The organism is Bacillus sp. 2D03, from assembly GCF_003946765.1.
Taxonomy (GTDB): domain Bacteria; phylum Bacillota; class Bacilli; order Bacillales; family Bacillaceae_G; genus Bacillus_A; species Bacillus_A cereus.
The window spans coordinates 57672-115342 of the sequence record NZ_RPSJ01000013.1; the positions used below are offsets into that span (position 1 = coordinate 57672).

A 57671-nucleotide genomic window follows, 5' to 3' on the forward strand; every position below is an offset into this window, starting at 1 on the left:
TAACTATAGAAAGTTTTTATTTATAAGTTTCATTTTTTTACCATTATTCATGTAAAATAAAAACAAATCCAGCATAGGGGAGTGTATGAGTATGAATAGCGAAGGAAAAGCTTATCAATATAATTGCAGTAACGGTAAATGCATTTTTAAAGAGAAATAGTGTTAGAAGGTTCTCCTTCTAACACTATTTCTCTTCATGATTTGGCATACGCACAATAAATTCAGTACCTTTTCCTTCCTCACTCTCAACTTTTATTTCCCCATGATGAAGGTCGAGTACTTTCTTTACAATAGCTAAACCTAAGCCACTTCCTCCATAGGCACGATTTCGTGAAGAATCCGCTTTATAAAAACGCTCAAAAATATGTTGTTTCTGTTCTTCTGATATACCAATTCCTGAATCACGGATACGCACTTCCACTACTGTCTCATGTTCCTTTAACTGAATAGTAATCGTACCACCGCTTGGAGTAAATTTAATACTATTATGAATTAAATTAATCCACACTTGACTCATACTTTCTTGGTCAGCAATAACATGTACTTTTTCTAAATCTAGTTCTAACTCAATTTCTTTTTCAGCCCAGAGTGGTTCACTATTTAACACAATTTGCTTTAATTGTTGATCTAATCGATAGCTCACTCTTTCTGGTATATATTCTTCTGATTCTAAAAGAGTTAGCTTTAGTAAATTTTGACTTAGTTTAGATAATCTCGTTGTTTCAGTTTCAATAATGGTAAGATAATGCTTTCTTTTTTCCTCAGAAAGATTATCGTCTTGTAGTGCTCTAGCAAATCCTTTTATAGAAGTTAATGGTGACTGTATTTCATGAGAAACATTTGATACAAACTCTTGTCTCATTTTCTCCATCGCATTCAGTTCATCTGTCATATCATTTATACTTTTTACGAGCACGCCAATTTCGCCATCATACTTTTCTTCATTTCGTATTTTTACGGAGAAGTCTCCTTTTGCAATTTTTTGTATCGGTTCAATAATAGTCCAAATCATTGCCTCTCGTTTTGGCCTCATTAATATTCCAATCAATGTCCAAATAAGAATAATAAATACAAAACCGACCATATCACTAATTAGAAAGGCAACAAACGGCGATACGTTTACGTCAAAAGCATTCAATATACTAGTTGCTACATAAAATGCGATAGACCAAATTATAGTAAGAAAAGAAAAGAGCGCTAATACCGCTCCAAATACTTTCAGCATCTTCAACTTACTCATTCGTTTTCTTTTTCTCATTTACTTACCTCTAAGCGATACCCTAATCCTCTTATTGTTTTAATACTAAATTTCGACTGCTCTTCTTGAAACTTCTCACGTAACCGATTAATATGAACGTCTAGTGTACGTTCATTCCCTTCAAAATCATATCCCCATATTTCTTCAATTAATTGCTCTCTCGAACAAGTTCTTCCCGATTTAGACCCTAAAGTAAAGAGCAGCTCAAATTCTTTTAACGGTAATGTAACCGTTTGTTCTCCAGATGTAACTTCGAATGTTTTACGATTTAATAATACATTTCCAACTTGAATCGATTGGGAAACTGTAATTTGGTAACGTTTCAATAATGCCTTTACTCTCACTACTAATTCTATAGGGTCAAATGGTTTTACAAGATAATCATCTGTCCCAAGGTGAAATCCTTTTACTTTTTGTGATGTTTCCCCTTTGGCAGTTAGCATCAGAACCGGGATATCATAGTATTTTCTTAATTCAAAACATACATCAAATCCATCCATATTTGGCATCATGATATCAAGAATAACCATATCGACTTTTACGTCATCCATTTTCTGAAGTGCATCTACTCCATCAATTGCCTCATATGTTTGAAAACCTTCTCGTTCTAAAAATACAGAAACGAGTTCTCTAATGTGTGGATCGTCATCTACTATTAAAATTTTAGGTATCAAAGGAACCATTTCCTTTCTACTTAGCATCTAATATATTGTTTAAAAATGAATCATCAGTGGAGTAAAATCCCACTGATGATTCATTTTATAATGCACCCTCTTTAATTTTCAATTGCTGCGTTGCAAACTCACGATACATATCATGCGTCTGTAATAATTCATCATGCGTACCACTACCTGTAAGATTCCCTTTTTCAATAAAGATAATTTTATCTGCATCTACAACAGTAGAAAGTCTATGCGCAATCACTAACGTTGTTCTGCCTTTCATTAAGTTATTTAACGCTTTTTGAACGACAGACTCAGATTTACTATCTAAGCTTGAAGTCGCCTCATCTAGCATAAGAATTTGCGGATTTCGAAGTAACGCTCGGGCAATGGCAATTCGCTGTCTTTGTCCCCCAGAAAGCTTCACACCGCGTTCTCCAACTTCTGTTGCATAACCTTTTGGTAAGTCATGAATAAATGCATCAACATATGCCATTGCTGCTACTTTTTCAATTTCTTCATCCGTTACTTCGCCCTCGACGCCATAACAAATATTATCACGAATTGTTCCATCAATTAACGGACTATCTTGTGATACGTAACCGATTTGACGTCGCCATGACTGTAATGAATAACTCGTAATTGATTCTTCCCCTAATTTAATGGCGCCACTAGTTGGCTCATAAAAACGTTCCAGTAATGAGAATAACGTTGTTTTCCCACTACCACTTGGTCCTACAATCGCTGTCACTTTTCCAGATTCAATTGTGAAATCAATATTTTTCAAAACTTGCTCTTCTTCGTTATACTCAAAATGTACATTTTCAAGAACGATCGGTTGCTTAGCATTTGTCACTTTCACACCAGTTTCATGATCTTCTACTTCATATTCTAAAATCGTACTAATTCTTTCCGTTGCACCAATTGCCTTTTGGAATTGTGTAAAGAACATAGATAATTGACTCATCGGCATTACAATTTGAACTAAATACAAAATAAACGCTACAAGTTCACCGGTTGTTAATGCACCGCTAGAAACTCGCATCCCGCCATATCCTACGATAATAACAAGTAGTGCCATTAAAACAAACGACATAACTGGCGAAATTAATGCTTGCACTTTTCCTTCTTTCAAACCAAATTGTAATAACTTTTGTATGCCTGTATTACCCGTTTCATATTCTCTCTTTTCTGTATTTGAAGATTTCACTAAACGAATTTCTGATAACACTTGCGTTAACACACTTGTAAAAGATGCAGTTTCATCTTGAAGCGCTTTTGAAATCTTATACATTTTTCTTCCAAGTGGAACTAAAATTAACACAGACAACGGAATAACCGTTAAAAGTAACGCAGTCATTTTCCAATCTAAAACAAATAATACAATTAACGATCCAACAATTGAAATACCACCTGTTAATAAGTTTGACAAATGCTCAGAAATTAACGTTTTCACAACACCTGTATCATTCGTCATACGGCTAATAGTATCACCTGTTCTATTTTGATCGTAATAAGATACCGGCAAGATAAGTACCTTTTTCCACAAACGTTCTCTTAGTCCCGCTACAATCTTCTGCCCAATATAATTTAGTAAATATATAGACAACCCTGCCGCAATAGTTTGCATTACAAAGAAAGCAACTAACCCAACAATTTGTCCTGCACTAATTGAAGAAAGCGAAAAATTATCTACTAATCCTTTTGTCAGCATAGGAATAAATAAACTCGCTCCCGTAGAAAGCAAACTCATTAACAACGCAAAAACTAAAATTCCTTTCGGAGGATTTGTATCTTGAATAAGGCGCAAAAACTGCCTCCAACTCCCTTTTTTCTTTATTTCATTTCTAACTTCCATTCCTGTTCATCTCCTCATGTTAAACAAAACTGTTCTTTCTAAAATTAGAATACGATACAAATGTAAACTGAATGTAAACACACTTTTTCTATTTTTACAAAATATACATAAAAACTCATCTTTACAACAGATATAAACATCTGATATTATTACCTGGTACTTAATATTATTCTATGTAAATTATAGATAAATAATTTAAAACACGATACAAATCTCCAGTTAGTGAAAGGAGTATCCTTTTTGCAAACAAATATACATTCTGAAAAGGAAACAATTATTTTTATTCATGGATTAGTTGGCAATCGTCGCGCCTTCAAAAAGGAGCAAAAACGATTTTCCGCCTCCTACAACATTATAACTTATGACTTATTAGGTCACGGTGATGATAAAGGTGAAGCAATCGACTTTTCATTACAGCGCCTCGTAGATCAATTATTAAACTTATACGAACAAGAAGGTATTAAAAAAGCTCATATTTGTGCGCTAAGTTACGGCTGTTACATCTCTACAATTTTTGCGCAAATGCATCCAGAAAAAGTATTAAGTATTTGTCATATTGGAGGACATTACAATAACCCTTCTCGTTTATATAATGTATTTCAAAATTTTTGGGAGAAGCGAGGAGATGAATACTCTAAATGGCTCTCTCAATACGCAAATACTATTTTTCCAAGCGGTATATTAAAAGCAAATCCGTTCGCAGTCATTTCAAGAAATATTTACTACCGTTTCGGATTACAATTACATTCATCCATAATTGCCCAGTCATTACGACATCGATTAGAATTCGATTTAAAATCTAAATTAAAATCACTTCCCCACCCTATACTATGGGTAATGGGAGAGCATGATCATCTCTATAAATCTTGTCTATTTGATTTGAAATCTATTTTGCCTAACGTTCTATATAAGGAAATACCTTTAGCGGGACATGCAGCGAACCTATTTCGTCCTAACTATTTCCATGACTTATATGATCGATTTTTAAATGGAAAGTTAAAATAAAAACTATTAAACTTCCAATTTATTCAACTATAAAAAGGCTTCCCAAGTTTCCTTGGAAAGCCTTTTCTCTATACGAAAAGTATATAAAACTACTTTTTCTTAGTATGCTTTTGTGTAACCTAATAGGTGCTTGCTCCAGTAAGAGTTACTTACAGAACTAATACGTACACCAGTTGCATCTGTTTCTGCACTAATGAACTGACCGTTTCCTAAGTAAACACCCATGTGAGAAGGACCTGATTTATAAGTATTTTGGAAGTATACTAAATCACCTGGTTGTGGATTGCTAGTTTTTGTTTTAGAGCTCCAGTATCCAGCAACTGTTTGACGAGCGCCTTTATGACCAGTTTGATTTAATACGTAGTGAATGAATCCACTGCAGTCAAAACCAGCAGGTGTTGTACCAGCAGTTCTGTATGGTGAACCATTTAAAGATCTAGCGAATCCAGCGATTGAAGATGTATCTCCACCTGTTGTTGGTTTTTGTACGTCTTTACCTGGTTGTTGAACGTTATTTGTAACATTATTGTTATTTGTAACGTTGTTTACTCCGCCTTTTACAAACTTAACGAAGTCTGCACTTACGTAACCTGTGCGACCGTTATGGTTAATTTTGTACCAACCATTTTCAGCACCAGTAACGTTTAATACTTTACCATTTGTTACTCCACCGATTACAGCGTTGTATGTAGCTGGGCCTGTACGTACTTTTAAAGCACCAGTGTTAACAACATAAGAACCACCAGTTTGAACTGTTGTAGTATTGTTGTTTGTAGTTGGTTGTTGTGTTTCGTTAGATACAGCAGAACCACCTTTTGTTACGAAGTCTTTGCTTACGTATCCAGTTCCACCATTGAAGTTGATTTTAAACCAATCTTGTACTTCACCTACAACTTGTACTGTTTTACCTTTGTTTACAGAACCTAATACTGTATGAGATGTACTTGGGCCTGTACGTACGTTAAGTGAAGAAACGTTTACTGTGTAAGTACCTGTTCCTTGTTGAACAGTCGTTCCTGTTTTGCCACCAGTCGTTACGAAGTCACCACTTACATAACCTGTTTGACCATTTACGTTTACTTTGAACCAACCGTTTTCTTGTCCAACTACTTGTAGCACTTGACCTGATTTCACTTTAGAAATAACGTTATGTCCTGTACCAGCACCTGAACGAACATTTAATACATCAGCAGTTACTGTGTATTTTAATTCAGAAGTTGTTTCTACAGTTTTTGTTTCAGTTACAGTCGTTTGAGTTTGAGTTTGAGTTTGTCCATTAATTTCTTTTAGCGCTTCATTTGAAACTTGTGCATGAGCAGAATCCATTCCTGGAACTGCAACGCCAGCTACAGAAGCTGCTGCTAAACCTGCAATTACTTTTTTCATAAGTTGTCTTTACTTCCTTTCCCTACTATCCTCTTAAAAAAAACTTAAAACTTTAATACTTTACAATATTATCAAAGTAAAATATTCATCCAGTTCCATTTTTTAGCAAGAGTTTTATTTTTCACACAGAGTTCATTTTAAATGAACAAAGTGAAATCCGTGTGAACTTCATGTGAACTTTATCATTAATTATAGTGTTTTTGCAATGATTTTTTCAAATTTCTCATATATCGCATGAAAATTCGACATTTCATTTAATATCTCAATATAAAACATCCCTTTTCTATCTTCTATAAAAAATTCTATTAACCTAATACAAACCACATTATGTATTTCCTTATAAAGCTCCTTACATGAAGTATACTTTCATCATGACAAAAATCACTCTATTTATCAATAGTATAATATTTTTAGAAAACTAAATTTCTATACTATCTACAATTTTGAAATAATTTGACGAATTGTAAGATTTATTTCAAAAAAGCCATTTCTCCTTTAAAGAAAACACACACTATATCAACTGTTCTCTTTTTCCCATAATGGAATTTATAGGATATTTATAGTATTATATACATATCTTAATAAAAAAGAATTTTAGCGAATTGATTAAAGTTTCATTCCCTTATAAAATGAAACTTTAATCAATAAGGGTTTTATACATCCTCCGCTAATTATTAACCCTCACCACTCGGGCTGCCCATTAATACGGAGTTTTATTGGAATAAAAAGAGGAGGCATATTTGTGAGAAATATAATAGATGATCCAATACAAAAAAACATAGAGCTATACTATGCTTTTATTCAATTCGTTTCAATGATAACATTACAAAAAGTATCAGCTATTGAAACACGTAAAAATGAATTAAAAAATCAGATGAAAAATGCCGGACAAAAAAAACCTTATTACGTATAAAAAAAGGTGAACAGGTTATATTCCTGTTCACCTTTTTAAATTATTTATAAATTTTCACACGGCCCTCTAGCGGTTGGAATTCTTTTTCACCAGCATGTACTACCGGTTTACCAAATGGCATTTGTGCAATAAGTTTCCAATTCTCTGGAACATCCCACTCTTTTCTCACTTCTTCATCAATTAGCGGATTGTAATGCTGTAACGTAGCACCAAACCCTTCAATTTCTAAAGCTGTCCAAATTGCAAATTGTAACATTCCTGATGATTGCTGAGACCAAGTTGGGAAATTATCTTTATATAATGCAAAGTTAGCTTGAAGGCTTTCCACTACTTCACTGTCTTCAAAATATAAAACCGTTCCATAACCACTTTTAAATGCATTCATTTTTTCTTCAGTAGGTGCAAAGTTATTTTCAGGTACAATTTTTCGTAACGTTTCTTTCGTAATATCCCATAATTTATCATGTTGTTCTCCTAATAAAACAACAACGCGAGCACTTTGAGAATTAAAAGCTGAAGGTGTATGTTTTACAGCATGATAAATCACTTCTTGAATTTTCTCATCAGAAACTACTTGCTCTTTACTAATTGCATAAATAGATCTTCTGTCTTCAATTGCTGAGTAAAAATCTTTTGCCATCATAATTCCCTCCAATTTTCAATTGAGGCTATTTCATATGTATATATCATATTACGCCCCTCAAACTTATTATTAATAAGCTTATAACTTTATAATATCACAGCAACAAACAAACTCAAATAATACCACTTATATTTAGAAGCTTTTTCCTTTTTAAAATAAAAATAAAAAGACTGTTTGTTGTTATCTAAAATTAGTAACAACAAACAGTCTTACTTATGTAGCGATCTAGATTCGTATTTTACTTACTTAATTAACTAATCCAAATGCATACGACATTAACTTATTTGTCTCTGTAAAACGTTTTGTTTTATTTGATGTCCCCATGACCACTGTAATAATTCGATTATCACCTTGCTTTGCAGTCCCAGTAAAACAGTATCCTGCACTATCTGTAAATCCAGTCTTTAGTCCGTCCATTCCTTCTATATATAAACTTTTATTATTTTTATTTAACATGTCGTTTGTGCTTATAACATTAATATTATTAAATGCTAGCTGACTTTGGCGTAAGTGAGTCACTTCTAATATTTCCGGATAATCTTTTATAAGATGATACGCCAATTGCGCTACATCAGCAGCCGTCATTTTTGTTTCACTTCCATCCGGCTCTTGTAATCCAGAAGCATTTGCAAATTTAGCATGTTCCGACATTTTTAACTGTTTCGCTTTTGCATCCATAAGCTGAACGAAATCTTTCTCCGATTTTGCCATATGTTCTGCTAAAGCCACAGCTGAATTATTAGCTGACTCAATCATTAATGCATGATATAAATCTTTAACAGTTAATGTATCATTAACTTGTACTGGGATTCTCGCTCCCTCTGTTTGTGCCGCCTTCGCACTCATTTTTACTGAATCTTCCCAGCGAACTTTCCCGTTATGTATACTCTCTAGTAAGAGATACGCTGTCATCATCTTAGACATACTAGCCGGTGCAAAAGCTTCATTTTCATTATATTGATAAATAATATCTCCATCACTCGCATCGATAATCATAGCTGCTTTTGCGTTAATTTCTGGTGGGATGTACTTTGGCGGGACTACTTTTTCAGTAAATCCTGCTTTAGGTAGTTCTGCCACTTGCAAAGGTTGTCCCTCTACATTCGCTATGCTCTTTTGATTTCCTTGGAATAAGAACCAACATATCCCTAAAATAATAACTAATAGGACTGTCATCCTTCCCCATTTTAACCGATTCATTTCAAAACTCCTTTAGCAAACCTTTTATACGCTCACATTTAACCTTAACAACAATTCCTTTATACAGTCAAGGTAAAAGGTATATTTATTCATAGTACAGCAATGATTATTTTAATTTATTTATGTTAAACTTACAATATTGAAACGTAAGAATATTCAATAATAAAATCTCGTAAATAAAGCGAAACTTTAATCAGCCCCCCAATCGGGCTACCCGTCAAATAGCGAGATAAACTATTTAATAGAAGGGATTCATACAAATGCTACTTCCAAAATCATTAAAATACGGAGACACAATTGGGATCTACTCCCCTTCTTCACCAGTAACCTACACTTCTCCAAAAAGATTTGAACGAGCAAAATCTTACTTACAACAGAAAGGGTTTCATATATTAGAAGGTTCATTAACAGGTCGATATGATTTTTATCGTTCTGGTAGTATACAAGAGCGTGCTGAGGAGCTAAATGTCTTAATAAGAAATCCTAATATTTCTTGTATTATGTCAACAATTGGTGGGATGAATTCAAATTCAATATTACCTTATATTGATTATGATGCTTTTCTAAAGAACCCTAAAATAATGATTGGGTATTCAGATGCAACTGCTTTATTACTAGCAATTTACGCCAAAACAGGAATCCCTACATTTTATGGACCAGCTCTCGTCCCTTCCTTTGGCGAATTTGAACCTTTTGTTGATTGCACATACAAATATTTTGCTGAAACTTTACTACATGATCATTCTCTTCCTTATCATATAAAACAACCATTATTTTGGTCAGATGAATTTATTAATTGGGAAGAAAAGACGAAGGAGAAAGAACTTCGACCAAACGATTGGATTTCAGTAATTGATGGAAAAGCTACTGGGCGTATTATTGGCGGGAATTTAAACACGATACAAGGAATTTTGGGTAGCCCCTATATGCCACATATTCAAGAAGGCGACATTCTCTTCATTGAGGACAGTTCAAAAGATGCAGCTACTATTGAAAGAAGCTTTTCATTACTTAAAATTAACGGTGTATTCGATAAAATTTCAGGTATCATTCTTGGAAAACATGAGCAATTTGATGATTGTGGTACAAATCGAAAGCCTTTTGAAATACTATTAGAAGTACTTCAAAATCAAAGAATTCCTTTTCTAGCTGACTTCGATTGTTGTCATACACATCCAATGATTACCATGCCTATCGGTATTCAAGTAAAGTTGGATGCAACAAATAAAACGATACATATTGTAGAACCTTGGAAAAAATGAATGCATAGCTTCTATTGTTTTACAATAAAAGCCATGATACTATATAATTTGGAATGTGAAAGATTAAACAAAATACGTTCCAATATCTATTATTAGGAAAAGATAGATATAAATATATATTTATATGTAAAAGAGAGTGAATAAATGAAACCAACTATTAAAAATTACGTATTTTTACATGTAGCTTTTTTGATATATTCTATCATTGTGGTTTACATGAAATGGGCAGCTAAGTTTCCCATTGCTTCCATCTCATTTTTTATTGCTTATTTCGGACTAGTTGTACTTTTATTCGGATATGCAATTTTATGGCAACAAGTAATTAAGCATTTCGAAATATCAAAAGCATATTCACATCGCGGAATTATTATACTGTGGTCAATGCTTTGGTCAGTAGTTCTATTTGGAGATACGATACAGTGGAATCATTTACTTGGTGCGGCTATTATTATCGTCGGAATTGTGGTGGTGACAAAAGATGAATAGTTATATGTTGTTATTGATCTTTGGAATCGTATTGGCCAATTACTCACAAATTTTATTAAAAAAGGCTACTTTACAGCAATATGATTCTAAATTAAAAGAATATGTAAATCCATATGTAATCATCGGTTACTCTTTATTTGTACTTAACGCAGGATTCAATATTATCGCCTTAAAGGGACTGACAATAAATCAAGTCTCTGCATTAGAATCATTAAGTTATATCATCATATTAATTTTCGGTTGGTATTTTTTAGGTGAAAAAGTAACGAAAAGAAAAGTAATTGGGAATACTATCATTTTAATGGGTGTTGTGGTGTATTTTATTAAGTAATCACTTATACAAAAAGCTCCGTTTATCACAAACGGAGCTTTTTACTATTGACCTAAATTTTGCACTTTATCTTTCAAATCTCGAACTTGATCTACCGTCTGCATAAGCTCAGAGTTTTTAAATTGCTCTACATCCACTTTGCCTTCTTCTATCTTTGTCTTCGCCGTATCAATTAACGTATTTAACTTTTCGTTATATCCGACGATTTGTTGATGAAGATCCTTTGCTACATCAGGTGGCGTTAATTCATTGAATGCGGGTATATCTTGTTTAATTTCACTAAGCTTCGTTTCTAATTCTTTTCGAGCCTCGCTATCATTAACGGCCTTTTCTGCTAATGCTGGTGCATCATTTGCAAATGCACTTATTTCATTTACATAGTCTGTCGCCTTTTGAGCATAATCTATGGAGTTCTTTCCTTCCTCCACTATTGAACATCCCATTAAACCAATTGAAACTATAAATACTAATACAATTGATTTTATTTTCATTTTAGACCCCCTTCGTCCTTATAATTGTCTGTAATTTTCTCTATACATAACTTCTAGCTAAATTGTTTATAACCTTTTTCAAATAGCTATTTACCCTCTTACATGCCCTATTATCGTTACAACATCTATTTCTATATGTACGCTTATAATATCTTCAATTATATCCATATACCCTTGTCCTATAGCTGTTCCATAGTGTAATGTAAGCCCCTTCTTTTCATACACTGACTTTGGCACTGAAAAAATAAATCTCCTCAAGTTTCTTTCATCAGCTGGTTCCATAATTAAAACAATCCCATCCTCATCAAACATATACGCTCGCCCTCCAACTTTACATTCACTATGGCTCAGTATTGCCTTGGTCAGCAAAATTTAAAACATAATAAGTTAAGATACACTCCGCTCTATCATAAAGTGAAACTTTAATTAACCCTCACCAGTCGAGTCTTTATCGGCAAATAGCAGGATAAAAATAAAAAGCATTCATTCTTTTTTGTTAAGAATGGATGCTTTTTAAAAAATCAATTTCTAACTCTAGCATCTTTTTTTGACGAGGTTTTACTTTCCTTACGGGAACTCCAGCGTAAATATACCAATCATCTAAACTCTCTTTTACCATACTCATCGCACCGACTGCCGTACCTTCTCCTACCGTTACATTTGGAAAAATAATAGAATTAGCACCAATAATCACATGTTTTTTTAAAATAACTTTTTCTGCTTTCACATTCCTATATTGATTCGGGACGGTTGGCCCCATTAATGTATTTCCACTGAAATCATCAAGTACTGCATATACGATTGTTTTAGCTGAGATGTTTGCAAAATCATGCATTTCAATCCCAACTTCCCCTCCATATAACGCTGTATACGCTGATATGTGCGAATAACTTCCAATTGTGATTTTACCACTTAAAATGCAAAAATCATCAATTCTTACATGATTGCCAACTGATATAGCACTCGGATTATATATACTTGCTTTTTTACTAACCAATACATTTTTCCCAACAGATAAAAATCCAATTCCCTTTAGTTCTTCTTGACTATAAAAACTATTCATCTACCGACACCACCTTCTGCTCTAAACAGATTACAATTTGCTCTACTAGTTCTTTCGTCATTCCTTCCCATAAAGGTAAACTTACGATTCGTTTTGCTATTTTATTCGTCTTTGTTAAATCTGTAGACTTATAGTTTTTAAAAAGAACTTGTTGGTGGCAAGATGGTGAAAAGTATAATCTAGCTTCTATTTTCTGTTTTTTCAATTCTTCTATTACTTGTATGTTGCGAACTTCTTCTGGACAAATGATAGGCATAAATTGGTGAATAACTGCTTCTGTCTTTTGGACTTTCCACCCTTTTTTCATTAACCCAGTATTTTGTAACAACTGTTTATACCATTCAGAAATACGAGTGCGTTCTTTTAATTTTTGATCCCACTTTTTTATAGTCGCAATCCCAATAGCTGCTGCGTATTCAGACATTTTACAATTAAACCCCATCATCGTACATTCACGATTTTTATCAAATCCGAAATTCCCCATTCTTTTAATACGTTGTATATCTTCTTCGTTTTTACTATATATGAGCCCTCCTTCACCAATTCCGAAAGGCTTTGTTGCATGAAAGCTATATACGATCATTCCACTAAAATCTTGACCGTAATGCATTCCTCCATTCATTAAACCAAATCCCGGCGCCGCATCTACGACAACCGGAATCCCCTTCTTCTCTAATTCTTCATATTCTTCTAAGTTCATCCATGATCCAAAAGTGGCGTACGGGACAACAATCGCAACCTCTTCTTTTAATTCTTCTATCTTATGCAAAAGTACGGTTTTATCCATATACCAATCATCTATTGAAATATCAATAAAGTAAGGTTCCAATCCACACCAAATAGCGGCTAAGGCAGTCGCAGGGAATGTAAAGCTAGGCATGAGAGCATACTTTCCCTTTCTTCTTTTCTTTAGTTGAATAGCCGCCATTAACCCTAACGTTGCGTTTGCTACTGTTGTAACAGCTCCCCTGTTTTGAAAAAATGACGACATAATTGTTTCCTCAAAACGTTGATTTATAGGTCCATAATTCGTATATATGTGAGATGTATCAATTTCCTTCAATTCATCCAAATACTCACTTACAGGTACAGTTGAAGCACGTAAAAAAGGAATACTCTCCATATCTATCTATTCCTTCCTATCATTTTCGGACAATATAGAGCATATCTGTTTCAGATAATCCAAATTTCCTAGCACTTTTCATTCCTTGTTTTTCCGCTATGTTATATAATTCCACCTTAAATCCTGCATTCATTAATCGTTGAATAAATCCCGATTGATTATAAATTCTCACATGATCTTCTTGACCAAAAGCTAATTTCCTCAATTGTGGTGTTACAATTAATTCATTCTCTACAATAAAATCTACATTCATTACGATTGGTACTTGAATAATTCCCCATCCATTTGGCTTTAACACTCTATATAACTCTCGCATTGCTTTGTCATCATCAGGAACGTGTTCTAACACATGACTACATAATATTACATCAAAAGTATTACTATCATATGTAATCCTTGTAACATCAATTTCCTTCATTAATGGATCCTTTGGTTCTAAGTCACCACATACATACGTAATATTTTTATACTCGTTAAACCAATCTCTTAACTTCGCTTCAGGTGCAATATGAAGCATAGTATAGTTTCTATTTAACAAGTCCGTTTCCGTTTCAATGTACGCACGATACAATCTTTCACGATCCATCGAATTACAAACTGGACATATCCCTGTATCTTTATTCCACATCTCAAATTTATATTTCGGAAAATCATAATGTGATGGCCAAGGTGAAAATTTTTCAAATTGTTGATTGCAATATTGACAATAACAAGATTCTTTCTCGAACATATGAGCAACTAACTTGTTTAACCCTTTTTTTATCTTTTCATTATAAATTTGATCTAGTTCGCCATTTCTTACTGCATCCTTAACTATAAATCCCGCATTTTCTAAACAATAAGATAAACTCTCTTTATACTCACTTTCGGAGCTTAAAAATCCACTATTATATGCATCTATAATTAATTCAATCCACTCTTCAATTGTCATTAAAATAAAATGCATTTGTTTTTGATTTTGTCCACTATGTTGTCTAAAATAACTAAGAGGTTCTTGTATATAAACTACTTTTCCTTTCCTCATCATATCTAGCCAAGTTGCAATGTCATTAATAGCAGAATAAGCCTTTCCTTTAAAATATCCAAACTTCCCGTCAAACAAATTCCGATTAAACAAAACAGTTGTCGGCTCACCAACTACATTTTTCAAGTTTTTTAACATATAATTCCCTAATTCTTTTCCTTCAAAAAGTGTAGTTTCTTTCGCGATTTTCATATTTAATGTTGAAGGTGGTAATATCTCTCCATTCTCATCAATCAGTTCACGATATGACGTCACAAATGAAATATTTTCTAACGCCAAAAAGTATTGCATCATTCTCTCGATCTTTTCATGATGAAATAAATCATCATCTAATAAAAAGTTTATATAGTCCCCATTCGCAAGTTCTACACACTTATTAAAGTTTTCGGCAACTAACGGCGTTTCATTTTTTACATATGTAATACACTCATATTCACGTAAGTACGGTTGAATCATAGCATTGACTTCATTATTTGTACTGTCGTCAGAAATAATAATTTCAATATTTTCATATGTTTGATTCAAAGCGCTGTTGAGTGCTAATTCTAAGTAATAAGGTCTATTGTATGCAGGAATAAGTATACTTACTTTCGGTAAAGAAGAATTATTATTTATATGTTGTTTTTTCTTTTCTATGTTTATTTTCTTCGCTCTAATTTTTTGGTAATAGTCTAATGTATATAATATTGATGATGGAACTATCCTTCTTGCATAATCTAGAAAATTAGTTATCGCTTTGTCTAACTCTTTTTCAGTGGATAAGAAACCATATTGTTCTCCTGCTATAATACTGTGTGAAAAATCTTCTAACCCATCCATCATTTTATTAGATTCATTTAACTGTTGATCTGGATGTAATCGAAAGTAACTAAGTGTCTCTGCTATATATACAGCTTTTCCTTTACTTAATAAAGATAACCATGAAGCTATATCTACGTTACATAAATACCGCCTCTTATCAAAAATCCCAAACGGTTCTTGTAAATCATTTTTACGAAATAAAACTGTTGTCGGTTCTCCAATATAATTTTTTTGATCCACAATTACCTTATTTCCTAATTCTGTTCCCGCTATAATGGTATCCTCTTCAAATAAACGGACAGTCGAATAAATATGTCGTAGCTCTTTCCCTTTATCATCAATGACTTGACGATGAGATGTTACAAGCTTAATTTCATTATCTAAATCATCGAAAAAATACTTCATCATTTTTTCAATTTTATTCACATGAAATACATCATCATCCATTAAAAAATTTATATATTCACCGTTCGCTTCATTAAATAACATTAGCGCATTTTCAAATTGTCCGAGAGTTGATCTATTTTTTATATAAATAATATTTGAATGATCACATAAGTATTTTTGTAACACTTTTTCTGTTTCATCATTCGTGCTGTCATCTCCAACTATAATTTCTATATTAGGGTACGTTTGTTCTAACACACTACATAGCGCCTTTTCAAAGTAACGAGGACGATTATACGTAGGAATTAATACACTTACCAACGGAAGTTGCTCTACCACCTCTTCAGTTCTTTCAATACGAGTTCTCATTTTAACTCTCTCACCTCTTCGCATATTATTTATATACGCGACACAAAAATCACATTACTTTAACTGTATGGAGCCTATATACTTTTATGCAAACATGAAACAAATTATCATACTTTTCGTTCCTGAATAAACATATTTAATAATGCGGACATTTTATTTGCACCTTTTTTATTCATATGATCACTATCATAAAAATCATCGTCACAAAATAATGGCGAATCAAATAGATCTATGATTTGAAAAGAATATTGAGTTTGAAAATCATTTATAACTTTATAAAAATCTTCTTTTAATTTTTTACTACTACAATTGAAATAATGTGAAGTAACAGGGAACACAACAATTAGTGGTTTTATATCGTTTTTTAACAGTAAATCTAAATATTTTTTAAAAATCATTTTATTTTCAACTAAAGTATGAGGGTACGACAATTTAGCATGTGAAGCTGCTCTTATTTTCCCGTGTTCTTCAAAAGGAATGTGAAGAGGAGTGGTATTCCACTCAGCATTTATCCAAGGCAGTATCAATGATTCATCTTTTAGTTCGTCTAATAAAATATATTCAAAATGCAAATTAAAAATAGAAAGAAGTGGTTTCGGAGTATTTAGATGGGAGAATCCATCAGTGGGTAGAGGAGAGTGAACTACAGTATGATGACCATCTTGAAACAATGGATAATATACTTTGTGAATTCTATATGATTCGGAGGATAACGACATATCAAAGTAAAACGAGAAATAGGCTATTCCTATTAAACAATATTGAAATGAATGATTGTTTGATAAAAGTTGTGACGCTATTAAATAATCATAGTATAGATCTTGCGATGGAAGTGTTAATTTTATTGACTTTTTTGAGAGAAGCTCCGTACTTATGCCACAATGCGGATAAGACAAACCGGTAGCAAACAATTCATACGTCGGATCACTCTTTGCTTTTTTCATAGAAATGTATAAAGACATAAGATCCGGATTTATTTGATAGATAGAAATTAATTTATCCTTCCATTCATACATGTATTTTGTTAAATTAATAATTTTTGAACTTTGCACGCCCCTATTTATCAAGTCATTTGTAAGTTTTTCTGCGTCCCCTCTCCAAATGACTATATATTGAAAAGAACTTTCTATACGAACAACATCTGAAACGTCCACAACATGAACTATTGTTTTACATTTATTTTTGTCTAACGTATTTCGAATCCTATCCCCTGATAATTCATCACTTAAAACAATGATTTTATATTGCTCCTTCATGTACATCCCCTCCATTATATGTATAATATGAAATTCATTTTTAATTCGCAACAATCATATACACCTGCAATCTAACAAAAAAATAGCTCCACCATTAGGCGTAGCTATTTTTACAATTATTGCTTATTCAAATTATATTCCTTTATCTAACTCATAAAGTTTACGATACTTTTCATTTTCTTTCAGAAGTTGTTTATGACTACCTTGCATGACAATTTGGCCACGATCAAGGAATATAACTTCGTCTACATGTTCTATTCCTACAAGATGGTGCGTAATCCAAATAACCGTCTTTTCTTCCGTTGCAGAAAACATTGTTTCAATTAAAGACAATTCTGTTTTTGGATCTAAACCGATAGTCGGTTCATCAAGTACAATAATTGGTGTTTCTTGCATAAGAGTTCTAGCAAAAGCAACCCTTTGTCTTTCCCCACCAGAAAACCGCTTTCCCATTTCATGCATTTTTGTTTGTAATCCGTCTGGAAGAGAAGTAACATGTGAAGCTAATTGTGCTTTCTCTAAAGCTTTCCATATCTCTTCATCCGTCGCCTCTGGTTTGCCAATTCGTACATTATTTCCAATTGTCGTATCAAACAAATGCGGCTTTTGATTTAATACAGAAATATATTTAGATAAAAGATTCGTATTAGCTCGTTCACCATTTAGTACAACTTGGCCATTTACTGGGCTTAACGCCCCTGTTAACAATTTTAGTAAAGTAGATTTCCCTGTCCCACTTCTCCCTAAAATAGCAATTTTCTTCCCTGCTTTTATTTGTAATGATACATCTTTTAATACAATCTCATTACTATCTGGATAACTATACGATACGTGATTCAGTTCAATATCTACATGTTTTGGTTCAATATAATCTTTCTCTCCATGCAAATCCGTTTCATCATGTAAAACACTATCACTTTCTACGCCATTAAGACGATGGGTAGATTCTACATACGACGGTATTCGATCGATGGCATCTGCAATAGGAATAAGCGCGTTCGTTACAGATAAAGTCATTAATACGAAAGCTGCGATAACTGTAGGAGCAATTTGTTCACTTGCCGCTTCATTCCCAGTCCATATGATCATCGAAATAACTACAATACCTACTACTAATTGAATGATACTGTCCCGAATATGATACCAGCGTTTCACTCTCTTTTCGATTTTTAACAACTGATCATTTTGTTTTACATACTCATTAATAAATTCATCTTTACGACCACTTGCTTGCCAATCAGATAATCCAAAAACAGCATCTGTCAGTTGTTGATACAAACGGTTTCTTCCTTGCTTTAAAGTAACATGATGTTTCTTCATCAAAAGTAATGATACAAACGGAAGAAGAAAAACGATAATAGCTAACATACAACCTACAATAAGTGCAAAAACAAAATCAAATGCACCGATAACAAGTACGAAGATACTATAAACAACTAGCGCTAATATGCTAGGAAATATTGTACGTAAATATAGGTTTTGCAAATGCTCTATATCTTCGGATAACACTCCTAACATATCACCCGTTTGAAATCGAGAACGGAAAAATAACGCCTGTGGTTCTACTATTCTATATAGCCTCGTTCTCATTTTTTCTAATATACGTAGTACGACATCATGTCCGACTAAGCGCTCTATATAATGAAATACAGCTTGCCCTATACTAAACGCTCTTGTTGCAACAATAGGAACATATACAGCCATTACATTTTCTGGTCTAAGGGCAGATTTTGAGATCAAATAACCTGAAATAAAAAGTAACATCGCTCCTGAACTAACTCCAAGAAGACCAAGGAAAATAGTTAAAGTCATTCTACCTTTATTTTGTTTTATATAAGGTTTAACCCAGTTACTCATTTCTCTCCCCTCTCTTCCCTATGAAAATGTAATGTCTCATTCTCTAAAAGTTCTTCATACGTCCCACTTTCTTTCATTTCCCCTTTATTTAAAATAAGAATATAGTCCATTTGTTTCATCCAATGTAGACGGTGGGTTGCTAAAAATACTAACTTTCCATTAAATAGACGTAACATCGCTTGCTTTATTTCAAATTCGGTTTCAATATCAAGATGTGCCGTAGGCTCATCTAATAAAATGATTGGTTTTTTACTTAAAAGCGCACGCGCCATAGCAACACGCTGTTCTTGTCCGCCACTTAGCATACGTCCACCTTCTCCAATTCTTTCGTGCATCCCATTTGGAAGTGATGTAACGAGTGAACGAAGGCCGACTTCATTAATAACTCTTTCAACTTCTTCATCTGTTGCATTTGTTTCATAAAAACGAATGTTATCCTTTAATGAAAGCGGAAAAATATAAGGTTGCTGGGGAATATAAGCGATATTTTTTTGCCAATCTTCACGATTAGATCCATCAACTTCTACACCATTTACTAACATCTTTCCACTCGAAGGAGATAAAAAACCTGCTAATACGTCGATTAACGTCGATTTGCCTGCACCACTTTCACCAATAACACCAATAGCACCGTTACCTTCCCAAGTAAAATTAATTCCTTCTAATATAGCCTTTTCAGATTCAGTATTATTAACTTTGATGTCTTGTAATTTCAAGCTACTAGAGGCATTCCATACTATATCTTCATTTAAATCTTTCTTTTGTATTCCTTTTTGTTGTTGCAAAATCTCTTCTATTTGCTCCATCGCAATTTGTCCATCTAATGTCGCATGATAATTTGCTCCCACTTGTTTAATCGGCAGAAAATATTCCGGAGCTAAAATCAAAATTGTAAGGGCTGGTAATAGTATAATCGTTCCATCTATTAAACGTATCCCTAATCCAACTGCCACAAACGCAATTGATAAACTCGTAAAGAAATCTAATGCAAAAGAAGAAAGAAAAGCAACTCGCAAAGTACGCATCGTTGCTTTTCTATACCTTTTACTTACTTTTTCAATCTTTCCTTCGTGCTGTTCACTTTTCCCTAAATACTTTAATGTTTCTAAACCTTTTAACGTATCTACAAAATGGTTCGAAAGTACACGATATATCTCGTACTGACTATCTGCCATTTTTTGCGCTGCTAATCCGAGAAGAATCATAAATATGATCACGATAGGAATCGTTACAACTAAAATGATTCCAGACTCAATATCTAGTGTAAAAACATATAGTACAATTAGACCTGGAACGATGCTACTTCTAATCATTTTAGGAATCGTTAATTCAATATATGTTTTAAATTTCTCAATCCCTTCAATTGATAAGGTAACCAGATGACCAGTCCCAACAGTTTGAACATACCTTGGACCTAATGTGAAATATGCCTCTACTAGTTGTTTTCTTAGTAACGACCCTGTTTTTTCAGCAAAACGTTCCACTAATATTTGTGATGTTCGAACTACTATGTGACGCGCTGCAAACGCGATACCAAAATAAACAATTTCACTTAATATTGTTTGTACTGTCTCTCCATGAAATAAAAACGTAATAGCTCGTGCTAAAAAGATTGTTTGCGCAATAATACTAAAAGCTTCTAAAATACTAATAATCGTTAACGCTACATATAAAATACGGCTACCGGGATAAGACGGAAGTCCTCTTTTTCTTTTCATTAGTACTCCAAATCGTTGTCTGACTTAACAGGTTGTCTAAATACATAATAACTCCATATTTGACTTCCGATAACGAAAGGCAAAATAGCAATCGCAAAGTAAGTCATAAGTTTTAATGCATAAGCTCCTGATGCTGCGTTGTAAATTGTCAAATCATTCATTGCTCCTAAAGAGCTAATCATAACACGTGGGAACATACCGATAAATACACTCGCACTTAGTAAAATGATTGTTAAACTCGTCATAAAGAAAGCCCAACCATCTCTTCTTCTTTTATTTAATAAAGTGGACACTAATAGTGCTACAAAAGCTCCGATTGGCACCATAATCCATTCTGTTCCATGAGCAGTGAAAATGTCGGTTTTCCATAACCCCACACCAGCAAAAACAAGAAGTGTAATTAATGAAAATGGTGCAATTTTTATTGCAGCAATTCGTGCACGTTCTCTCAATTTACCAGTTGTACGTATCGTAAGAAATTGTAATCCGTGAACAATACATAGTAGGAGAAACATTACTCCTCCAAGTAACGCAAATGGATGAAGTAATTGCAAGAATCCACCTACAACATTTTTACTCTCATCAATAGGTACACCTACCATAAAGTTTGCAATCGCAACTCCCCAAAGGATAGGAGGTAACATACTTCCAATAAACATCCCCCAATCCCATGCACTCTTCCATTTATGATTATCTATTTTCGCACGAAATTTAAAGGAAACACCTCTTAAAATTAAAGCAAGAAGCATAAATACAAATGGAATATAAAAACCACTAAATAAAGTTGCATACCAGTGCGGAAATGCCGCAAACATGGCTCCACCAGCACAAACAAGCCATACTTCATTCGCGTGCCAGAACGGTCCTATTGTATTTAAGTAAACTCGTTTTTCAAAATCATTCTTTCCTAAAAACCTCGAAACCATTCCTACCCCAAAGTCGAAACCTTCCAGTACGAAGAATCCAACAAATAAGATTGCAATAACTAAAAACCATAACTCATTAAGAGATAACATACTCTTCCTCCTTATCAAATGGATCATGGCTTTGATAATCCTTTTTCGTTTTCTTATTCTTGTGGCCCTTAATGGTACGAACAAATAAGTACACACAAATTCCACCCATAATTAAATACATTGATGTGAATGAAATAAGTGAGAATAATACTTCACCGAATGTTACATTTGGTGATACAGCATCTTCTGTTTTCATTACACCAAATACAACCCAAGGTTGACGACCCATTTCAGTCATAATCCACCCTACTGTATTACCGATGAATGGAAGAGAAATTGCATACACCATTAATTTTAAATACCACGTTTTTTCAGCTAAACGATCTTTTCTTGATAAGAACCATCCGTAAGCTCCTAGAAGAAGCATGAATGTTCCACTCATTACCATCGCTCTAAAACTCCAAAACATTGTATGCACTGGAGGAATATAGTCTCCAGGTCCATATTTTTCTTCATATTGTTTTTGAATTTGATTCATCCCTTCAACTTGACCGCTAAACTTATCATATGATAATAGACTTAGCATATAAGGGATTTGAATTTCAAACGAATTTTCTTTCTTCTCTGTATCAATTTTCGAAAATACTGTAAATGGCGCTGGATCCTCACTTGTATTCCATAGCGCTTCAGCTGCCGCCATCTTCATTGGATGTGTCTTAATTAATTGTTGCGCTTGTGCATGACCGAAGAATAATACAAGCGCCGTTGTAATTGTTCCAACAATGATAGAAATGCGGAAAGATTTTTTAAATACTACAGTTTCTTGTCCTTTTGTAATTTTCCATGCACTTACACCAGCAATAAAGAATGCACCTGTTGCAATTGCCGCTGTAATTGTATGCGGGAATTGTACCCATAGTTGTGGGTTTTGAATAATGGCTAAGAAATCATTCATTTGCGCACGACCATCAGCTGCCATTTCATACCCGACAGGTGACTGCATAAATGCACTTGCAGTTAAAATCCAGAATGCTGATAACATCGTTCCAATTGAAAGGAGCCAAATACACATTAAGTGAATTCGCTTCGGTAATTTATCCTCACCGAATACCCATAAACCTAGGAATGTAGACTCAATGAAAAATGCCAGTAATCCTTCAATTGCAAGCGAGGGACCAAATACATCACCTACAAAACGTGAATACGTTGACCAGTTCATACCAAACTGAAATTCTTGTAAAATACCTGTTACTACACCTACTGCAAAGTTAATAAGGAATAATTGCGTCCAAAACTTTGCCATCTTCTTATATACTTCTTGCCCTTTTACCACATACAACGTTTGCATGATCGCAATAATAAAAGCTAAACCAATTGACAGCGGAACAAAAAAGTAATGGAAAATCGTTGTTGATGCGAACTGTATTCGTGCCAATTCAAGCGTTTCCATACTAAAATCACTTCCTTCATAGTTTTTATAATAAAAGTTAATTGAGCAATCTTATCAAACTCAATTATTAAGAAATACGAAAAGACAAAAACATTTTGTATGTATTGTCGAAAAATATGAAGTTTCAGTTTTTCAAACTATTGTAATGCTATTTTTTACCTTTTCACTATTTCTGTAGTGTTTTATTCGTTAATCGAATTGTATAATATACCTGCATAGTAAATTCAGGTTATTTTTGACGTATTATTGACATCATTTTGTCTGAAATATGTCTTTTGTCATTTTTTTGAATCAGATTTTTTTCATTAGCAAAATGTGTTTTTTCAATATACGGCTTACTTTTATATCTATAAAACAATCGTTTTTTCTTCATACACTTGACTTTCACCCGAAAAAATGTCCTCGAAACCACCCACGATAAATGCTTGTTTTTTGTCAAGAGAAAAATGTATTTTCAAAATTCAAACTCGAAATAATGTTATTCAAAAATAGAAAATAACTTCCCTCTTCCTCGACTAAAAGTTCATTTTTTTGTCATTTTTCCAGAACAAATAAAAAAAACTGAAAGTCGATTAGACTCTCAGTTTTTTTATTTATTTTGCTGTATGTTTTCTAACGGCTGGTAAAATTTCAGTAGCAATTAATTCAATATTTTTCTCAATTTTATCAAATGGTACACCGCCAAAATCAATTTGTGCCATAAAGCGTTGTTGGCCAAATAATTCATATTGGTACAGCATTTTCTCAATGATTTGTTGTGGGCTACCAACCATTAAAGCATCACGGTAATCTATTGCATTTGTAAATTGCTGTTTCGGATACCCACCACCGCGCAGTGTAAGCATACCAGCATTAATGTGAGGGTAATATTCACTAAGTGCATCTTGTGAATTTTTTGCCGTATAAAATAAACTCGTTGTCGCAACTGGTAAACTAGCTGAATCAAATCCACTTTGTACAGCCGCCTCGCGGTAAGCATCTACTGACACTTTAAAGTTAATTGCTGGACCACCAAGTGTTGTTATCATCATTGGTACACCTGCACGTCCCGCTTTAATTGCACTAGCTGGTGGACCTCCAACCGCACGCCAAATTGGTAAGTTATTATTTTTCGCTCTCGGAATAACCGATGCATGTGCGAGCGGTGCTCTGAACTGTCCATTCCATGTGACATGTTCCTCGTTATTAATTTTTAATAAAAGATCCATCTTCTCTTCGAATAATTCTTCATAATCATTCACGTCATAACCAAGTAAACTATATCCTCCAATACGAGATCCACGACCAGCCACAATTTCTGCACGTCCATTAGAAATCAAGTCAATGGTAGCGAAATCCTCATATACTCGAACTGGGTCAGATGTACTTAATATCGTTGCAGAACTTGCAATTTTTATATTTTTCGTAGCTTGTGCAATAGCTCCTAAAATAACTGTATGAGCTTGTGTTGTAAAATGCGTTTGATGACTTTCGCCTACAGCAAACACATCAAGCCCTGCCTCATCTGCTAACTTAGCTGTTTCAATTAGTTCGTGAATTCTTTTTTCTGGCGTAATTTTCTCCCCATTATGTGGATTTAAAACATGATCACCAATTGAATATAATCCAAACTCAATTCCTTTTCTTATATCTATACGGTATTTTTCCATAGTTACTCTCCTCTTTAATAAAGTAGTATTAGTTTTTTTCTAAAAACGTTGGTAAGTCAAGTATATCTCCGTATTACCTACACCTTCACTTGATTAGTCAATTGATAGTGTAAAAAAAATTACTCTTGCGGTAATTCTTTTTTTTCACTATGCTTATGAACTTTCGTCATTAGCTCGTATAATATTTTCTGCTCTTCTTCATTTAATACATCATCAAAAAACGAAGATTGAAATGCAAGTTGCTCTGGCAATGCTTTCTCTAAGGCCGATTCCCCTTGCTCTGTAAGACTAATTGTTTTCGTTTTCCAATCTTGTTTTCGTACAATATATCCTTCTTTTTCAAGACGAGTTAACATTCGAGAAATGCCACCTTGTGTAACAGTTACCTTTTCAGCTAACTCCATTTGTGTTAGTGGTTGATACGTACGTATTTGCAAAAGCACATCAAATTGAGCTGTCGTTAAATCAAAACGTTTTAAAAACTCATTTGACATTTGATTACTTTGGTTCGTAAATCGTATTAAACGTAACCATATTAATGATCCTATCGTATTATCACGCATGTTTGATCACTTCCTATCGTGAATCTTACTATCACTTTACTACGCAAGTGATAGTAATGCAAGAGAAAATCACATTTTTTATATAACTCAACTTACTTTTACTTAACTAAAGGCATCACTCGTGTAGTATTAGGTCTACTTGCCATTCTCTACATCTCCATAAAAAAAGGATTAAGCTCCAACGCCAATCCTTATCATGCATTTATTTTTTGTTTTCAAAACAATATGTTTGAAATTCACATCGTCTTCTAATCTATTATTTTCTTTTATCGTACCGTAAATTCATTTGAGCATACCGTCTTCATGTAAAACTTGTATAAGTTTGCATAAAAGGCTCTTGTTTACACCAATTGGGCTCTTACGGGATAAATCATTTAAGTTCTACTTTTACTTCCTCTTTAGACATAACATCAGGTCTATAAATTAATTCAAGATTAGAATCACCTTTTTTCGCTTCAAATGTTATGGCTCCTGTTAACTTACCGTTTGGATCTACATCTTTAATTTTAAAAATATTTTTATTACTAGTTGAAAATGTATGGTCCACGATACTTCCATCTCCTCTTTCAAGGTAAAAATCTAATGGATTAATTCTAACTTTTTGATTACCAATATTCTCTACTGTAACATGAACAATAACAAACTCATTACCTTTTTCCAGCTTATCATATTCTGCCACTTGTGCTATTTGTACTTTATGGACTGTTAATTTTTGATTTCTAATTTGAGTAGTTTTTTCAACATTATATTCTCTTGTATCTTCATTCTTCGTATTTTCTTTTTTGGCACTACTTTGCTCTTCCTTCGTATTATTTGATACAGTTTTAGCTACTTCTTTCTTCTCATCACATGCCGATAAACTGAAAGCTAACGTCCCTGCTAAAGTGACTGTCGCGATTTTTTTAAACATAAATTCCCTTCCCCCAATGTAAAAATGATAAAAATCCCCAAAAACTATATATTATACTAACAGATAAATGAACAGCATATTGTCGTTATGTGTCGAATGTAATAAGGCTATGTATAAGTATGAAGTCTTACTTTGCTTCATCTCTCAACTGTTCGACATATGATAAAATTTTAACAATAAGACATCCACCTTACTTACGAACTCTTTATTCCCATAACTATGTGTATCATAAATTTTTAAATAAGAAAAAATTAAAATAAAATGATAAAATTAAACAAATCACTAATATAAAGGTGGGCAGAACATGCATATTTCTAAACAATTTATAAAACCATTCCCTGAATATGAAGACATATTTTATGATGATTTGGAACAACATAAAAAGCACTTTTTACCCATTTGTTCTATAAACTTACAATGTATTGAACCGGAATTGGACGAATGGGTACATATTGTGTCAGCAAAAGAAATCCATGATGGTTGCGTGGGTGATTTCACCAAACCATTTCACACAAATTTTACGAAAGCAGATACATTAGGATTCGATGTCATTAATGGAAAATATAAATTTGAAGCGGATTGGAATTATTTCGAAATCGAACAAAATAATTCTGACATAATAGAACAAGCCTATGAGAGTAATAAAAGAGATTATCAAATCCGTAAAGAGTATTTTCAACGTAATCAAAAAATTTATCCTTATTCTAGCTTAGGAAAAGAAATAACATCTGTAGAAGTATTAGAACAAGAGTTTGTTGAAAAACAAACAAATGGCTGGGGATTAAATTATCCTGTGGTAAATGGTATCCTAGATGATGTTCGTTTTATGACAGAAGAAGGTGAAGAATTATTAGAAGACTGCGATAACGAAGACGAAATTTTTGACTTTACGAATCTTCTATATGTACCAAAAGATGAATATGGACATCCCTTTACATATGTTGGATTTGTTACAGGATATTATTTTCAAGCTTATGGTGCCGATCGTATTTACTTATTCTTTAATAAAGAATTAAGAAAAGCAGTAATTTGTTTTGAATATACATAAGATAATTAAGAAAAGTCCATTTTGAACATTATTACTTGAATCAAAATGGATTTTTTATAAATAATTTATTTCTATTTCAATTCCGCATCTACTGTGAAATGTGTAAAACCTCATATAATGTAATATCCCCTATCTCTTCAATTTCAGGCTTTACTTCATAAAATTCAAACTGACTATATCCCCACTTATCTGGGTTATACACTATTACATTCCCTTTACAATTTTCTGTATTCTGGACATTCTTATTAAAAAAGTTAAATTGAGTTTCAATCAATGAATTCTTTTGAGAAATACTCCCCACGTATTCAACAACATACTTACATTTCTTAAAATCATCACTTAGATTAACAACTAATGGAACACCTATATTTATTTGTTGCCATCCAAAAGATTGTAAAATATTATCATAATATCCTTCAAAGATAAATTTGTTCATTCCTTCATGGCCATTCCAAATATATAAAGGTGCATAACAGTTATAGAAATTCCCGTCCTTACCTACCTCAGTAATTAAATAAGCTTTAAAATTCAGGTCTTGAAAACCATCAGTTTTATGCCCATTATCCTTTACCCTATTCCTAATAATCTTTATATCATAATCCTTTGGCAAAATGACCTTATATTGCATTCCAATCATGTTTATCACTCACTTTCTATCCTATATACATAATGATAAACCGATGATTGACTAACGTAAAATAGGTATAAATTATGTTTGGTATCATTTATAATGATAGTGCATAAGGGGCTGAGATACATGGAAATAAATGATCTTATTATATTCAAAACTGTGGCCAGTGAGGGTTCTATTAGTAAAGCTGCTAAAGAGTTAGGATATGTTCAACCGAACGTAACTGAGCGAATCAAAAAATTAGAACAAGAATTAGAAACGCCTTTACTACATAGAGATAACAAAGGCGTTTCCTTGTTACCTGCTGGTGACATTTTATTAGATTACACGAATAAAATATTAACTCTATTAGAAGAAGTAAAAGATGAAATTAAAACGAGTGGTTCTTCTTATATAATAGCGACGTCACAATCTATTTTGACAAATTATTTAAGTAAGCGTATTGAAGAAAACTTCAGAAATTATCAAATATATGTAGAAAGTAGTAGTCATTTGCAAAAATTACTTCAGCAACAAAAAGTTGATATGGTCATAACTTATGAGGATTATCCTGACGCATCGTTTAAAAAAGTGTTCACAACCTCAATTTCTGTAGGCTTATTAAAAGCGAAAGAAAAATGTACCATTGATTATTCAAAAGAAATTTTCTTCGTTAGCAATGACAAAAAGTGCCCTTTTAGGAATAAGACAATACAATTTCTAAAAGAAAACAATCTATCTCAGCGACAACTTCAACATTTGGATTCTTATTCGCTTATAGAAGAGTTTATTGATGCTGGAAAAGGAATAGCTTTTTTACCGATTAAAAATGATACATTAGTAATAATTGAAGATGTTCCCCTTGAGAATTTAGCTGTTCATTTTTTTACGAATCAAACCTTTATAAAGCATATCCCTGATGAACTATTTGATTAATAAAATGACTTTGATTACATACTTTTTTCAAAATAAAAATCCCTCTTTTACGAGTATAAAAGAGGGATTTTTATTTTGTATACAATTGATTTTTCACACGTTTTGCTCCACTTCTGTACTTTTCTCCTTTTTATTCCTTTTAAAACTCTTCAATTTCTTAACCGTCCCAACCAATCCTTTCGGAAAAACGAGTAGCACGATAATATACAATAAACCTAGAATAATCGTCCATCTTTCAAAAATCGGATATTCCGTCGCTAGTTCTGATAAATAATATTTTAGTGATTCAATAATCCCAGACCCAGCAATTGCTCCAATTAACGTTCCAACCCCACCAATCATCGTCATCAATAATGCATTTAATGTCATTTCAATTGAAAATACAGTCGTATTGACAAAGCGTAATGTAATAACAAATAAACCACCGCTAATTGCAGCTACTATTCCTGCCACTACACTTGCGATTATTTTATAATGGAGGACTTTATATCCAAGTGCTTCAACACGTTGTTCATTTTGTGAAATTGCCTTTAATACTTTCCCAATAGAAGACTTTGTAAAAAGACGTAATAGAATAAAAATAAAGCATAAACATACAAGTGATACATAATAAAAAGTAAAACGATCACGGAATATTTCTGGTACCCCAAATGTAAAACCATCTCCTCCGTGAGTAAGCCCACGCCATTTTTCAGCAAGTACGAAAAACAACTGTGAAATAGCAAGTGTTAACATTGCATAAAAATGACTTTTCAATCGTAAAGAAAGCAAACCAATTATATAACTAACGATTGCTGAAACGATAATTGCAGCTACTATTCCAATTAAAAAGTTCGTTATTGATACGCCTTGTCGATCAAATAAAAGCGCTACCCCATATGCTCCTATCCCAAAGAACATACAATGACCGAACGATACAATTCCTGTATACCCAAGCAATACATCAAAACTCATTGCAAAAATAGCAAAGATGAAGATTTGAGTGAACAAAATTAACAAGCTCCTTGAATCATTTACGAACGGAAATACACTTAAACAAATGAGCATACATACTCCAAAGTATACTTTAATTCGGTCCGATGTGTTGTTCACCATTTCACCCCTTTTCACCAACAAGTCCAGTTGGCTTCACTATTAAGAAAAATAGTAACATTAACATATTAATTGCAAGTGATAAATCTGGTATAAAATACGCTGTAAAAGCACCAGCTAATCCGACAATTAAAGAAGCAATAGCTGAACCTTGAACGCTTCCTAATCCACCGATAATTACTACTATAAAAGCTAAAATTGCATACTGCATGCCCATCTCGGCGAAAATAACGCCCGAATACGGAGCTAATAAGAATCCTCCCAAAGCTGCCATCCCTGCTCCTAATAAAAAGACGAAAGAAAATATCGCTTTTACATTAATACCAAGCGCTTGAACCATTTCTTTATCCATTACACCTGCACGGATCATAAGACCTATCTTCGTCTTTTTGAGTAATAGTAGTAGTGCAATGTAAATAATTATCCCAATCAAAATAACAAATAGACGATATTTAATTAATATAATACCTCCGAATGTAAAACTTCCTTGTAACCATAACGGTAATTTTGCACTAATAGGGTTTGGCCCCCAAAATATTTTAATACACTCACTAAGAACGAGCATTCCTCCAAGCGTAACGAGCAGCTGTCGAACATGATTTCCATATACCGGTCTAATAAGAAACCTTTCTAAAATAAATCCTAGGAACATTCCCATGGCTACTGCTCCAACTAAAGCTAATATATAACTTCCTGTCATATTAAATAACCAAACACCTGTAAATGCTCCCCATGCAAATAAACCACCGTGTGCAAAGTTTAAAACGCTCATTAGACCGAAAATAAGTGAAAGACCTGATGCTAACAAAAAAATGAGCATCCCTGTTGAAATCCCATTTACAAATAAATTGATTAACACATCCATCCTTTTCACCTCGGATTCATGTTAAGAGATTCCTAAATATTTATGACACATTTCCTTATCCTTTTTTAATTCATTCATAAAACCGTTATGAACAATTCGTCCGTTATCCATAATGTAAAAATAATCACCAATTTGACTAGCCATCATAAAATTTTGCTCAACAAGTAAAACTGTTGTTTTCTCTTTCATCTTCAAAATAGCTACCATTAATTTCTCCACCATTATCGGGGATAGCCCTTTGCTCGGCTCATCAATAAGTAATAATCCATCACTATTAATAAACGCTCTTGAAATAGCCAACATTTGCTTTTGCCCTCCGCTCAAGAGCCCACTTTTCTTATTCCAAAACTGCTTTAAATCCGGAAATAGTTCCAGCATCCACTCTATTTTCCCTTCTACTTCCTCACCTTTTCCCCTAGCAAGAGCGAATGTTTCTTCTACTGTCAAATCATGAAAAATACCTTGATTTTCTGGTACATACCCTATTCCTTTCCTTGAAATTAAATGTGTAGGTAATCCACTTACTTTTGCACTATCATAATAAATTTCACCATCTGCAATCCGGTGAAATCCCATAACTGAACGTAATGTCGTTGTTTTCCCTGCCCCGTTTCTACCAAACAGTACAGTAATCGTCCCTTTCTCAACAGCAAGAGATACTCCTTGCAAAATATGAAACTGATCTAAATACGTTTCTATATTATTCACTTGTAATAGTGCCACTATATAATCCCCCTAAATAAGCACTTTGTACACGCTCATCTTTCATAATTTCTTCTGGCAATCCTTCAGCCAATAACTCTCCATGAAATAAAACGATAAGATGATCTGACAAACCTAGTATCATATCCATTTTGTGTTCGATAAGTACAATTGTGCTCTCTGGATGTTTCTTAATATTTTCAATTACTTGTAATATAGCAGGGACTTCCTCAACCGAAATACCTGCCGTCGGCTCATCAAGTAATAACACATCCGTTTTTAAAGCCAATAACATCGCAAGTTCTAGCTTTCTTTTCTCTCCATGTGCCAAATCTTTCGCTAATATGTTCTCTTTCTCGTGAAGTAATACTGTTTTTAAGAAACGTCTCGCCTCTCCAACTTGTTGCTTTAATTTTGCTGAACTCGGGAAAAAACTATAGTAATCTTGTACGAATGATTGAACACTTAAACGGACATTTTCAAGTACCGTTAATTCTGGGAATATGTTTGTAAGCTGAAAAGAGCGACCGATTCCTAAGCGTGTTCGATCTGAAATCGATAGTTTTGTAATATCTTGCCCTTTAAAATACACTTCACCTGTTGTAGGTGAAATCTGTCCACTTAGTAAATTAAATAATGTTGTCTTCCCCGCACCATTTGGCCCAATAATAGAAATGAGCTTTCCTTTTTGGACAGTTAAATTTACATCTTTAATAACTTGATGTTCACCAAAAGATACACTAAGATTTTTCGTCTCTAGCAAATGTGTCACGAAATCCCTCCCTTTAAAGCCGTGAGTATGAAGGAAATATGTATAAAGAGGGTCCCCCCTCTTTATACAAAAACAACAGAAAATTCAGTCTATTTATTTTGAACTGGTGGTTCTGTTTCTTTCATCGTTAATTCTCGCTCTAACACTGGCACCGGATAATCAACACCATCTTGCTTTTTCAATGTGATAGAATACAGCGTCTGCATCGCTTGGTGGTCCTTCTCTCTAAACTTCATCTTTCCTTTCGGTGTATCAAATTCCATTCCTTCCATTTTCTTAATCAAGGTATCTACATCTGTATCACCTTTTGTTTTCTTTAAAGCTTCTACAATAGAAATTGCTGCTGACATTCCTCCCGCTGTAAACAAATCTGGCACTACACCATTAAAACGTTTTTTATGCTCTTCAACTAGCCAATCATTCACTTTATTTTTTGGAAGTGTGTGATAATATACAGAAAAACCTTGCATACCTACTAATGCATCCATTGTTTTTAATGCTGGTATATCTGGCGCACCTGTAGAAATTTTAATACCTTGTGCTTCCACATTCATATCTTTCAACTGTTTCCAAGGTGAATTTGCCCCTGCCCAAACGATAAATAAATAATCTGGTTTTGAACTAATGATATTTTGAATATTCGCTGTAAAATCTGTTGAATTTGTATCCGCGTATTGCTCATTCACAATGCTCGCACCTAATTTTTTCGCACCCGCTTTAAATGCAGCAATCCCTTCACGACCAAAAGCGTTATCTGGGGCAAATGTCGCAATCTTTACATCTTTTTTCGCAATTGCTGCTGCTCCTGCAATCGCATCTTGTGAGGAACTTCTTCCAGTTCTAAAAATATATTTATTCCAGTTCTTCCCGGTAATACTATCCGCAACTGCCGGTTCTACAACCATAATCTTTTCATATTCCCCGGCCAGTGGTAAAACCGCTAACGTATCACTTGAACTAGACGATCCAACTAAAAAATCAACTTTCTCTTCTTCTAATAACTTCGTAGCTTTTTTAACTGCTACATCCGCTTTCGTTTCTGTATCTTCTACAACAAACTTAATCTTTTTCCCATCTACTTTCCCAGTTCCACCAGTTGCATAATCTAACCCTAATTCAAATCCGTTCACTGTTTGTTTTCCATACGATTCTAGCGGTCCTGTTAAAGAAGCAAGGACTCCTACCTTAATCGTTTTTTCATCCTCTGTACTTGTTTTCTTTCCTGAACAAGCTGCCGTTATTAATAACGAACCTAAAACACAACCAGTAAACATTGTCTTTAGCCACTTACGTTTTTTCATCGACATTGTGATCCTCCCCATACTTTACTTTCTGATAGAATCAAACACGCCAAAATCCCCTGTCCGTAATCATGACTAACTAATTCGATAGATAATGGAAAACTCTTGTAGTACCCTCTACATTCGGCACAAATATATAATCACCTTCCTATGTAATGGAAACGGACATACAATCAATATATATTCTGCAATCCAATTGAAAATACTGTTTCATTTCAGTAATGACCATACAAAAAGACTAACTTATTTTTAAGTTAGTCTTTTCCCCTTAATTAGAGTTAAGTTCTACTTTCTCTAACCCTTCAGCCAATTGTTTCTTATCTAGTCCTTCTCCTATTACTACTAAGTTTGTCGGGAAACCGAAGTCTTGTTCTAATAAAGTTGGTACTCCGAACGAATATTGGAATAGGTGAGGGTATTTATCTCCATGGAATTTCACAAAACCTTTCACTCGATAAATACTATCTGGTAAATTCGAAAGCCATTCATATAATTTGTCTTGATCAATCGGTTTCGTAAATTGATATGTCATCGTTTGTATATGTAAATGCTGTTTGACATGTAGTGTCTCGTGTTCCTCATCATTTGGAAATTCTGCTTCTTCTATATCTTTTAAAGATATATTACAATACTTTGTCTCATACATTTTCGCATGATCATTTATTGCCTTTACTTCTTCAAATACTGTATTCTTATCTTCATCTGTTAGTAAATCTGCTTTATTAACAAGAATGTGACTACCAAATTTCAGTTGCTCATGCAATAGCTGTTGTACATTTGCACTTAATATACTTCGATTTAACCACCTTACTGCATCTAAAACGACTACAATTGATTTCACTTCCAGAAAAGGAGCTAAAATTGGCGAGACACACGCGTCTAACACTTCAATTGGATGCGCAACACCTGTCGTTTCTATATAAATTACATCTGGTCTTTCTTGTTGGTATAACGAATGTAATTGTATTTCAAGCTCTTCTTTTAACGTACAACAAATACATCCTTTAAGAAGTTCTCTTAAAACATTCTCTTTTCCAATAATATCTGTATCTACTGAGTATTCACCAATTTCATTCATTAATACTGCAACTTTTCTATTCTTCTTTTTCTCTGCTAACAATAAATTTTGTAATAATGTTGATTTTCCACTACCTAAAAAACCACCTAATATATGAATCTCCACTTTATTCATTCAACCGACCATCCATTTCTTTACTTCAAATGTATTCAAAGCGTAATAATTACGATTTATACTTATTATTTTATTAAAAGAATGACCATTTGTAAATATAAGAGATTCACTGTTCATTTACTTCATATGCAACTCTAACTCCAGACTCAATTGCCCCTTGCATCCACCCATGTGTTAATGTCGTATGCTCTCCTGCAAAGTGTACTTTTCCAGATGGTGGTGTAATATACGGAAATAACTCGAGCTCTTGGCCTGGTTCGAAAGCTGTAAATGCACCGCAAGAATACGGATTTTTACTCCAGCTAAAAGATGTTCCAGTGACAAACTCACTATAGACGATGTCACCGTATATTTCCGCTAAATTTTTTAATGCGTAACGAATACGATCTCTTTGCGGGAGACTATCCCATGTTAACGCCTCATCTGCCCACGTATAACTTGCTATAACGATAGCTGGTCCTGGAGTATGAATGCCATAACTCGGATAGTATGTAAACCGTATCGGTAAATCAGTAATAGATTTACCGCCACACTGTCCCGCTTTCTCCCAAAATCTACTTTTAAACTCTATTGCAATTTTAGTTGCAGCAATATAATTTAATTCACGAATTGCTCTTTTTTTAAAATAAGAGAATAAATAGTATGGCTGAACTTCTACAAATCTTAACGCTGAAAATGGAATTGTAATAATAGCAAAATCACTTGTTATTGTAAATTGCTCTAACGTTTGTTCATGATTTCCTTGTAACATTACTTTATTATCTTCTTGTATAATTTTATCAACCTTATACTGCATTAAAATATGTTCCCTTAATTGTGGTAAGAATGCATTCGATAACTTATCCATTCCACCAGTTATTTCATAATATTTCGTTGTTGAAGTAAAGAAAATCATTTCACGTAATACTTCAATTAAGGACATTCCCATATAAGCTTCCATATCAAGAAGTACCCCAATCATATCTATTGCACCATCTGAATAATACTCCATTAAAAATGAACCAAGCGAATACGTTTTATACTTTTTTTCAACGATAAGCCAGTTTTTATCAGGATCCTTCTTAATATAATTTAGTATTGGTTCTAATACTTCAATCATTAGCTCTTCTGCCGTTTTTCCTCTTTCTTTATCCAAAATCGGATATTCAAGTACACTTGGATCATTTTCAAACACATTCAATCTCGTTTGAATGTTATTCGTATAAATGATATCTGCAAAAGTTTTATTTATAAAAAGGTTTAAAGGTAGTTTAAATTTATGAATATACGCTAAGGTTAACTTATGGGTGTCAGGGATTCTCATCGGTCCCGCATTAAAATATAAACCCACACTAAATGGTTCCCGAATCGTATACACCCTGCCACCTATTCTGTTATTTGCTTCTATAATCGTTACTTCGTGCCCAGCCTCTTTTAATAAAGAACCTGCAACTAATCCAGAAATCCCTGCACCTGCAATCGTAATCCGTTTTGAGTTATTCTTTTTAACAAGCCCTGCATGAATAATATGAAGCATTTCTTCCATTGCTAATGGGTTCCCCATGCCATTTCCCCTTTTACAAAGGATTTTACTGAATTATATTCGGTTCACTGAATTCCTATGTTTTGTTCGCGGATTTGCACGGATACATTTTCAAATACTTGAATATCTTTTATAAAATGTAATAAACTAGATATGACTCTATAGAAGTAAGACGTATTATCTTACATAACAAAACCAATGAAATTGCGAGGAATTTTGAAATGAAAAAAGGTATTAACCGTGTTGTATTAGTAGGAACAGGAGCAGTTGGATGTAGTTATGCTTACTGCATGATTAACCAAGCCGTAGCTGAAGAATTTGTTTTAGTCGATGTAAATGAGGCAAAAGCTGAAGGAGAAGCAATGGATTTAAGTCATGCTGTTCCATTCGCACCAGCTCCAACTAGAGTATGGAAAGGCAGCTACGAAGATTGTAAAGATGCTGACCTTGTAGTTATTACAGCTGGATTACCACAAAAGCCAGGCGAAACACGTTTAGATTTAGTTGAGAAAAACGCCAAAATCTTTAAACAAATCGTTCGCAGTATTATGGATAGCGGATTTGATGGCATCTTCTTAATCGCAACAAACCCTGTAGATATTTTAACTTACGTAACTTGGAAAGAATCTGGTTTACCGAAAGAACGTGTAATCGGTTCTGGTACAACGCTTGATTCTGCTCGTTTCCGCTATATGTTAGGTGAGTACTTCAATATTGGTCCACACAACATTCACGCTTATATTATCGGAGAACACGGCGATACTGAACTTCCAGTTTGGAGCCATGTTTCCGTTGGTATCCAAAAACTACAAACATTGCTTGAAAAAGACAACACGTATAATCAAGAAGATTTAGACAAAATTTTCATAAACGTCCGTGATGCAGCTTACCATATTATTGAGCGTAAAGGCGCAACTTATTATGGTATCGGTATGTCACTTCTACGTGTTACAAAAGCAATTTTAAACGACGAAAATAGTGTATTAACTGTATCAGCTTACTTAGAAGGTCAATACGGTCAAAAAGATGTTTATATCGGGGTACCTACTGTTTTAAATCGCGGCGGTGTTCGTGAAATTTTAGAGGTTGAATTAAGTGAAGATGAAGAATTAAAATTCGACCACTCTGTTCAAGTATTGAAAGAAACAATGGCTCCGGTTCTTTAATGAAAATAAAAAAGCAATCCAATTTATTTTGGATTGCTTTTTTATTTTCATTATCTCCTATGACTTTTTAGTGATTTTCTATCATTTCTTATTTTTTAGTCTCATCCTCATTATTTATATCAAGTACATCTAATAAAAAGATAAAGATTGGTATCCCGATAATAAGCCCCCATATTCCGAGGAAATGCTCTGAGAAGATAAGAATCATAAATGTGTAGAATATTGGTAAATTTGTTTTTGCAGACATAAACTTCGGATTTAAAAAATAACTTTCAAGAGCATGGATTACTGTTATGAATACGAGTATGTATACTACGTACATAACTCCGCCTACGTTGTAAGCAATGATACAAAGTGGAAACAAAGAAATAATCACACCTGCAACAGGAATCAACCCTAGTAAGAAAATCATAACAGCTAATACAAGTAGCTGTGGAAATCCTAAAACGATTAATGCAATGACAGTAAGAATACAATTTACAACGGCAATTAAAAACTGAGCCTCAATTACTTTGCCGAACGATCTTGCAAATCTTTCACCAAAATATGCAATTTCCTCATAAAAGATTTTTAACTTACTATCTTTAAACTTAGATGTAAATGTAATAATACGCTCTTTTTCTAATAAGAAAAATAAGCTTAAAATTAGAGATAATAATATTTGTAAACTTACCTTCCCTATATTTGCTATCGATTGATAGATGACATCCACACCTTGTTCTATATATTTTGATACTTCCATCCCATTAATTGTCGAAAGTGCATATTTAACGATTTCATTATCAGGTGGATTTTGAAAAAATAGTTTAAACTGATAAATTAATTGTGAAATTTGTATCGTCAGCACAGGTAAATATTTATATAACGTTGTGCCTATAAAGGAAACTAGTATTATATATAAACATGCAATAACAATTTTCCGGTTTACTTTCAATTTTCTTGAAATAAAACGTTGAAATCGATCCATTAAAAACGTCAGTATAAACGTAATTAATATTAAATTAATCATACTTTTTAATGCGTATAATACAAGCGCTACTATTATTAAAACGAGAAACCGTTGAAACCCTCTACTTCGAAAAAAACTCTTTACTTCATTCATTAAGAATTAACCTCCCCCTTCAATGGATGGAAATTGAATATATTACATTTTATGAACTCCTATAGACAATCTTTCTTACTAATTGAGAAGAATCCTTTTTTTCTTTTCATATTGTTAGATTCGTTTAACTGGAATCCACCAACATATTTCGGTGGATTCCAGTTATTTTTCATATAATCTTTTATAAACTAGGTAATTTTCTATTTTTAGACTGCTGTTCATACGCATATCCAATATTGAAAAGCTCTTTTTCACCAAACTGTTTCCCTACAAGCACTACACCGATTGGTTCTCCATTTTTATCATATCCAGCAGGAACCGCTAATTCCGGATAACCAGCTACAGCTGATAGAAGAACTTCATCGTTATTAATCATAACTAGAGCATCCAAACCTTTTTCTACTAAATACCTATCTAGCTCTTTTCTTGCATTTTCTTGACTCGTTTGCACTACGTTTTCAAACTCTTCTTTCGTTATAACAGATTTTTCAGACCCTTCAATTAATGTTTGTCCGTATTTTATTCGCCTTTTACTATCCTTTTTATTAAACGCTATAATCTCTTCTAACGATTTTACCGGTACATTCTTTTGCTGTGAAAGATAGTCGTTTACATTATGCTTGAACTCATATTCTAATGTTTGCAAATTATCTACACCCTCAGTACTTAACTGGATATTATCCGTTAATATCGCACCTGCATCTTGAAGGTCTTTTCTAATTTTTTCTGCTACTACTTTTCTATTTTCATCTTGTTGGTCTACAGAAAAAAGAAGCCCTATCTTTTTCCCTTTTAATCCATCTATTGATAAATCCTTTGTATAATCAATTCTTTCTTTATCTTTCATTTTTTCTGTCATAACATCTTTTTCGTCATAACCTATCATTGCATTAAATAACGTTGCTGCATCTTTTACTGTTCTTGCTATAGGTCCTGCTGTATCAAGAGTTTCAGCTAATGGAATAATTCCTGTTCTACTTACCATACCTAAAGATGGACGTAACCCAACTACTGATTGCTGCGCCGCTGGTGCAACAATCGATCCCGTCGTTTCTGTTCCAATTGCAAGCGGCGCAAAATCTGCTGCAACTACTGTAGCAGATCCTGAACTTGATCCTGAAGTATCGAATGTAATCGGACCGTACGGGTTTAAATTTTGTCCTTTCTTCCCGCTATACCCGCTTGGCATTGTAAAAGATAAATAGTTCGCCCACTCAGACATATTCGCTTTTCCTAAAACAAATGCTCCTTCTTCTTTCAACTGCTTCACAATTGTTGCGTCTTGATCTGCAATCCAATCTTTTAATACATAAGTTCCTGCACTAGTCGGCATCACTTTTTCCGTCTGTACATTATCTTTTACAACGACAGGAATACCATATAAATTCGAATTTTTGTTTCTACCCCGCTCTTGATCTAACTTTCTTGCTTCTTCCATCGCATTAGGATTTATCTCTGTAACAGAATTTAATGTTATTCCATTTTGATCATGTTCTTGTATTCTAAAGAGATAAATACTCGTTAATTCTTCATATGACAACTTTCCATCATCAATCATTTTTTGAAGCTCATCTACAGTCGCATTTACGACTTCTTTTTCTTTTATCTTTACATTTTCTATATTGATTCCTTTAAGCTGATTATGTATCGGTTGTAGCACTCTTTCTTTATCATATACAATACGCTCAGGTTCCTTTGGAAAATAATTTTTATACACGTAATATCCACCGGCACACGCTAATAAGACAATGCCTCCAGTGATAGACAGCGTTACCTTTACCCATTTCTTCATGTTGCTTCCTCCACTCTATAAGATGCTTAGCTATACAAAAAAGAGAGTTACCTTTTACTTAACTCTCTCCAATCAAAATGCTAAATGAAAAAATGAAAGATTTCAATCTAATTACTTCTTTTTTTGCATTTGCTTTGCTAACATTTCTTTCACTTGATTATACGTTAATCCTGAATTTTTATTTAAACGCTTTACTTCCTCAACATCAGTACCTACCACTGTATATTTTTTCTCATCATTCATTTTTCTAATTCCCTTCTCACCGTATTATTTCTTATATTTCTTCCCTAAATTCGCATAAATTAACACCACTACAAAAAAGGAAGCTGTTTTTAAGCACAGCTTCCTTCTCGTTACATATTGTATTTCTTAATAAAATTTCACTACATCTTCAGTAGGCAAGAACGTTCTTTCTGCTGGTTGTTCGTTTGGTTCACCAAATGGCATTTGACCTACTAAGCTCCACTCTGCCGGAATGTTCCAAGTTTCTTTCACTTCAGCATCTACGATTGGGTTGTAATGTTGTAATGACGCCCCAATTCCTTCAGCAGATAATAGCATCCACACAGTATGTTGTAACATCGCATTTCCTTGATGAGACCAGAATGGGAACTGATCTTTATATAATGGTGCATTTTCTTGCATTTTTTCTACAGTTGCTTGATCTTCAAAGAATAGAACTGTTCCTACACCTGCATGAAAACCTTTTAGTCTTTCTACAGTCGCTTCAAAGTTTTCTGCTGGTACACGGGCTCTTAATGTTTCTTTAACGATATCCCAAAACTTTTCATGCTCTCCATCCATTAATACAACCATACGACCACTTTGCATATTGAAAGATGTTGGTGCGTGTAAAGCTGTTTTTAACACTTCTTCAATTCTTTCTTTCGTAATTGCATCGTTTTTTGCTACTTTACGAATTGAACGGCGGTTCACGATTGCTTCTTTTAAGTTTGTTGTAGTTGCTGACATTTTAATTCCTCCAAATGTTTGTTTTATAATTTATTTTGTTATTTCATAACAAGCGAATTAGCAATATCCATCGGTATTACATTGCATACCTTCAAATGAATTTGTTTTATCCTTTTCAATTTCTTTATCAATGACCCTTTCTAGTGTTTCTTTACTAGCAAGCCCTTGAATGACTTCATCTCCAATCATGACAGTTGGAACAGCCATAATATTCGCTTCATCATATGCGTGTTGAATTGCTTCTTGATGCTTTTCTTTATATTTACGAGTTACTAAAGCATCTTTAAATTCCGCCTCAGGAAGTCCTACTTCTACCGCTAATTTTGTTAACACATCAATATCTTCAATGTTTTGCTCTTCTTGGAAAAATGCTGTGAATACGCGGTGATGATACTCATTACCTAGTCCACGTTCTTTCGCAAATTGACATCCTTCGAAAGCTAAATGTGTATATGGATGTGGTGAAACACGTGGCAAGCGCATATCAATTCCTAACTTCTTCGCTGTCGGAAGAATGAAAGCATCCCATGAACCTAATTTTTCTGGTTCATTCCATGGATCTATTTTTGAATATGGACTTGGACGTAATTCAAATGGCATCCATTCAATCTCTACATCTTTCTCTTTCGCTACCTCATCTAATGGACCTTTTGCTAAAAAACAAAACGGACATATAAAATCTGAGTATACTTTCATTTTTACAGTCATAACTTTTACACCTTACCTTTATAGTTGTAATCAAATCAGTTACATTAATGATAAAAAAATATAAATATTATTTAAGCATTCATTTTTTCTTGCAAAGTTTCAAACAACTGCCCCATCGTAATATTTCTCAAAACTTCTTCCATCGCGGATTGTGCTTGAATTAAAATAATTTCTAACACCGCTTGAATATTCGCCCCAATTGGACAATCTGGATTCGGTTGCTCGTGAATATGAAATAGCTTGTCTTCTTCGACTACGTTCACTGCATGATACACATCTAACAATGTGATTTCATGTAAATCCTTTAGTAATCCCGCGCCACCCGGTCCACGATTTACGTAAACAAAGCCAGCTTGTTTCAAGTACGACATGATTTTACGAATGACTACTGGATTTGTATTGACACTCTCAGCCATATAGTCTGAAGTACAAAGTGAAGATGGATTGTTTTTCAAAATAGATAAAATATGAACAGCTATGGAAAAGCGGCTACTAATTTTCATCGTAATCACCACCTCGATGTAATCATTATAGTTACAACTAAAAAATAAGTCAATCCTTTTCATAGATTTTTTATAAGTAAATTAAAAAGTGTCCCATTATGATATATGAGACACCTCTTTTTATTCTGCAAATAGCGATTGAAATTCTTCAATAAATAGCTGCACAGCGATTGAAGAATCCTTTAATGAAGGAACAGCTAAAGCAATTTCTCTCCATACTTGTGGTTCCAATTCTCTCGTTTGCACATTTTTTGGTAAATTCGTTAAAGATAATTCAGCTAATATTGCAATGCCTAATCCTTCTTGAATCATATTTAAAGCTGTAGTAACTGTCGAAATTACATACTCAGCCCGAAGTGGTACGTTTGCTTGTTTAAACATATCAATAATAGGTGGTTCGTATCCGCCCTTACATAATATGATCGGTTCATTCTCTAAATCACTAATTGTAATAGAGTCCTTCTTACAGAGAGGATGATCCTCTCTTAAGATAGCAACCATTTTCCCCTTCGTTAATGGAACAATCTTCATATCTTTATTAGGCAAAATAACAATTCCTATATCAATAACCCTCGATACTAACCAATCTTCAACTTCTTTAATCGTTCCTTCACAAAGAACTACTTCTAAGCTCGGATACTTCTCCTTAAAAAGGTTTATCATTTTGGGTAAGAAATGTGCAGAAGCACTCGGAAAACTACCAATTCGAATCGTCCCAACTTCGTGTCCTTTCTCCATCGCAACTTCTTGTTCAATCTTCTCTACACCGTTCAAAATCTCTCTAATATGTACAAGAATCCTGTTTCCTACATCCGTAACGAGGAGCCCTTTTCGTTTATCACGTATAAGAATAGTAACGCCTAACTCTGACTCAATACTTGAAATCGCATGACTAACAGCTGGCTGCGTCATATTTAATACCCTGGCGGCCTTCGTAAAACTACCTAACTCAACAGTTTTTATTAATACTTGCAGTTGTGTAATGGTCATAACTAATCACTTATACTCCTTATAAAAAAGATTCATTTTATTTATTACAGTCGATATCATATCATAGTGAAATGAATAACAACAAGGAGGTCTTTCAGTGAAACAGCTTTCTCGAACTAAGACGGCCATCATCCTTACCTTTCTCGTTTTCATGTGGGGAATCAATTGGCCTTTATCAAAGTTTGCCCTGCATTATACACCACCTGTTTTATTTGCAGGCGTTCGAACTTTAATTGGAGGATTCATTTTACTTCTGTTCGCATTACCGAAATACAAAGAGTTACATTTAAAAGAAACGTGGCATTTATACGTTATTTCTTCCTTACTTAACATCATTATATTTTACGGATTACAAACTGTCGGCCTTCAATATATGCCTGCTGGGTTATTTTCCGCCATTGTATTTCTACAACCAGTTTTACTCGGTATTTTCTCGTGGATATGGCTTGAAGAATCAATGTACGGCTTGAAAATTTTCGGGCTTGTTCTCGGATTTATTGGTGTAGGCGTTATTAGCTCAAGCAGTTTAACAGGACATATTTCTATTATTGGAATCCTTCTCGCGTTAGGATGCGCTATTGGCTGGGCACTTGGCACAGTATTCATTAAAAAGACTGGTCACCGTGTTAATGCCATTTGGATGGTAACACTTCAGCTTATTATTGGTGGTCTTTGCTTAATTGGATTTGGTTCAGAGTTTGAAAGCTGGTCTAGTATCGCTTGGAGTATGCCATTTGTTAGCGTACTTCTCTTTATTTCATTCTTTGTTATTGCAATGGGGTGGCTTGCATACTTCACACTTGTTGGAGCTGGTGAAGCAAGTAAAGTTGGGGCTTATACATTCCTCATTCCACTAATAGCTATTATTGTAAGTTCAATTTTCTTACATGAGGCTATTACCATTAGCTTATTCATCGGACTATTATTTATTGTTGTGAGTATTTGTTTTGTAAATATAAAACCGAAAACACTTGCTGTAAGGCAGCAAGTTGAATTGAAATAAACGTAAGAAAGAGCCTACTGTTTGTAGGCTCTTTCTTACGTCTTACTTTTTACGACGTACTACAAAAACACACGCACTTACCGACGATACTATCGCAAAAATAGATAAGACAATTGCTATCAATTGCATATTACTAGTACCTTCATTCTTTTCTACACTAGACACTTCACCATGTTCTCCTGTTAATGACGTATCTTTTGCAATTATAGTAAGTGAATGCGGTTTTTCAGCTTTTTCATCGCCTGTCCATTCAACAATTTCTCCATCTTTATATTGTTGATATGCGTCCCAAGCTATTTTTTGCTCTTTATCCGGATTTTTAGCGACGAAAGTAAATCGCTGGAACTGACCGGGTAAAATCCCTTCTCCTGTTGCTTCCCATACTACAGTTTTAACTTTTCCGGCTGTATCTTTTTGCTCCTCAACTTTCCATCCTGGCACTGGTTCATACTGCTGGAACTCTACTCCAGACGGTATTTTCAGTGTAACTTTTGTTGTTGCTACATTTTTTTCAACTGGTACTTTTATCGTATAAGTCTCCCAAGAACCAACGTCAGAAGTTGCTGGTTTTACAGTGACGTGCGCACTAACAGGTAACGAAAAAATTCCCATTGCAATAATTGTTGCGATCATTGTTGTTCCTAATTTTTTTATATGTTTCATTTTCTATTAGCTCCTTTTCATACATAGCTTCTTTTTATCTGCCACCGACAATAAATTTAAAATCTGTATCGAAACTATCAAGAGATTTTGTTAATCCATGAACATGTATATTCCAGTTTCCTGTCATGTTAATATACATACCTTCTGCTTCATATTCTCCTGGTGAAACTACTGAAACTTTAAATGAACCTTTTCCCATGTTCATATCTAATGATTGAGTCGTCAATATCATTTGTTCCATATCAGTAATAGGCTGTCCCTTTTCATCCTTTAGTGTAATATGGAATTTATTTTGTCCTACCTTATTCGGACTTACATTTAGCGTAAGTTCATATCCATTATCTAATTGCTTACTCTCTGTAAATGGTCCAGTAGGAGGCATCGGTGGTGTTTGTACGTTTGTCATAAAAGCTACGATTACGAAAATGATAATTCCAATGACAAACTCTACTTTCACCGTAGCTCCTAATCCTTGCTGCGCTCGCATTCTCCCTTTCATATAATGAATAATTCCCAATATCCCCATGAAAATGAATAAAAGTATCTTTGTTAATAAAGCCAATCCATACTTCGTATCAAATAACGAGTGGATTGTTGGAATAAAAAATGTACTGTTAAAAAGGCCTGTTATTAAAATCACGATGACAGCACCTGTTGCCCACGGTGAAAAACGCTTAATCATATCCCAATACATATGCCACTTGTTATCCTCTTTACGTAAAAGAAGAATAATAGATGATAAACCACCAACCCATAATGAAGCTGCTAATAAATGTAGAAAATCCATAACGACAGCAATGTCTTTAAACTTTAAACCGTATGCGTGACTATTAAAGGCCTTCATAACAAGTAACCCTATAAACAATAGTATTGGAATACTCCATACTTTAAACGACGAAAACTTCTCATGCTTCACCGCAAAATACGTAACAATTATAAGCGTACTAATGAGAACCATTTGAGTAATCCATACATAACCAAAAACAGAAAGCTGTAATGTTTCTTTTAATAGTAAAGGATTGAATGCTTCTAGCCATGAAACATCAGCATTTATTTTCGCTTGCAGTGGTAGATTGAATAACAAGCTAATCAATATCCCAAATAAAGAGATCCATATTATGTTCTTACTCCTTAATCGAACCGAGGTTGCATTGCCTTTATACATAATAAGATTAAAGAATAGCACTCCTATAAATAGTGAGAAACTTGTATATAAAATTCCACGTTCCATAATCATATCGATTTGTGGGACGTAACCCATCTCTTCCACTTGTATATCGTCTGTTTCCGCTTCCGCTAATCCAACCCGGAACGGGATAACTCCTTGAATTGGATGTCCATCAGCTGAAATAGCTTTCCACTGAATAGAGTAAAGACCATTTTTGAGATTGTCTTTTAATCCAGCTTCTAATAGCTTTTTATTTTTTTTATCAATATGAGCATCTTTTAAATCGACCCTTTTACCTGATGTATCTCTCACGTACAATGTATTAAAACTTGAAACTTGTATGTCCTCATCGAATTCGATTTTTACAACAGATGGTGCTTTCTTCAATGTTTCATTTTCAGTAGGGTTTGATTTCACAACGTACGCATGAGCAGATGCACTTTGCGGTATCAATATGATAAGCACACACACAAGTAATAACCATGTCCCTAATCTTCTCATTACTTTCACACTCATTTCACTTCTTTCTTCCTCATCGCTCTATTTTCATTACTTTAACTTCCGAAGTTTGATTCTCGGGCGAAATATTAACCTGATTAAATATAAACTTCTATAAAGTATAACTCTTATTTCTCTTCCACCTCTAAGCTTCTAATATAATAGTAACTATCACTATAGATACAACTTACATTTTTAAAGTCGATTGTTATTATATCATAAAATATATTTATGTAAGTTATCAAAGAAGAAAAGTTATCGTGAATCATTTGTGAAGAAAATGTGAAATGCATAAATAAAAAGGTGTTACGTAATAACGTAACACCTTTTTAAAAATATCCTTCTTCTATTTCTCTTCCGGATAATCACAATACTCGATAATCGTTCCTTCTGTATCCGCTGGGTTAAGATATATTAATCTTCTACCGTGCTTATTAATCCGAAGTGTATGCTCTAACGTTCGAATTCCTTGTTCTTTCAATTCCTCTAAAGCCACATCTAAATCATCTACTCGATACGCAACGTGATGAACACCTTTACCTTTTTGTTTAATAAAACGGGCAATTGGAGATGTCGTATTATTCGTCGGTGCAAGTAATTCTATTCTATCTCCATCCACTTCAAGAATGGCTACTTCGCTTTCCACACCAGGAGCTTCACTTACGTAACGATCTATTAAAGTTCCTAGTAACACATTTTCATAAAAACGTATCGTACTATCTATATCTCGAACTGCGATTCCGATATGATCAATTGTTTTTTTCATTTTATTTCCCCTACTACTTTATTTTTTCTCATTATTAATAGTAACAAAAAAAGCTATAGAAACAAGTCTATAACTTTTTTTATTTAACCTATTTTCTTATCCGCTCTAGTTGCTGGTTGAACTTGGTTTTTCACTTTTAAAATGCTAATGCCATATCCGATAAATCCACCGATAATCGCTGGGAAGATCCAGCCTAATCCTACTTCCTGCATCGGAAGGAATTTAGTGAACACTTGGCTTACTACTTCAATGTTAACTCCAGCTGCACTTAATCCATCAAATAAGCTGATGATAAATGTTACGATTAAGCTTACTTGATAAACTTCAGCTCTTCCTTTAAATAATGAATGGAAGAATGTTAAGAAAATCAATACGATTGCTAGTGGATAAATTGCTGTTAATACTGGAACAGAAACTGCGATCAATTGTGTTAATCCTACGTTTGCAACAATTGCACTAAATACACATAGCGTAATTGCAATTGCTTTGTAAGGAACATTTGGGAATAACTTATGGAAGAATGAAGAACATGCTGATACAAGTCCCACACTAGTTGTTAAACAAGCTACTGTAATCATTAATCCTAATAATACTCCGCCATATGATCCGAAATAGTAGTTAGAAACTTTCGCTAATACTTCTCCGCCGTTCTCTAAATGTCCAAGCTTTGCAACACTTGAAGCACCCATATAAGAAAGTGCTGTATAGATAATTGCTAAAATAGATGCTGCAATAATTGTCGCTTTTGCACAAACGACCATAATTTGTGTTTTCGTTTTCGCACCTTTTTCTTTAATAGCATTGATAATGATAATCCCGAATACAAATGATGCTAGCGTATCCATCGTTAAGTATCCTTCTTGGAATCCTTTAAAGAATGCATGTGATGTATAAGCTTCCACTGGTGCTTGCATATCTCCAATCGGATGTATAAAAGCAACGATTACTAAAATACCGATGAAAGTCAACTTAATTGGCGTTAAGATTTTTCCAACAATATCGACAATTTTCGCAGGATTTAGCGAAAAAAAACAAGTGATACTAAAGAATATAATTGTGAAAAGAATTAAAGGTGTAGAACCTACTCCTTCTGGCATAAACGGCTTAAGACCAATTTCATAAGAAACATTTCCTGTTCTTGGTATTGCAAATAACGGACCAATCGCTAAGTATAAAACTGTTGTAAACACAATCCCAAACACTGGGTGAGCACGACTAGCTAACGACTGCAAATCATCTTTACCTGAAAAACCAAATGCTAGTACACCTAGTAATGGTAATCCAACACCAGTTACTAAAAATCCAGCGTTAGCAATCCATACATTCTCTCCAGCTGATTGACCAAGCATCGCTGGAAAAATTAAATTTCCCGCTCCAAAAAATAGTGCAAATAACATTAATCCAATAACTACTATGAACGAAAACGGTACTTTATTCGCCATAATATAACCCCCATTCAAGTTTCCTTATCTCATTTTCCAATTTTAACTAATTGAATTTTCTGAATATTTAATTTAAGTATCAACTATTCTTGAATTCATTATAGTTTGCTATATAATATTTTGCAATACTATTTTCGAACTTTTCTTTTATTTTATAAATATACATTTTTTAACATGAAAAATAGACTAAAAAACCAACATAGTCATCCATGTTGGTTTTTCCATTTACTATTATGAATTAAAATTTTGCTGCTACTTTTTTAACGTTTTCTAGACCTTCTTCAACAATTTGTTGTGAACGATCTGGATATTGATTGTGTCCTTCAATTACAACTGTCTCTGGATTTGTAATTCCCCAGAATCCAAGTACAGTTGTTACGTAATTAACTGCCATTTCCATAGGAGCCATTTGCTCTGAAGAGTAATCTGAACCACGAGCACCTAACACAACTACTTTCTTACCACCAACTAAACCTTCTGGGCCATTTGCTGTATATTTAAACGTTTTTCCAGCTTGAGATAAGTATGAAATATATGTGATTAATGGTGCTGGTACTGTAAAGTTCCATAATGGGAATGCAAATACAACCTTATCAGCTTCTAAAAATTGATTTAAATATTGATCTACTGTAGCAACTGCCTTCTCTTCTTCAGCTGTTAACTCCATACCTTGGCTACGTTTATATCCACCTGAAATCGCAATATTTCCGTAATAAGGAAGATCTAATGCAAATAAATCTAATTCCGTAATTTCTGTATTTGGATTTGCTTCTTTATAAGTACTTACAAATGTTTCATACATTTTTGAACTAACTGCTTGCTCCGCTGGACGATCGTTTGCTTTTACAAATAATACTTTCGACATTTTTTTATTCCCCTCTACAGTCGTATTTTCTTCTTTTTTACCAAATAATGAGCTAAATAGTCCCATTTTCTTCACCTAATCTTTCTTTTCATATTCATTATTCATCATCATAAAAATTCTTATTCTAAGAAAAAGTTCCAATAGATACCTTAAGTTACGCCATTGCAACTTTTTGTTATTTAATTACCTTATGTAAGTGATTGTAATATAGTCGCTTACTTTAGTCAAGTAACTTTTAATGAAAAATAAAATCTCGACTTAAAAATATTAAGCGAGATACAATTGAACACCAAATACATCTTTATTACTTGTATAATAAACTTAGAGAGGAAAATTCATATATAGAAAGGATTTATTCATGAGCACTATAGAAAAGATTCAAACTTTTATTATTCTTTTTGCTGTTACATGCGGCATCGTACTCGGACAATTTAATATGATACATACGTATTCAGACAAATTTATTGTCCCCTTCTTATTCTTCATGCTATATGGATTATTCCTCAGCATCCCATTAAAACAAATAAAAAACGGATTTCGCAATTTAAAATTTGCTGGAACAAGTCTTACTATTAACTTCTTATGGACACCTTTACTCGCTTGGGGGTTAGGGGCACTATTTCTTTCCGATCATCCAGCACTTTGGGTTGGATTTATAATGTTAATGGTTACTCCATGTACAGATTGGTACTTAATCTTTACTGAAATAGCGAAAGGTAATGTAGCACTTTCTACTGCAATTTTACCTGTAAATTTAATTTTGCAAGTACTGCTCCTTCCCATTTATTTATTTTTATTTGCTGGTGTCATGAAAACTGTAGCGGTTTCTGTTTTAGTAGAAAGTATTGTTATCGTAATCGTCTTACCATTTATACTTGCACACGCTACAAAGTTCATTATGAATAAAATGAAAAAAGCTGAACCTCTCGAGAATAAACTCATTCCGTTTTTCAGCTCTGCTCAAATTGTATTTTTAAGTTTAGCAATAGTAGCGATGTTTGCATCACAAGGTAAATATTTACTACAAAATATGAATGTTGTTTTATTATTACTCGTTCCTGTTCTATTGTTCTTCATCATTAATTTTTTACTAGGACAATTTATCGGGCGCATGATGCATTTATCTTACAAAGATACAGTAAGTCTAAGCTTAACAACGTTAGCAAGAAACTCACCTGTTGCACTCGCTATCGCTGTGACCGCTTTTCCAGACGAACCTCTTATCGCACTTGCACTCGTTATTGGACCATTGATTGAGTTACCGGTACTAGCTTGTGTGTCACAAGTTTTGTTGCTTATTAAGAAAAAACGGCAATATGCATAATAAAAAACGTCCCATTTTGGGACGTTTTTTATTATGGAAAGATTACATACAACACTTATTTCTTATTTATCATTACAAATGAAATTACCGAAACTACAAACATAATAATACCAATTATAATAAAGTGAAACTTTAATCATTGGGGGTTTTGTTCATCCCCCAATGATTATTAGCCCTCACCACTCCCGCATTAACAGATCCTTTCTAATTAAAAATGATAGGAAACGTAAATATAACGAAAGCTGCCCAAAGTCCGTATATTGGCAAATACTTCGTAACGGCATCTTGGATAGCTTTTGGTCCTGATTTATTTTGCAAGAAACGCATATAGGAAAACATAATCCAAATTAGATTTGCCCAGATCAGTATGTTTACACCTAAAACAGCTAGTCTATTAGGTGTAATCCCGTAAGAAGAAAGTCTAAATACGATGGCTGACAATGCGACAGTGTCAATAATAAGTGCCAGAACAATTAAGGAAAAATTTATATAATCTGAAATGTTCTTTTTCTCGTCCGAGTCACTCTCAACGATAGAAAATATAGTAACAGCCAATACACCAAGCAGTATTCCGTTGAAGGCCATTAGGAAATTGCGATCCAAGAATGGATTTTTCCCGACCCAAATTACCGTTATAAGATAGATAAGCAAGGTGATTAGGACGAGAGGACTAAAAATTTTAGATATGTATGGTGTAATATTTTTAGCAAGCTTAAGATTCATTGATACTAAGTATGCAGTCACAATAGCGAGAGCGGCTGCTCCAAATAAAACAACATTACTAAAATAGAACTCTCCTATATCTAAGTCAACAAAGCTAAATAAACGCATGGTGAATACCGCTAGTATCATTCCGCTCACTGCCATGCTCCCGTAGAGAAGACAATATTCTAAATTAAATTTAATATAGGCTAATCTTGTACTGCCTTTTGAATATTCATTTCCTGTAAACGCAAGCCCTACTAAGACCCATAAAAATATAGGAAGATGTAAATAAGCAAGTATGGTACTGTCTTTATAATTTATTGGCAACGTATTAAGATACACCCCGGAAACTAGGAATAACGCTATAAGGGAATAAATAATACTTTTTTTCGGCTTATTATTGTAAACAAAATAAGCAGCAATAAAGGGAATTACACCAAAAGCCAAGTTTATTGGAGCAATTGCTTCCTGCTCAACAAAGTGGAAAATGATCCTGGTGCTTATGCCGGCCAGAATAGCTAAAAGGCCCATGAATAAGAAACCTTTTTGAAACAAAGATGTTTTTTCTTTATTTACTTTCTCCTTGAAATGCAACCTTTCATACCAAGCACCTAGAATTTGAGAATCAGGGTTTTGGTCCCATGCTTGTGAGAATGCTTTTTTAAAAGCTTTCGGATCTTTTCTATACATCTTCTCCAACTCATGGGGGTTATCCATATTTTTAACAATCAAATTGTTACTGTTCATAGTTATACCTCCTCTAATTTTAAAATAAGGTTGTTACCTTTTAACAAAAGCACCTCACTCATTTATTATGATTTTGATTTTAATACAAAATTTATCGTTTTACAATAAAAAATTATTATTTAGAGGATTTTTTTTATCGTTAAATTTTATATCAAAGAAAAACAAAAGAGCATGACAATTTTATGTCATGCTCTTTTAACAAATTAATTCTCAAATACAAAATTAATCTTATTATCTTTCCACTCTAATTTCGCATCAAACGTTTTCTCGCCCTTTTTAAAGCCTTTAATTAAATCAGTCTTTTCACCTTTTAAGAGCTTTGTCATATTCTTTTGCGAAATTGTTTTACTTAATATCTTCTTTGAAATGGTGAAATCACATTGCGTTGTATTATAGTTAGAACAACCGTAAAACGTTGACTTATCAATTACATCGCCATCACATTTTTTACAGCTACCAACCTTTTTACCCGTTGTAAATTTCGATCCTTTTCGTTCAATCGATTCAACATGTAGTCCCGTGAAATCCCACTTCTCAGACATTTCCACTGCGTCTTCAATAATTTTAGCTGATAGCTTTTTCGTCTGTTCCATAAAAGTTGCTGGTGAAGCTGTACCTTCACCAATTTCCGCAAGACGTTGTTCCCATTTCGCAGTCATTTCCGGTGAAGCTAGTATTTTGTCACCAATTGCGGTAATTAATACTTTTCCTTTATCAGTCGCATACACTTGGTTTTTCTTTACATCTATATATTTACGGTCTTTCAGCATCGTAATAATCCCTGCGCGGGTCGCTTCCGTACCTAAACCTTCTGTTTTCTTCAATACCTTCTCTAGCTCTTCATTCTCTAAATACTTACCAGCTGTTTTCATTAACGTAATAAGTTGTCCTTCTGTATAACGCTTCGGTGGCTGTGTTTTTCCTTCTTTCACTTTCACCTTTACAACTTTTCCTTCTTCACCTTCAGCTACAATTGGAAGAATGGTTTCGTCATCTTTATCGTCTTGGAAAATAACTTTACGCCAACCTTCTTGAATTTGCTGTTTTCCTTTTGAAATGAATTCAGCACGTTCATCTACAAGCGTTACAATCGTTGTATAGTCAAAGATTGCAACTTCATAATGAGCTGCAATAAGCCTTCTTACGATCATATCGTATATTTTCTTTTCATCACCTGATAGTCTGCTTGGGTTTGTAACTTGCTCTGTCGGAATAATCGCGTAGTGATCTGTTACTTTCTTTTCATTTACATAACGCTTATTGTTCATAATGGATTCAATTGGTGCCGGTAATAAACCTTTATATTCATCAAACTGACTTAACTTCTGTAAAATATCAGGGAACGTCGCTGCTTCTCCTTGAGTAACATAGTTAGAATCTGAACGTGGATAAGAAACAATCCCTTTTTGATAGAGTGCTTGCGTTATATCAAGCGTCTTTTTCGGTGAAAACTTAAAGGCTTTATTTGCCGTTGCTTGCAGTGATGATAAGTTGAATAAAAGCGGCGGCTGAAACTCTTTACGCTCCGTTTTCATTTCCTTCACAACAGCCGGTTTCCCTTGGCAAAATGCCGCAATTTTATTCGCCATATCAGGGACTTTTAAGCGGGATTCATTATCCTTCTCCCATTTCCCTTCATATTTCTTTCCTTCTATATTAAAGGTTGCAAACACTTCCCAGAAAGGCTCTGACTTAAAGTTTTCAATTTCTTTCTCACGCTTTACAATCAATGCTAACGTTGGTGTTTGGACACGACCAGCAGAAAATACATCATTCATTCCTTTTTTCTTTAGCAAAATACTAAACACACGTGATGCATTCATACCAACAACCCAGTCAGCACAAGATCTTGTGTATGCTTCGTAATACGTATTAATTGTATCTGATTCGTCAAGTAAATTTTTAAACCCTTGATAAATAGCTTGCTTCGTTAAAGACGAAATCCATAGACGCTTCATCGGCTTTTGCACGTTACAAAGATTAATAATATTTCGTACGATTAGTTCCCCTTCACGCCCAGCATCGCCTGCGTGAATAATTTCTGTTACCTGTGGATTATGTAACAGCTGTTTCACAACGTTAAATTGCTTATACTTTGACTTTGTTACTTCAAATTGAAAACGCTCTGGAATCATCGGTAATGTATTAAGTGACCATTTTTTCCACTCTGCGTGATAATGCTCTGGATTACATAACTGCGTCAAATGACCAATTGCCCATGTACAGTACGCTCCATTTGGAAATAACTCATTCGCTTCTACCTCTAAATATCCATCTTTCCGGCGATATTTAAACTGTGAAACAAGAGCCAACCCTTGATCTGGTTTCTCGGCAATAATTAATTTCATTTTATAACTCCCTATCTGTATTCCAGTGTTACTTTCATTGTCTATATGTTTAGAAGCGATGATAAAACAACAATCTTATTTATCATTCGCGGTTTGTCTCGCAAATGGGAGACCTATAATATTATACGCTTATTCTTTATGGCTTCACAATAGAAACTCATAATATAACAATTTCTTTCACATGCTTACAATTAAAAAAGACGCCCTAAAAAATCAAGCGTTCCTTTGCTTACATCTATGAAATTGTGCAGATAATATGCAGATATAAATTATCATAAGTACACATATGATGAAATGAACGATAGGACAAGGAGGTATCATAATGTTTGCTTATACGTTAACTGCCCTAACACTTTGCTGTACCTCAATTCTTATTGCATCCAATATTTCTAAACGTAAGGGTACCCTAATGGAGTATATGGTATTTATTATGTCTTTTAGTATGAGTATCGGTTTAAGTATTGGTTTTTACTTAGGCATTCTCTTTAAGGGGGAATTACTATATTCTACTTTACTTGCTATTTTAATTAGTGGTTTTATCGGTTTTTTAGTGGGTCTACGTTTTCACCTATATACTGCTTTAGAAGGAATGTTCTCTGGATTAATGGCAAGTATGATGGGAGCAATGATTACAGAAATGTTAAACGCTCAACAAGCTCATAGTATATTGTTCATTAGCCTTTTACTTACTATAACGATTACTATGTCCTGTGTGATTCAATTGTTATCGGAGAACTTTTCTACTTTTATCCAACAGCGTTTTTTGTTATTCCTTTCAATTAGTGTAGTAATTATCGTTGCCGTATTCGCGACATTCCCAGATCATACTCCTGCACCTTCACCTGGGCATAATCAACATATACATTAGTACTTGCAACAAAAATGAATAAGCAGCTATCCATAGGATAACTGCTTCCTATTATTCTGGCTTATTAGGAATGTTTTGGTTTGGAACATAGTCAGATTTATAATCTGTATAGTTCACTTCCGTTACCATCCCTGCTGAAGCATGATGTAGGTCGTGACAGTGGAACATCCACTCACCGGGATTGTCTGCTACAAAGGCTACTTCATATTCTTCTCCTGGTTTTAAGTTCAATGTATCTTTTACAATTGGAGAACCTTCTATCGGTTTTCCATCTTTACTCAACACCTGAAAGAAGTGCCCGTGTAAATGCATTGGGTGATCATCCATTTTAGAACGATTTACCAACTTCACTTTTACTAAATCACCCTTTTTTACTTGAATTGGGTCAATATCCGGAAATACCTTTCCGTTAATTGTATATACCATTTCATTTCCATTCATTTGCGTATTTAAGTCCATATTATATGTGGCAGTATACTCTTGATTTAACGTGAAACTACCTAATTTTTTAGTACCATATTTCATTATATCTACTTTCGGTAATTTTTCTTTTTCGTCTGCTTTATCTTTCATCTCTTTGCTGCCACCATATTCAATAACAGCTTTCATTCCTTTTGCACCTTTATTTTTCGAATGGTCTTCAACATACCATTTCCCAGTTTTATTAGCAGTAAATTCAATATCATAACGTTCGCCCGGTGCGATTGAAATTACTTTATCCTTTATAACTTTTGGATCGTTTATTGGTTGACCATCTGTCGCAATTACTTTTATATCATGACCGTGAACATGTATATCATGTGATAGATAACCAGCATTAACGAGTCGAAAACGAACTTTATCTCCCTTATTCACTTTCAATGGCACTACTAAATCACCGCTTTTTCCATTGATTGTGAATAAATCATACATACTCATATCATGACCTTCCATCTTCATATTTCCATGGTCCATTCCTGCCATATTGCCAGAGTCTTTTTGATCACTGCCCATGTCCATACCAGAATGATCCATGCCGTTCTTATCATCATTCTTTTCCTCATTTTCATTACCTTTAGATTTATTACCTATTTGCCCTTTTGTCATTTCTTTTAACTGCTTATTCATTTCTTCTTTATCTGTAACCCATTCATCCAACATTAATGTGTAATCTTTATCATATTTTTCCTTTGTATCTTCTACAATGAGCGCTCCATACAACCCTCTATCTAATTGATTTACAGAATCTTGATGCGAGTGATACCAGTACGTTCCTGGTACGTTCGCTTCAAATTCGTAAGTGAAACTTTTTCCTGGTTCAACTGCATCTTGTGTCACGCCTGGAATTCCATCCATGTTATTTGGTACAGGATATCCATGCCAATGAATAGATACTGGTGC

The 57671-nt window shown here is 33.8% G+C and carries 53 protein-coding genes and 1 pseudogene (1 of these 54 only partly in view); 12 read left to right on the plus strand and 42 right to left on the minus strand.

The genetic code is table 11. The features are described 5' to 3' along the window. Positions 1-91 precede the first annotated feature (91 nt). A pseudogene (locus EBQ15_RS32130) lies at positions 92-160 on the plus strand (DUF3139 domain-containing protein); the annotation flags it as partial. Positions 161-184: 24 nt separating this feature from the next. On the opposite strand, the gene hitS reads toward EBQ15_RS32130, so the two are convergent. The 3 genes from hitS to EBQ15_RS24505 all read right to left on the minus strand — a co-directional run bounded on the left by hitS (position 185) and on the right by EBQ15_RS24505 (position 3778). Beyond that, positions 185-1258 (minus strand): envelope stress sensor histidine kinase HitS, encoded by a 1074-nt coding sequence (hitS, locus tag EBQ15_RS24495; protein ID WP_001231615.1) that lies wholly within the window; start codon positions 1256-1258, stop codon positions 185-187. Next, entirely contained in the window at positions 1255-1932 is a 678-nt protein-coding gene (gene hitR / locus EBQ15_RS24500) for an envelope stress response regulator transcription factor HitR (protein ID WP_000612414.1), read from the minus strand. The genes hitS and hitR overlap by 4 nt, the downstream gene beginning before the upstream one ends. Before the next feature lie 85 nt (positions 1933-2017). Beyond that, positions 2018-3778: an ABC transporter ATP-binding protein gene (locus EBQ15_RS24505; RefSeq protein ID WP_000453866.1), complete on the minus strand. Its 1761-nt coding sequence runs from the start codon at positions 3776-3778 to the stop codon at positions 2018-2020. Positions 3779-4018: 240 nt separating this feature from the next. Between EBQ15_RS24505 and EBQ15_RS24510 the strand changes: the two genes are divergently transcribed. Then, positions 4019-4783: an alpha/beta fold hydrolase gene (locus tag EBQ15_RS24510; RefSeq protein WP_001194306.1), complete on the plus strand. Its 765-nt coding sequence runs from the start codon at positions 4019-4021 to the stop codon at positions 4781-4783. 99 nt (positions 4784-4882) lie between these two features. Here EBQ15_RS24510 and entFM read toward each other — a convergent pair whose 3' ends face one another. Then, positions 4883-6169, minus strand: a complete 1287-nt coding sequence (gene entFM / locus EBQ15_RS24515) for an enterotoxin EntFM (RefSeq protein WP_000755513.1) — start codon at positions 6167-6169, stop codon at positions 4883-4885. Between the two features lie 742 nt (positions 6170-6911). Between entFM and EBQ15_RS24520 the strand changes: the two genes are divergently transcribed. After that, a complete protein-coding gene (locus EBQ15_RS24520; protein ID WP_001244278.1) occupies positions 6912-7082 on the plus strand; it encodes a hypothetical protein in 171 nt (56 codons plus the stop codon). Positions 7083-7122: 40 nt separating this feature from the next. Here the strand turns inward: EBQ15_RS24520 and EBQ15_RS24525 are convergent, their stop codons facing one another. Both EBQ15_RS24525 and EBQ15_RS24530 read right to left on the minus strand, forming a co-directional pair. Then, positions 7123-7725, minus strand: a complete 603-nt coding sequence (locus tag EBQ15_RS24525; RefSeq protein ID WP_172797035.1) for a nitroreductase family protein — start codon at positions 7723-7725, stop codon at positions 7123-7125. 246 nt (positions 7726-7971) lie between these two features. Beyond that, positions 7972-8925 (minus strand): D-alanyl-D-alanine carboxypeptidase family protein, encoded by a 954-nt coding sequence (locus EBQ15_RS24530; RefSeq protein WP_001080873.1) that lies wholly within the window; start codon positions 8923-8925, stop codon positions 7972-7974. Positions 8926-9185: 260 nt separating this feature from the next. Between EBQ15_RS24530 and EBQ15_RS24535 the strand changes: the two genes are divergently transcribed. From EBQ15_RS24535 to EBQ15_RS24545, 3 genes are all read left to right on the plus strand, one after another. Beyond that, entirely contained in the window at positions 9186-10187 is a 1002-nt protein-coding gene (locus EBQ15_RS24535; protein ID WP_000926316.1) for a S66 family peptidase, read from the plus strand. A gap of 144 nt (positions 10188-10331) precedes the next feature. Then, entirely contained in the window at positions 10332-10673 is a 342-nt protein-coding gene (locus EBQ15_RS24540; protein ID WP_000805132.1) for an EamA family transporter, read from the plus strand. Next, a complete protein-coding gene (locus EBQ15_RS24545; protein ID WP_001089876.1) occupies positions 10666-11004 on the plus strand; it encodes an EamA family transporter in 339 nt (112 codons plus the stop codon). Before EBQ15_RS24540 ends, EBQ15_RS24545 begins: the two co-directional genes overlap by 8 nt. Before the next feature lie 44 nt (positions 11005-11048). Here EBQ15_RS24545 and EBQ15_RS24550 read toward each other — a convergent pair whose 3' ends face one another. From EBQ15_RS24550 to EBQ15_RS24610, 13 genes are all read right to left on the minus strand, one after another. Further along, positions 11049-11495, minus strand: a complete 447-nt coding sequence (locus EBQ15_RS24550) for a DUF6376 family protein (RefSeq protein WP_000695229.1) — start codon at positions 11493-11495, stop codon at positions 11049-11051. 90 nt (positions 11496-11585) lie between these two features. Beyond that, entirely contained in the window at positions 11586-11807 is a 222-nt protein-coding gene (locus EBQ15_RS24555; protein WP_000459099.1) for a hypothetical protein, read from the minus strand. Positions 11808-11991: 184 nt separating this feature from the next. After that, positions 11992-12558, minus strand: coding sequence for an acyltransferase (locus tag EBQ15_RS24560; RefSeq protein WP_001084167.1), 567 nt, complete (start codon positions 12556-12558; stop codon positions 11992-11994). Beyond that, the gene (locus EBQ15_RS24565; protein ID WP_000443945.1) at positions 12551-13681 is read right to left on the minus strand and encodes a DegT/DnrJ/EryC1/StrS aminotransferase family protein; all 1131 of its coding nucleotides are present in this window, start codon (positions 13679-13681) and stop codon (positions 12551-12553) included. The genes EBQ15_RS24560 and EBQ15_RS24565 overlap by 8 nt, the downstream gene beginning before the upstream one ends. A gap of 19 nt (positions 13682-13700) precedes the next feature. After that, on the minus strand, positions 13701-16262 hold the full coding sequence (locus tag EBQ15_RS24570) for a glycosyltransferase (protein ID WP_001260427.1): 2562 nt from the start codon (positions 16260-16262) through the stop codon (positions 13701-13703). A gap of 107 nt (positions 16263-16369) precedes the next feature. Continuing rightward, positions 16370-17518: a hypothetical protein gene (locus EBQ15_RS24575; RefSeq protein ID WP_000664248.1), complete on the minus strand. Its 1149-nt coding sequence runs from the start codon at positions 17516-17518 to the stop codon at positions 16370-16372. Positions 17519-17650: 132 nt separating this feature from the next. Beyond that, positions 17651-19375, minus strand: coding sequence for a thiol reductant ABC exporter subunit CydC (cydC, locus tag EBQ15_RS24580; RefSeq protein ID WP_000073648.1), 1725 nt, complete (start codon positions 19373-19375; stop codon positions 17651-17653). After that, the gene (gene cydD / locus EBQ15_RS24585) at positions 19372-21093 is read right to left on the minus strand and encodes a thiol reductant ABC exporter subunit CydD (RefSeq protein WP_000824025.1); all 1722 of its coding nucleotides are present in this window, start codon (positions 21091-21093) and stop codon (positions 19372-19374) included. Before cydD ends, cydC begins: the two co-directional genes overlap by 4 nt. Continuing rightward, positions 21093-22109 (minus strand): cytochrome d ubiquinol oxidase subunit II, encoded by a 1017-nt coding sequence (gene cydB / locus EBQ15_RS24590; RefSeq protein ID WP_000950083.1) that lies wholly within the window; start codon positions 22107-22109, stop codon positions 21093-21095. The genes cydD and cydB overlap by 1 nt, the downstream gene beginning before the upstream one ends. Further along, positions 22096-23499 (minus strand): cytochrome ubiquinol oxidase subunit I, encoded by a 1404-nt coding sequence (cydA, locus tag EBQ15_RS24595; protein WP_000448869.1) that lies wholly within the window; start codon positions 23497-23499, stop codon positions 22096-22098. The genes cydB and cydA overlap by 14 nt, the downstream gene beginning before the upstream one ends. Before the next feature lie 593 nt (positions 23500-24092). Beyond that, a complete protein-coding gene (locus EBQ15_RS24600; protein ID WP_000417538.1) occupies positions 24093-25148 on the minus strand; it encodes an LLM class flavin-dependent oxidoreductase in 1056 nt (351 codons plus the stop codon). A 119-nt stretch (positions 25149-25267) separates the two neighbouring features. After that, positions 25268-25711: a MarR family winged helix-turn-helix transcriptional regulator gene (locus EBQ15_RS24605; protein ID WP_001205528.1), complete on the minus strand. Its 444-nt coding sequence runs from the start codon at positions 25709-25711 to the stop codon at positions 25268-25270. A 370-nt stretch (positions 25712-26081) separates the two neighbouring features. After that, the gene (locus tag EBQ15_RS24610) at positions 26082-26621 is read right to left on the minus strand and encodes a DUF4352 domain-containing protein (RefSeq protein WP_000473158.1); all 540 of its coding nucleotides are present in this window, start codon (positions 26619-26621) and stop codon (positions 26082-26084) included. Positions 26622-26925: 304 nt separating this feature from the next. On the opposite strand from EBQ15_RS24610, the gene EBQ15_RS24615 reads away from it, so the two are divergent. Further along, the gene (locus EBQ15_RS24615) at positions 26926-27669 is read left to right on the plus strand and encodes a hypothetical protein (protein ID WP_000548215.1); all 744 of its coding nucleotides are present in this window, start codon (positions 26926-26928) and stop codon (positions 27667-27669) included. Between the two features lie 88 nt (positions 27670-27757). On the opposite strand, the gene EBQ15_RS24620 is transcribed toward EBQ15_RS24615, so the two are convergent. Then, positions 27758-28306 (minus strand): DUF4865 family protein, encoded by a 549-nt coding sequence (locus EBQ15_RS24620; protein ID WP_000579875.1) that lies wholly within the window; start codon positions 28304-28306, stop codon positions 27758-27760. 120 nt (positions 28307-28426) lie between these two features. On the opposite strand from EBQ15_RS24620, the gene EBQ15_RS24625 reads away from it, so the two are divergent. Then, a complete protein-coding gene (locus tag EBQ15_RS24625) occupies positions 28427-29215 on the plus strand; it encodes a LysR family transcriptional regulator (RefSeq protein ID WP_000404990.1) in 789 nt (262 codons plus the stop codon). 93 nt (positions 29216-29308) lie between these two features. On the opposite strand, the gene EBQ15_RS24630 is transcribed toward EBQ15_RS24625, so the two are convergent. The 7 genes from EBQ15_RS24630 to EBQ15_RS24665 all read right to left on the minus strand — a co-directional run bounded on the left by EBQ15_RS24630 (position 29309) and on the right by EBQ15_RS24665 (position 36682). Next, a complete protein-coding gene (locus EBQ15_RS24630; RefSeq protein ID WP_002083259.1) occupies positions 29309-30262 on the minus strand; it encodes a branched-chain amino acid ABC transporter permease in 954 nt (317 codons plus the stop codon). Positions 30263-30311: 49 nt separating this feature from the next. Next, positions 30312-31172 carry a branched-chain amino acid ABC transporter permease gene (locus EBQ15_RS24635; protein WP_000382787.1) on the minus strand — a complete coding sequence of 287 codons (861 nt, stop codon included), beginning with the start codon at positions 31170-31172 and terminating at the stop codon, positions 30312-30314. 21 nt (positions 31173-31193) lie between these two features. Continuing rightward, entirely contained in the window at positions 31194-31895 is a 702-nt protein-coding gene (locus tag EBQ15_RS24640) for an ABC transporter ATP-binding protein (RefSeq protein ID WP_001196696.1), read from the minus strand. Continuing rightward, positions 31873-32646 (minus strand): ABC transporter ATP-binding protein, encoded by a 774-nt coding sequence (locus EBQ15_RS24645; RefSeq protein ID WP_000149337.1) that lies wholly within the window; start codon positions 32644-32646, stop codon positions 31873-31875. The genes EBQ15_RS24640 and EBQ15_RS24645 overlap by 23 nt, the downstream gene beginning before the upstream one ends. Before the next feature lie 89 nt (positions 32647-32735). Next, positions 32736-33953 carry a substrate-binding domain-containing protein gene (locus tag EBQ15_RS24650; RefSeq protein ID WP_000062003.1) on the minus strand — a complete coding sequence of 406 codons (1218 nt, stop codon included), beginning with the start codon at positions 33951-33953 and terminating at the stop codon, positions 32736-32738. 262 nt (positions 33954-34215) lie between these two features. Beyond that, positions 34216-35139 carry a CobW family GTP-binding protein gene (locus tag EBQ15_RS24655; RefSeq protein ID WP_001044939.1) on the minus strand — a complete coding sequence of 308 codons (924 nt, stop codon included), beginning with the start codon at positions 35137-35139 and terminating at the stop codon, positions 34216-34218. A gap of 106 nt (positions 35140-35245) precedes the next feature. Next, on the minus strand, positions 35246-36682 hold the full coding sequence (locus tag EBQ15_RS24665) for a flavin monoamine oxidase family protein (protein WP_000528013.1): 1437 nt from the start codon (positions 36680-36682) through the stop codon (positions 35246-35248). Positions 36683-36882: 200 nt separating this feature from the next. Here EBQ15_RS24665 and EBQ15_RS24670 point away from each other — a divergent pair, with 200 nt between their 5' ends. Next, on the plus strand, positions 36883-37827 hold the full coding sequence (locus EBQ15_RS24670; protein ID WP_000715328.1) for an L-lactate dehydrogenase: 945 nt from the start codon (positions 36883-36885) through the stop codon (positions 37825-37827). Between the two features lie 88 nt (positions 37828-37915). On the opposite strand, the gene EBQ15_RS24675 is transcribed toward EBQ15_RS24670, so the two are convergent. From EBQ15_RS24675 to EBQ15_RS24700, 7 genes are all read right to left on the minus strand, one after another. Then, positions 37916-38929, minus strand: a complete 1014-nt coding sequence (locus EBQ15_RS24675) for an AI-2E family transporter (RefSeq protein WP_001006598.1) — start codon at positions 38927-38929, stop codon at positions 37916-37918. A 181-nt stretch (positions 38930-39110) separates the two neighbouring features. Beyond that, positions 39111-40721, minus strand: coding sequence for an amidase family protein (locus tag EBQ15_RS24680; protein ID WP_000759468.1), 1611 nt, complete (start codon positions 40719-40721; stop codon positions 39111-39113). Positions 40722-40832: 111 nt separating this feature from the next. Continuing rightward, entirely contained in the window at positions 40833-40964 is a 132-nt protein-coding gene (locus EBQ15_RS31820) for a hypothetical protein (RefSeq protein WP_000997344.1), read from the minus strand. A gap of 126 nt (positions 40965-41090) precedes the next feature. Continuing rightward, positions 41091-41693: a nitroreductase family protein gene (locus EBQ15_RS24685; protein ID WP_001277011.1), complete on the minus strand. Its 603-nt coding sequence runs from the start codon at positions 41691-41693 to the stop codon at positions 41091-41093. A gap of 57 nt (positions 41694-41750) precedes the next feature. Beyond that, positions 41751-42401 (minus strand): DsbA family oxidoreductase, encoded by a 651-nt coding sequence (locus EBQ15_RS24690; protein WP_000216673.1) that lies wholly within the window; start codon positions 42399-42401, stop codon positions 41751-41753. A 71-nt stretch (positions 42402-42472) separates the two neighbouring features. Beyond that, a complete protein-coding gene (locus tag EBQ15_RS24695; protein WP_000704073.1) occupies positions 42473-42904 on the minus strand; it encodes an Rrf2 family transcriptional regulator in 432 nt (143 codons plus the stop codon). Between the two features lie 120 nt (positions 42905-43024). After that, the gene (locus EBQ15_RS24700) at positions 43025-43894 is read right to left on the minus strand and encodes a LysR family transcriptional regulator (RefSeq protein WP_000156776.1); all 870 of its coding nucleotides are present in this window, start codon (positions 43892-43894) and stop codon (positions 43025-43027) included. Between the two features lie 97 nt (positions 43895-43991). Here EBQ15_RS24700 and EBQ15_RS24705 point away from each other — a divergent pair, with 97 nt between their 5' ends. Continuing rightward, the gene (locus EBQ15_RS24705; protein ID WP_000811703.1) at positions 43992-44897 is read left to right on the plus strand and encodes a DMT family transporter; all 906 of its coding nucleotides are present in this window, start codon (positions 43992-43994) and stop codon (positions 44895-44897) included. A gap of 42 nt (positions 44898-44939) precedes the next feature. On the opposite strand, the gene EBQ15_RS24710 is transcribed toward EBQ15_RS24705, so the two are convergent. The 5 genes from EBQ15_RS24710 to EBQ15_RS24735 all read right to left on the minus strand — a co-directional run bounded on the left by EBQ15_RS24710 (position 44940) and on the right by EBQ15_RS24735 (position 50365). Continuing rightward, positions 44940-45560, minus strand: coding sequence for a YcnI family copper-binding membrane protein (locus EBQ15_RS24710; protein WP_000680511.1), 621 nt, complete (start codon positions 45558-45560; stop codon positions 44940-44942). 34 nt (positions 45561-45594) lie between these two features. Continuing rightward, on the minus strand, positions 45595-47244 hold the full coding sequence (locus tag EBQ15_RS24715; protein ID WP_000114334.1) for a copper resistance CopC/CopD family protein: 1650 nt from the start codon (positions 47242-47244) through the stop codon (positions 45595-45597). A 328-nt stretch (positions 47245-47572) separates the two neighbouring features. Continuing rightward, entirely contained in the window at positions 47573-47992 is a 420-nt protein-coding gene (locus EBQ15_RS24725; RefSeq protein WP_000750850.1) for a VOC family protein, read from the minus strand. Positions 47993-48075: 83 nt separating this feature from the next. Further along, positions 48076-49434, minus strand: a complete 1359-nt coding sequence (gene brnQ / locus EBQ15_RS24730; protein WP_001284783.1) for a branched-chain amino acid transport system II carrier protein — start codon at positions 49432-49434, stop codon at positions 48076-48078. A 238-nt stretch (positions 49435-49672) separates the two neighbouring features. After that, a complete protein-coding gene (locus EBQ15_RS24735) occupies positions 49673-50365 on the minus strand; it encodes an FMN-dependent NADH-azoreductase (protein ID WP_000522529.1) in 693 nt (230 codons plus the stop codon). A gap of 292 nt (positions 50366-50657) precedes the next feature. On the opposite strand from EBQ15_RS24735, the gene EBQ15_RS24740 reads away from it, so the two are divergent. Then, a complete protein-coding gene (locus EBQ15_RS24740; RefSeq protein WP_000103821.1) occupies positions 50658-51623 on the plus strand; it encodes an arsenic resistance protein in 966 nt (321 codons plus the stop codon). Between the two features lie 204 nt (positions 51624-51827). Here EBQ15_RS24740 and EBQ15_RS24745 read toward each other — a convergent pair whose 3' ends face one another. Further along, positions 51828-53075, minus strand: coding sequence for a DUF4153 domain-containing protein (locus tag EBQ15_RS24745; protein WP_001087658.1), 1248 nt, complete (start codon positions 53073-53075; stop codon positions 51828-51830). 203 nt (positions 53076-53278) lie between these two features. Beyond that, positions 53279-55423 (minus strand): DNA topoisomerase III, encoded by a 2145-nt coding sequence (gene topB, locus EBQ15_RS24750; protein ID WP_000766777.1) that lies wholly within the window; start codon positions 55421-55423, stop codon positions 53279-53281. Positions 55424-55745: 322 nt separating this feature from the next. On the opposite strand from topB, the gene EBQ15_RS24760 reads away from it, so the two are divergent. Further along, positions 55746-56291, plus strand: a complete 546-nt coding sequence (locus tag EBQ15_RS24760; protein WP_000458520.1) for a hypothetical protein — start codon at positions 55746-55748, stop codon at positions 56289-56291. A gap of 51 nt (positions 56292-56342) precedes the next feature. Here the strand turns inward: EBQ15_RS24760 and EBQ15_RS24765 are convergent, their stop codons facing one another. After that, positions 56343-57671 carry the 3' portion of a multicopper oxidase family protein gene (locus tag EBQ15_RS24765; RefSeq protein WP_000820010.1) on the minus strand. 312 nt of this gene lie beyond the right edge of the window, so 1329 of the gene's 1641 nt are visible here — the last part of the coding sequence; its start codon lies beyond the right edge, outside the window; the stop codon is at positions 56343-56345.

Coding starts and splice junctions, on each gene's coding strand:
- EBQ15_RS24540 (WP_000805132.1), top strand. CDS start 10,332: ATGAAACCAACTATTAAAAATTACGTATTTTTACATGTAGCTTTTTTG.
- brnQ (WP_001284783.1), bottom strand. CDS start 49,434: ATGGCGAATAAAGTACCGTTTTCGTTCATAGTAGTTATTGGATTAATG.
- topB (WP_000766777.1), bottom strand. CDS start 55,423: ATGAAATTAATTATTGCCGAGAAACCAGATCAAGGGTTGGCTCTTGTT.
- EBQ15_RS24635 (WP_000382787.1), bottom strand. CDS start 31,172: ATGGATGTGTTAATCAATTTATTTGTAAATGGGATTTCAACAGGGATG.
- hitS (WP_001231615.1), bottom strand. CDS start 1,258: ATGAGAAAAAGAAAACGAATGAGTAAGTTGAAGATGCTGAAAGTATTT.
- EBQ15_RS24505 (WP_000453866.1), bottom strand. CDS start 3,778: ATGGAAGTTAGAAATGAAATAAAGAAAAAAGGGAGTTGGAGGCAGTTT.
- EBQ15_RS24680 (WP_000759468.1), bottom strand. CDS start 40,721: ATGAAGAAATGGGTAAAGGTAACGCTGTCTATCACTGGAGGCATTGTC.
- cydC (WP_000073648.1), bottom strand. CDS start 19,375: ATGAGTAACTGGGTTAAACCTTATATAAAACAAAATAAAGGTAGAATG.
- EBQ15_RS24670 (WP_000715328.1), top strand. CDS start 36,883: ATGAAAAAAGGTATTAACCGTGTTGTATTAGTAGGAACAGGAGCAGTT.
- EBQ15_RS24700 (WP_000156776.1), bottom strand. CDS start 43,894: ATGACCATTACACAACTGCAAGTATTAATAAAAACTGTTGAGTTAGGT.
- EBQ15_RS24745 (WP_001087658.1), bottom strand. CDS start 53,075: ATGAACAGTAACAATTTGATTGTTAAAAATATGGATAACCCCCATGAG.
- EBQ15_RS24550 (WP_000695229.1), bottom strand. CDS start 11,495: ATGAAAATAAAATCAATTGTATTAGTATTTATAGTTTCAATTGGTTTA.
- EBQ15_RS24525 (WP_172797035.1), bottom strand. CDS start 7,725: ATGATGGCAAAAGATTTTTACTCAGCAATTGAAGACAGAAGATCTATT.
- EBQ15_RS24735 (WP_000522529.1), bottom strand. CDS start 50,365: ATGGGACTATTTAGCTCATTATTTGGTAAAAAAGAAGAAAATACGACT.
- EBQ15_RS31820 (WP_000997344.1), bottom strand. CDS start 40,964: ATGAATGATGAGAAAAAATATACAGTGGTAGGTACTGATGTTGAGGAA.
- EBQ15_RS24620 (WP_000579875.1), bottom strand. CDS start 28,306: ATGATTGGAATGCAATATAAGGTCATTTTGCCAAAGGATTATGATATA.
- EBQ15_RS24625 (WP_000404990.1), top strand. CDS start 28,427: ATGGAAATAAATGATCTTATTATATTCAAAACTGTGGCCAGTGAGGGT.
- EBQ15_RS24695 (WP_000704073.1), bottom strand. CDS start 42,904: ATGAAAATTAGTAGCCGCTTTTCCATAGCTGTTCATATTTTATCTATT.
- EBQ15_RS24535 (WP_000926316.1), top strand. CDS start 9,186: ATGCTACTTCCAAAATCATTAAAATACGGAGACACAATTGGGATCTAC.
- EBQ15_RS24530 (WP_001080873.1), bottom strand. CDS start 8,925: ATGAATCGGTTAAAATGGGGAAGGATGACAGTCCTATTAGTTATTATT.
- EBQ15_RS24570 (WP_001260427.1), bottom strand. CDS start 16,262: ATGAGAACTCGTATTGAAAGAACTGAAGAGGTGGTAGAGCAACTTCCG.
- EBQ15_RS24665 (WP_000528013.1), bottom strand. CDS start 36,682: ATGGGGAACCCATTAGCAATGGAAGAAATGCTTCATATTATTCATGCA.
- EBQ15_RS24555 (WP_000459099.1), bottom strand. CDS start 11,807: ATGTTTGATGAGGATGGGATTGTTTTAATTATGGAACCAGCTGATGAA.
- EBQ15_RS24685 (WP_001277011.1), bottom strand. CDS start 41,693: ATGTCAGCAACTACAACAAACTTAAAAGAAGCAATCGTGAACCGCCGT.
- EBQ15_RS24575 (WP_000664248.1), bottom strand. CDS start 17,518: ATGAAGGAGCAATATAAAATCATTGTTTTAAGTGATGAATTATCAGGG.
- EBQ15_RS24740 (WP_000103821.1), top strand. CDS start 50,658: ATGAGCACTATAGAAAAGATTCAAACTTTTATTATTCTTTTTGCTGTT.
- EBQ15_RS24565 (WP_000443945.1), bottom strand. CDS start 13,681: ATGGAGAGTATTCCTTTTTTACGTGCTTCAACTGTACCTGTAAGTGAG.
- EBQ15_RS24760 (WP_000458520.1), top strand. CDS start 55,746: ATGTTTGCTTATACGTTAACTGCCCTAACACTTTGCTGTACCTCAATT.
- entFM (WP_000755513.1), bottom strand. CDS start 6,169: ATGAAAAAAGTAATTGCAGGTTTAGCAGCAGCTTCTGTAGCTGGCGTT.
- EBQ15_RS24630 (WP_002083259.1), bottom strand. CDS start 30,262: ATGCTCATTTGTTTAAGTGTATTTCCGTTCGTAAATGATTCAAGGAGC.
- EBQ15_RS24725 (WP_000750850.1), bottom strand. CDS start 47,992: ATGAAAAAAACAATTGATCATATCGGAATCGCAGTTCGAGATATAGAT.
- EBQ15_RS24675 (WP_001006598.1), bottom strand. CDS start 38,929: ATGAATGAAGTAAAGAGTTTTTTTCGAAGTAGAGGGTTTCAACGGTTT.
- EBQ15_RS24690 (WP_000216673.1), bottom strand. CDS start 42,401: ATGACTGTAAAAATGAAAGTATACTCAGATTTTATATGTCCGTTTTGT.
- EBQ15_RS24610 (WP_000473158.1), bottom strand. CDS start 26,621: ATGTTTAAAAAAATCGCGACAGTCACTTTAGCAGGGACGTTAGCTTTC.
- EBQ15_RS24600 (WP_000417538.1), bottom strand. CDS start 25,148: ATGGAAAAATACCGTATAGATATAAGAAAAGGAATTGAGTTTGGATTA.
- EBQ15_RS24650 (WP_000062003.1), bottom strand. CDS start 33,953: ATGTCGATGAAAAAACGTAAGTGGCTAAAGACAATGTTTACTGGTTGT.
- cydB (WP_000950083.1), bottom strand. CDS start 22,109: ATGTTATCTCTTAATGAGTTATGGTTTTTAGTTATTGCAATCTTATTT.
- cydA (WP_000448869.1), bottom strand. CDS start 23,499: ATGGAAACGCTTGAATTGGCACGAATACAGTTCGCATCAACAACGATT.
- EBQ15_RS24715 (WP_000114334.1), bottom strand. CDS start 47,244: ATGAGTGTGAAAGTAATGAGAAGATTAGGGACATGGTTATTACTTGTG.
- cydD (WP_000824025.1), bottom strand. CDS start 21,093: ATGAAAAGAAAAAGAGGACTTCCGTCTTATCCCGGTAGCCGTATTTTA.
- EBQ15_RS24545 (WP_001089876.1), top strand. CDS start 10,666: ATGAATAGTTATATGTTGTTATTGATCTTTGGAATCGTATTGGCCAAT.
- EBQ15_RS24710 (WP_000680511.1), bottom strand. CDS start 45,560: ATGAAACATATAAAAAAATTAGGAACAACAATGATCGCAACAATTATT.
- EBQ15_RS24605 (WP_001205528.1), bottom strand. CDS start 25,711: ATGCGTGATAATACGATAGGATCATTAATATGGTTACGTTTAATACGA.
- EBQ15_RS24615 (WP_000548215.1), top strand. CDS start 26,926: ATGCATATTTCTAAACAATTTATAAAACCATTCCCTGAATATGAAGAC.
- EBQ15_RS24560 (WP_001084167.1), bottom strand. CDS start 12,558: ATGAATAGTTTTTATAGTCAAGAAGAACTAAAGGGAATTGGATTTTTA.
- EBQ15_RS24655 (WP_001044939.1), bottom strand. CDS start 35,139: ATGAATAAAGTGGAGATTCATATATTAGGTGGTTTTTTAGGTAGTGGA.